The 51,965-nt window shown below is 55.0% G+C and carries 46 protein-coding genes; 13 read left to right on the plus strand and 33 right to left on the minus strand.

The genetic code is table 11. The features are described 5' to 3' along the window. The 16 genes from QEP11_RS07035 to QEP11_RS07110 all read right to left on the minus strand — a co-directional run. On the minus strand, nt 1-935 hold a 935-nt coding region (locus QEP11_RS07035; protein ID WP_284335941.1), incomplete at its 3' end, for a retention module-containing protein. Nucleotides 936-1,175: 240 nt separating this feature from the next. Then, nucleotides 1,176-1,811, minus strand: coding sequence for a response regulator transcription factor (locus tag QEP11_RS07040; RefSeq protein WP_284335942.1), 636 nt, complete (start codon nt 1,809-1,811; stop codon nt 1,176-1,178). A gap of 17 nt (nt 1,812-1,828) precedes the next feature. Next, nucleotides 1,829-3,217, minus strand: coding sequence for an HlyD family type I secretion periplasmic adaptor subunit (locus QEP11_RS07045; RefSeq protein ID WP_284335943.1), 1,389 nt, complete (start codon nt 3,215-3,217; stop codon nt 1,829-1,831). Continuing rightward, the gene (locus QEP11_RS07050; RefSeq protein WP_413788690.1) at nt 3,214-5,445 is read right to left on the minus strand and encodes a type I secretion system permease/ATPase; all 2,232 of its coding nucleotides are present in this window, start codon (nt 5,443-5,445) and stop codon (nt 3,214-3,216) included. Before QEP11_RS07050 ends, QEP11_RS07045 begins: the two co-directional genes overlap by 4 nt. Before the next feature lie 15 nt (nt 5,446-5,460). Next, complete coding sequence (locus QEP11_RS07055; RefSeq protein ID WP_284335944.1) at nt 5,461-5,697, minus strand: hypothetical protein; 237 nt, start codon at nt 5,695-5,697, stop codon at nt 5,461-5,463. A 44-nt stretch (nt 5,698-5,741) separates the two neighbouring features. After that, the gene (locus QEP11_RS07060; RefSeq protein ID WP_284335945.1) at nt 5,742-7,244 is read right to left on the minus strand and encodes a TolC family outer membrane protein; all 1,503 of its coding nucleotides are present in this window, start codon (nt 7,242-7,244) and stop codon (nt 5,742-5,744) included. Nucleotides 7,245-7,593: 349 nt separating this feature from the next. Further along, on the minus strand, nt 7,594-8,493 hold the full coding sequence (locus QEP11_RS07065) for a class I SAM-dependent methyltransferase (protein WP_284335946.1): 900 nt from the start codon (nt 8,491-8,493) through the stop codon (nt 7,594-7,596). Beyond that, nucleotides 8,493-9,107 (minus strand): DUF1415 domain-containing protein, encoded by a 615-nt coding sequence (locus QEP11_RS07070; protein ID WP_284335947.1) that lies wholly within the window; start codon nt 9,105-9,107, stop codon nt 8,493-8,495. Before QEP11_RS07070 ends, QEP11_RS07065 begins: the two co-directional genes overlap by 1 nt. 132 nt (nt 9,108-9,239) lie before the next feature. Continuing rightward, nucleotides 9,240-10,439, minus strand: coding sequence for a deoxyguanosinetriphosphate triphosphohydrolase (locus QEP11_RS07075; RefSeq protein ID WP_413788691.1), 1,200 nt, complete (start codon nt 10,437-10,439; stop codon nt 9,240-9,242). Nucleotides 10,440-10,480: 41 nt separating this feature from the next. Next, complete coding sequence (gene aroB / locus QEP11_RS07080) at nt 10,481-11,608, minus strand: 3-dehydroquinate synthase (RefSeq protein WP_284335949.1); 1,128 nt, start codon at nt 11,606-11,608, stop codon at nt 10,481-10,483. Between the two features lie 88 nt (nt 11,609-11,696). Further along, nucleotides 11,697-12,248 (minus strand): shikimate kinase, encoded by a 552-nt coding sequence (locus tag QEP11_RS07085; protein WP_284335950.1) that lies wholly within the window; start codon nt 12,246-12,248, stop codon nt 11,697-11,699. A 72-nt stretch (nt 12,249-12,320) separates the two neighbouring features. Then, complete coding sequence (gene pilQ, locus QEP11_RS07090; protein ID WP_284335951.1) at nt 12,321-14,387, minus strand: type IV pilus secretin PilQ; 2,067 nt, start codon at nt 14,385-14,387, stop codon at nt 12,321-12,323. Between the two features lie 3 nt (nt 14,388-14,390). Continuing rightward, complete coding sequence (locus tag QEP11_RS07095) at nt 14,391-14,933, minus strand: pilus assembly protein PilP (protein WP_349816759.1); 543 nt, start codon at nt 14,931-14,933, stop codon at nt 14,391-14,393. 15 nt (nt 14,934-14,948) lie between these two features. Beyond that, nucleotides 14,949-15,620 carry a type IV pilus inner membrane component PilO gene (locus QEP11_RS07100; RefSeq protein ID WP_284335952.1) on the minus strand — a complete coding sequence of 224 codons (672 nt, stop codon included), beginning with the start codon at nt 15,618-15,620 and terminating at the stop codon, nt 14,949-14,951. Continuing rightward, on the minus strand, nt 15,620-16,204 hold the full coding sequence (locus QEP11_RS07105) for a PilN domain-containing protein (RefSeq protein ID WP_284335953.1): 585 nt from the start codon (nt 16,202-16,204) through the stop codon (nt 15,620-15,622). The genes QEP11_RS07100 and QEP11_RS07105 overlap by 1 nt, the downstream gene beginning before the upstream one ends. Then, a complete protein-coding gene (locus QEP11_RS07110; RefSeq protein WP_284335984.1) occupies nt 16,201-17,280 on the minus strand; it encodes a pilus assembly protein PilM in 1,080 nt (359 codons plus the stop codon). The genes QEP11_RS07105 and QEP11_RS07110 overlap by 4 nt, the downstream gene beginning before the upstream one ends. 242 nt (nt 17,281-17,522) lie before the next feature. Between QEP11_RS07110 and QEP11_RS07115 the strand changes: the two genes are divergently transcribed. After that, entirely contained in the window at nt 17,523-19,913 is a 2,391-nt protein-coding gene (locus QEP11_RS07115) for a penicillin-binding protein 1A (RefSeq protein ID WP_284335954.1), read from the plus strand. A gap of 62 nt (nt 19,914-19,975) precedes the next feature. On the opposite strand, the gene cyaY is transcribed toward QEP11_RS07115, so the two are convergent. Continuing rightward, nucleotides 19,976-20,314: an iron donor protein CyaY gene (gene cyaY / locus QEP11_RS07120; protein WP_284335955.1), complete on the minus strand. Its 339-nt coding sequence runs from the start codon at nt 20,312-20,314 to the stop codon at nt 19,976-19,978. A gap of 12 nt (nt 20,315-20,326) precedes the next feature. Between cyaY and lptM the strand changes: the two genes are divergently transcribed. Continuing rightward, the gene (gene lptM, locus QEP11_RS07125; protein ID WP_284335956.1) at nt 20,327-20,515 is read left to right on the plus strand and encodes an LPS translocon maturation chaperone LptM; all 189 of its coding nucleotides are present in this window, start codon (nt 20,327-20,329) and stop codon (nt 20,513-20,515) included. A gap of 109 nt (nt 20,516-20,624) precedes the next feature. Further along, on the plus strand, nt 20,625-21,437 hold the full coding sequence (locus QEP11_RS07130) for an oxygen-binding di-iron domain-containing protein (protein WP_284335957.1): 813 nt from the start codon (nt 20,625-20,627) through the stop codon (nt 21,435-21,437). 134 nt (nt 21,438-21,571) lie between these two features. Here QEP11_RS07130 and QEP11_RS07135 read toward each other — a convergent pair whose 3' ends face one another. Together QEP11_RS07135 and msrP are read right to left on the minus strand one after the other, a co-directional pair. After that, on the minus strand, nt 21,572-22,198 hold the full coding sequence (locus tag QEP11_RS07135; protein WP_284335958.1) for a protein-methionine-sulfoxide reductase heme-binding subunit MsrQ: 627 nt from the start codon (nt 22,196-22,198) through the stop codon (nt 21,572-21,574). Continuing rightward, on the minus strand, nt 22,198-23,175 hold the full coding sequence (msrP, locus tag QEP11_RS07140; RefSeq protein WP_413788692.1) for a protein-methionine-sulfoxide reductase catalytic subunit MsrP: 978 nt from the start codon (nt 23,173-23,175) through the stop codon (nt 22,198-22,200). The genes QEP11_RS07135 and msrP overlap by 1 nt, the downstream gene beginning before the upstream one ends. 85 nt (nt 23,176-23,260) lie before the next feature. Here msrP and QEP11_RS07145 point away from each other — a divergent pair, with 85 nt between their 5' ends. Further along, a complete protein-coding gene (locus tag QEP11_RS07145) occupies nt 23,261-23,785 on the plus strand; it encodes an ImmA/IrrE family metallo-endopeptidase (protein WP_284335959.1) in 525 nt (174 codons plus the stop codon). 226 nt (nt 23,786-24,011) lie between these two features. Here QEP11_RS07145 and QEP11_RS07150 read toward each other — a convergent pair whose 3' ends face one another. From QEP11_RS07150 to QEP11_RS07190, 9 genes are read right to left on the minus strand one after another with little or no spacing between them, the layout of a single operon-like run. Then, nucleotides 24,012-25,142, minus strand: a complete 1,131-nt coding sequence (locus QEP11_RS07150; protein WP_284335960.1) for an acyl-CoA dehydrogenase family protein — start codon at nt 25,140-25,142, stop codon at nt 24,012-24,014. Between the two features lie 52 nt (nt 25,143-25,194). Continuing rightward, entirely contained in the window at nt 25,195-25,860 is a 666-nt protein-coding gene (locus QEP11_RS07155) for an SDR family oxidoreductase (RefSeq protein WP_284335961.1), read from the minus strand. Between the two features lie 59 nt (nt 25,861-25,919). Next, entirely contained in the window at nt 25,920-26,546 is a 627-nt protein-coding gene (locus tag QEP11_RS07160) for a pyridoxamine 5'-phosphate oxidase family protein (protein WP_284335962.1), read from the minus strand. A gap of 51 nt (nt 26,547-26,597) precedes the next feature. After that, nucleotides 26,598-27,788 carry an acetyl-CoA C-acyltransferase gene (locus QEP11_RS07165; protein WP_284335963.1) on the minus strand — a complete coding sequence of 397 codons (1,191 nt, stop codon included), beginning with the start codon at nt 27,786-27,788 and terminating at the stop codon, nt 26,598-26,600. Between the two features lie 42 nt (nt 27,789-27,830). Beyond that, nucleotides 27,831-29,630: a bifunctional isocitrate dehydrogenase kinase/phosphatase gene (gene aceK, locus QEP11_RS07170; protein ID WP_284335964.1), complete on the minus strand. Its 1,800-nt coding sequence runs from the start codon at nt 29,628-29,630 to the stop codon at nt 27,831-27,833. Between the two features lie 32 nt (nt 29,631-29,662). Continuing rightward, nucleotides 29,663-30,328, minus strand: coding sequence for a carbonate dehydratase (gene can, locus QEP11_RS07175; protein ID WP_284335965.1), 666 nt, complete (start codon nt 30,326-30,328; stop codon nt 29,663-29,665). A gap of 49 nt (nt 30,329-30,377) precedes the next feature. Beyond that, complete coding sequence (locus QEP11_RS07180) at nt 30,378-31,559, minus strand: isovaleryl-CoA dehydrogenase (RefSeq protein WP_284335966.1); 1,182 nt, start codon at nt 31,557-31,559, stop codon at nt 30,378-30,380. A 54-nt stretch (nt 31,560-31,613) separates the two neighbouring features. After that, nucleotides 31,614-32,057: a PaaI family thioesterase gene (locus tag QEP11_RS07185; protein ID WP_284335967.1), complete on the minus strand. Its 444-nt coding sequence runs from the start codon at nt 32,055-32,057 to the stop codon at nt 31,614-31,616. A 56-nt stretch (nt 32,058-32,113) separates the two neighbouring features. Beyond that, a complete protein-coding gene (locus tag QEP11_RS07190) occupies nt 32,114-32,533 on the minus strand; it encodes a MerR family transcriptional regulator (RefSeq protein WP_284335968.1) in 420 nt (139 codons plus the stop codon). A gap of 102 nt (nt 32,534-32,635) precedes the next feature. Here QEP11_RS07190 and QEP11_RS07195 point away from each other — a divergent pair, with 102 nt between their 5' ends. The 4 genes from QEP11_RS07195 to cyoE all read left to right on the plus strand — a co-directional run bounded on the left by QEP11_RS07195 (nt 32,636) and on the right by cyoE (nt 36,239). Continuing rightward, nucleotides 32,636-33,046: a YchJ family protein gene (locus QEP11_RS07195; protein WP_284335969.1), complete on the plus strand. Its 411-nt coding sequence runs from the start codon at nt 32,636-32,638 to the stop codon at nt 33,044-33,046. 47 nt (nt 33,047-33,093) lie between these two features. Next, complete coding sequence (locus tag QEP11_RS07200) at nt 33,094-33,774, plus strand: HAD family hydrolase (protein ID WP_284335970.1); 681 nt, start codon at nt 33,094-33,096, stop codon at nt 33,772-33,774. Between the two features lie 390 nt (nt 33,775-34,164). Continuing rightward, on the plus strand, nt 34,165-35,340 hold the full coding sequence (locus QEP11_RS07205; protein ID WP_284335971.1) for a COX15/CtaA family protein: 1,176 nt from the start codon (nt 34,165-34,167) through the stop codon (nt 35,338-35,340). Continuing rightward, nucleotides 35,337-36,239 (plus strand): heme o synthase, encoded by a 903-nt coding sequence (gene cyoE / locus QEP11_RS07210; RefSeq protein WP_284335972.1) that lies wholly within the window; start codon nt 35,337-35,339, stop codon nt 36,237-36,239. Before QEP11_RS07205 ends, cyoE begins: the two co-directional genes overlap by 4 nt. 121 nt (nt 36,240-36,360) lie before the next feature. Here cyoE and QEP11_RS07215 read toward each other — a convergent pair whose 3' ends face one another. From QEP11_RS07215 to cyoA, 5 genes are all read right to left on the minus strand, one after another. Next, nucleotides 36,361-37,140: an SURF1 family protein gene (locus tag QEP11_RS07215; protein WP_284335973.1), complete on the minus strand. Its 780-nt coding sequence runs from the start codon at nt 37,138-37,140 to the stop codon at nt 36,361-36,363. Then, nucleotides 37,140-37,604, minus strand: a complete 465-nt coding sequence (gene cyoD, locus QEP11_RS07220; RefSeq protein ID WP_284335974.1) for a cytochrome o ubiquinol oxidase subunit IV — start codon at nt 37,602-37,604, stop codon at nt 37,140-37,142. Before cyoD ends, QEP11_RS07215 begins: the two co-directional genes overlap by 1 nt. Beyond that, entirely contained in the window at nt 37,605-38,246 is a 642-nt protein-coding gene (gene cyoC, locus QEP11_RS07225) for a cytochrome o ubiquinol oxidase subunit III (protein ID WP_284335975.1), read from the minus strand. Next, nucleotides 38,230-40,236: a cytochrome o ubiquinol oxidase subunit I gene (gene cyoB, locus QEP11_RS07230; protein ID WP_284335976.1), complete on the minus strand. Its 2,007-nt coding sequence runs from the start codon at nt 40,234-40,236 to the stop codon at nt 38,230-38,232. The genes cyoC and cyoB overlap by 17 nt, the downstream gene beginning before the upstream one ends. Nucleotides 40,237-40,298: 62 nt before the next feature. Then, complete coding sequence (cyoA, locus tag QEP11_RS07235) at nt 40,299-41,333, minus strand: ubiquinol oxidase subunit II (RefSeq protein WP_284335977.1); 1,035 nt, start codon at nt 41,331-41,333, stop codon at nt 40,299-40,301. A 422-nt stretch (nt 41,334-41,755) separates the two neighbouring features. On the opposite strand from cyoA, the gene QEP11_RS07240 reads away from it, so the two are divergent. The 5 genes from QEP11_RS07240 to QEP11_RS07260 all read left to right on the plus strand — a co-directional run bounded on the left by QEP11_RS07240 (nt 41,756) and on the right by QEP11_RS07260 (nt 51,800). Next, complete coding sequence (locus QEP11_RS07240) at nt 41,756-43,096, plus strand: MFS transporter (RefSeq protein ID WP_413788693.1); 1,341 nt, start codon at nt 41,756-41,758, stop codon at nt 43,094-43,096. A 186-nt stretch (nt 43,097-43,282) separates the two neighbouring features. Then, nucleotides 43,283-49,192 (plus strand): excinuclease ABC subunit UvrA, encoded by a 5,910-nt coding sequence (gene uvrA / locus QEP11_RS07245; protein WP_284335978.1) that lies wholly within the window; start codon nt 43,283-43,285, stop codon nt 49,190-49,192. Nucleotides 49,193-49,493: 301 nt separating this feature from the next. Then, complete coding sequence (locus tag QEP11_RS07250) at nt 49,494-49,982, plus strand: hypothetical protein (protein WP_284335979.1); 489 nt, start codon at nt 49,494-49,496, stop codon at nt 49,980-49,982. A gap of 58 nt (nt 49,983-50,040) precedes the next feature. Then, on the plus strand, nt 50,041-50,667 hold the full coding sequence (locus tag QEP11_RS07255; RefSeq protein ID WP_284335980.1) for a superoxide dismutase: 627 nt from the start codon (nt 50,041-50,043) through the stop codon (nt 50,665-50,667). 152 nt (nt 50,668-50,819) lie between these two features. Then, entirely contained in the window at nt 50,820-51,800 is a 981-nt protein-coding gene (locus tag QEP11_RS07260; RefSeq protein WP_284335981.1) for a Bug family tripartite tricarboxylate transporter substrate binding protein, read from the plus strand. Nucleotides 51,801-51,965: the final 165 nt, after the last annotated feature.

Raw genomic sequence — 51,965 nt, forward strand, 5'->3', positions numbered from 1 at the left:
TCCACCACACCGGCATCGGCCACCGTCAGCACCGGCACGTCGGCGCCTGGGCCGGTTTGGTCGATGATGACACCTGTACCCGTATCTGTAATGCCAGAAGGCAAAGCTTCCCCAGTCAAGGTTGCCGTTAGAACAATGCTTTCTTCGCCCTCAAAAACATTGTCATCCGCAGTTACAACCCGCACTTCAATACCGCTGCTTATTCCTGGTGGCAATTGGAAGGAATAACTTCCATCAGGATTACGTACTACTGCAACAGTATTGCCCTGAACAAGGACAACGGGAATCCCTTGAAGATCATCGGCTTCAATATCGCCACCCAGCGTAAAAGTCACCGTGCTGGCAAAAGGAACAGGATTGGTGAGTTTGATCTCAAATACCGCACTTTGACCTTCTTCAATTCGTCCGGCATCGGAAACAGACAGGTTGGGTACCAGCAGCGATGGCTCTTCTTCTGTGACGATCGCCCCGCCCAAACGCGTATTGTCAGCCACCCCAGGCAAAGAGCGCGAATAGGCCATGCTCAGCGGTGAGGTCGTCTCGATCACATTGGCCAGACGCACATAGGTACTGCCAGCCCCCTCTCCACCAGAAAGAGTGGCCTCAGTAGGATCGAGCTCTTCCAATGGATCCTGACCTGCATTGAGTGCCGTGATCAAGGCATTGACATCTGCCACTGCAGGTTGGGCAATTGCAGCTTCACTGGGATCGGCTACTTGGAACAATTCTCCCGTGATGGTCGCATTCTGATTTTCAGCAACTTGCAACACACCTTCTTCATTCCCCTGCAGCGACAGCTTCGCACCAGCTGCAGTGACAATCTCCGCATCCAAAGGAACTCTCATCCCCACACGGAGCACTTGCAAATTCCCATCCTTGCCACGTATCCACGCCTGACCTTCCAACTGGGTCACGACTGCATAAGTATTTGCCATAGCGATCTCTCCGGTGAGCAATGGTTCGGCAATACGCCAACCTTGAAGAAGATATTAAAAAAATATCTCTTGTGTATCTATTGGCTACGCCGCCAATATGACTGAGGCTGATCACAGCCACCACCGCCAAGTCACGAATCAGCTACAACGAAAAGCAAACCTAAGAAAGCAAAGACGCCCCTTAAAAAGGGGCGTCTTCCTACATCAGCACATCAACCTCAGCGCAACTGAACCCTTCGCCTAAGCACCACGAATCCCATGCACTTTCAAAGCCAGCTGCAAACGGTCCTGCACCCCTAGTTTTTCGAATACTGCAGACAAATGCGCACGCACGGTGCGCTCAGTAATCGACAAAGCATCTGCAATATTCGGGTTGCTTTTTCCGATAGCCGCCAACTGGGCGACTTCAGCTTCTCTTGGCGAAAGCGTACGCCTCCACTCTTGAACAGATTCGGACACGGGCAACCGCTCATCAATGTCTTGCAAAAGTTTTTGCAGCAAACTGCGCCCCATCCAGATAGAGCCGTCTTGAATACTGCGAAGAATTCTGGACAACGCATCAACAGGCAAGTGCGTGTGCGCATAGCCACTCGCTCCTTGCGCCAAAACCTTCTGCCCCTCTGCATCGCTGGGATTGGCACTGAGCACCAGTACGCGCAAAGGGCCAAAATGGGAAGCCCAGTCGGCATCGCTCCACGATGAAGCGCTCTTCACGGCATTGTCGAGCACCACCAACTGACGATTCGAATAATGCCATTTTTTAATATCGTCGCCTCCCAACCCTCGCAATGGCATCCAGCCATCTTCCGAAAGCTTTTGCCAGGATTGCCATAGCACTGGGTCTTGCGTCACGATCAATACAGGGGTTCCTTGCATACGTGCCTCCCTAACTCCTAGCGCTCAGTGAAAGCATTCGATTTCGCTCGCAAAATCGGCTTCAACAAGTACTGCATTACCGTACGGCGCCCGGTCAAAATATGCACCTCTGCTTGCATACCTGGAATGATCGGACGTGAGTCATCTCCCACATGCACACGATCAGTACGCACTTTGACAACGTAAAAAGAATTCCCTCTCTCATCGGTGATCGTGTTTGCACCGATCTGCTCAACCTTGCCAGAGAGTCCGCCATAGATCGCGAAGTCGTACGCTGTGAACTTGACCTCAGCCTTCTGGTCAAAGTGCAAAAAACCAATGTCTTTGGGATTGATCTGCACTTCAAGCAACAAGGTATCGTCCATCGGAACAATGTCCAGAATGTCTTTGCCTGGTTGCACCACCCCACCTACCGTGTGTGCCATCAATGTGTTGACCGTGCCGCGCACGGGTGATCGCACTTCGGCCAGCTTGACGCGGTCTGCCAGCGCCAGCTGACTTTGCTCCAGCGTGGATAGTTTGGCCCTGACTTCTGAAAGCTCGACCCGCGCCAGATTGCGAGCATTCAATTCCGACTCCTGCACCTTGCGCTGTGCCTCTTGAATCGCAGCCTGGATACGACCAATTTGCGCCCCTGCAGCCTTGGCTTCGCCACAGAACCGGGCCACATCTCTTTGCAACCTCAAGAGATCCACTTCCGACACTGCTCCACTTTTGAGCAATGGTCGTGTAACCGACAGTTCCTCGGACGTCAGACTGCAACTGGATGCAGCCTGGTCGCGATTCGCAGTGGTCTCTCTTAACTCCTGCTGACGTTGGCTCAGTTGGTCTCTTGCAATGCTGAGGGTCGTGTTGAGTTCCTGCGTTTTGGTCTCCCAAAAGCGTCGCTCCATCTCCACGAGCTGAGGCGCATCTTTCGTCACGTCGGCAGGTGCATTGAACACATCACCCGTTGCCAGTGCTTCCAGACGTGCCGCTTTGGCTTTGAGCGCCAAAACCTCCGCTTTGCTCTCCCCCAAAGATGCCGTGAACCGGGTGGGATCAATGCGCAACAGCACTTGCCCCACCTCTACACGCTCACCAGGGCGCACCAATATTTCCTCGACGATGCCCCCATCAAGGCTCTGCACAACTTGCACTTGTCGAGAAGGAACCACCTTGCCCTGGCCTCGTACGACTTCGTCGATATGTCCCAGGCAAGCCCACACGAGCAGCACCAGCACCGTCGCCAGAGAAGCCCAGAGTAAAAGGCGCGATCCTTTAGCATCTTGCTGTCCGGCGGCCCATTGGGCATCTGCAATCAAGTCCTCATCGCGCACACCTGTGGACTCGCTGTGCCCTTGCAGCAACCAGTTTTTCCAGCGTTGGCTCAAAGTCTTTTTAGAAGCAGGGGAGATTGGCATCATGTTCGCCCTCCCGCACGCGCAATACGCCCCGTCTTCAGCGCCTCTATCACTTGCTCCTTGGCGCCATCAGCAACGATCTTGCCCGCATCAATCACAATCAAACGATCAACCAGTTCCAGCAAGGCTGTACGGTGGGTGACCAGCACCATCGTTTTGTCAGCCGTGCTCTCCTTGAGCCTCGACTTGAGCTGCGCTTCGCTTTGGTTGTCCAAATTGCTGCTAGGCTCATCCAGCAACAATATGGGAGGGTCCTGAATCAACGCACGTGCTACAGCAATGGATTGACGCTGTCCTCCAGACAAGGACTCACCACGCTCACCAATCGGCATCTCATAGCCTTTTGGGTGCAGGGCCGCGAATTCATCCACACCCGCCACACGTGCAACATGCAGCATGTCCGCCTCTGTGGCATAGGGCGCCCCGACCAGAAGGTTGTGCTTCAAGCTGCCGTAGAACAACATCGGGTCTTGCGGTACATGCCCAATAGAGCGTCGCAGATCTATCGGATCGATCTGCCGAGCATCCACACCATCAATCAAGATCGCACCCTGGGTTGGCTGATACAAACCGAGGATGAGCTTTTCAAGGGTCGTCTTTCCGGAGCCTATCCGCCCGATGATGCCGACTTTTTCTCCAGGCTTGATCACCAAACTGACGTCACTGAGCGAGAGCTGATCAGAGCCGGGGTAATGAAAACTGACATTGCGAAACTCGATGCCGCCTTGCACGATGGGTCGAGACACAAAGTCCCGGTCTGACGCATGCTCAACAGGCATCTTCATGTAGCTGTCTATGGATGCCAAAGACGTTTTTGCATTGTGATACTGCATCATGAGGCCGGCTACCTGCCCCAATGGGGCAATACAACGTCCCGCAATCATGGATGCGGCAATGATGCCCCCCATGGACAGCTCCGCTGCCTGCACCAAATACACACCAATAATGACCACGGCCACGGTCACCAATTGCTGCATGGTCTGCACAAAATTCACGCTGGCAGCAGAAATGAGTTTGATCTTTCCACCGACAAAGGCTATGTACTGATTAGCGCTTTCCCACAAGCGCTGCACACCGCCTTGGGCATTCAGGGTCTTGACGGCATCCAAATTGGTCAACGCTTCCACTAGCAAGGCATTGCGCTGCGAAGATGCTTGAAAGGTTTTGATCGTCAGGGTCTCCAGCCCGGCTTGTGCATAAAAGGAAACCAAGAGGACCAGCAAAATTGCGACAACAGGTGGAATCAGCATCCACGGCGAAATCCATGCCAACACCAGCAAAAACAGCAGTACAAAAGGCAAATCTACCAATGTCGTCAAACTGGCCGAGGCAATAAAGTCGCGCACCGACTCAAACGAACGCAAATTCGCAGAGAATGATCCCACCGATGCTGGCCTGCTCTCCATACGCAAATCCAGCACCTGCTGCAGAATGCGCGCGGACAGGCTCACATCAATGCGCTTGCTGGCGGTATCCACCACATAAGCACGCGCAGTGGTCAGCACAAAATTGAAGATCAGTATCAGACTCACCCCAATGGCAAGCACCCACAGTGTCTCAACGGCGTTGTTAGGCACCACTCTGTCGTAGACATTCATGCTGAACAGAGGTATGGCAAGCGCAAAGAGGTTGATCAGTACTGCTGCCAAAATGGCATCACGGTACAGCCGTTTGTTTCCTAATATCGCAGACCAAAACCAGTGCTCCGAACTGGTTTTAAGCCCCTGGTCGGCACGTGCCTCAAATCTGAATTGAGGACGCACAAAACACAGAAAGCCGGAGTACATATCCTGCAAATCTGTGGCGTCCAGCTCAATCGGGCTGGCCGACTCCGGAAATTGCAGTACAAAACGCTCTCCCTCCAACTGCTGCAACAGCAGAGCTGCACGCCCGTCGTTCAGCAAAACAATGGCTGGTAAAAGTCCTGGAGGGATACCATGCAATTCACGCCGGACAATGCGCGTCGTGAAATGCGCGCGCGCAGCAGCACGCTCGAGCAACGAAGGTGTAAGCCGGTTGTTGACCAGCGGTAAGCCGGTACTCAATGCCTGCGCACTGTAGGGCGTGCCATGGACACGGGAAATTTCCACCAAGCACATCAACAATGGGTCGTCGAGTGTGCTGTGTGAGGGAGAACGAAAGCCATGTTGCTGTGGTTCAGCTGACTGGCTTGCTTCATGCACTTTTTCCGCTGCAACCTTGCCGGGCAACGCATCTTTTGGACTTTCCATAGATACCTCTGCCCATCAAATCAAGGCATCGTCGTCAGCGATCAAGTCCAGCGAGTTACGCAGCCGATCACGCTCTCTCTTGCGCTGATTGAGCTTATCGATCGCATGCGGTGGCAAATCTGTCAGCCGCAAAGCACCGTTGCTCAATAGCGCATCGATCAAATCCTCCAGTACCCGGATGAAATCCTCATCGAGGGCCGAGAAGTCTTTGCTGTTAGCGTCATCATTGTTTTTTGTATCTTTTGTAACCATGCCATCTCCCCCCCCCAAGGAATAAGCGAGTCCCTTGTCAGAGGTTAATTATTTGAACGCTGCGGATGTAGCGTACTAGGTGTAGCTGATTGCTTCAGAGCTACTGGCATCAAGTTACTTGTGTCAGGGAGTGTATCCATGCAAGCACGCAGCGGCTCATCAGGTAAGACCAGAGCTTGGTTTTCATCAGGCTGCGCATCACTGTGCGGTTGCGCCAAGCCCAAGTTGGGCAACACCTTATCGGAAAGGGACAACCAGTAGTACTCGGCTTTCTTCAAGTCGTAGTCAGCATTGATCATGGCTCGGCGAGCATCGAACAATTCGTTTTCTGTATCCAGCAAATCCAACAAAGAGCGCTGACCAATACGGAACTGCTGCAGATACGCTACCCGCACCTTGGAAGTGGAAAGCTCATGCTCTCTCAAGAATGGCAGTTGCTGACGCAGGCGAACGATATTGTTCCAAGCTACAGAAAGCTCTTGCTGCACATTTCGGCAGGTGTAGTCACGCACATCCTGTGCAGCGTATCCCTGAGCCGCAGTTTGACGAATGCGTGCGGAATCTGCTCCACCACGATAAAGCGGATACGTCAGCATCAGCTGAATACGGGAGCTTTGCACGTCTCGGTAATTAGCCCCTGGCTGCTCTCTATCCCGTCCAGTGGATGCACGCAGATCCAAAGTGGGAGCATGTGCCGCCTGGGCAGCTTTTTCGCCCGCCTGCGCGGCCTGAACCAACGCCTGCTTGGAGAGGATTGTCGGATTCACGCGCAGTGCATCCTCGAAATTTTTCGTTTCACCTATGACAGGAAGCTCTCCAACAACCTCTGGCACAGGAGGCATTTGTGCTGGCGGATATTCACCAACCACACGGCGAAAACGTTGTGTTACATCGTTGAGATTGTTACTCTCTGTCATCAAATTGGTTTGCGCCAAAGACAGACGCCCGCTGGCTTGCTCCATGTCAACACCCCGGCCTACACCAGACTCTTGGCGCTCTCGCAACTGTGAGAGTGTTGTTTCATGCATGGAAAAGTTTTCCTGCGCGAGGCTCTGCATGGCGCGGTATCGCTGCACATCCAGGTAAGCCGCCACCGCTTCGTTGGCCAAGCTATTGGTGGTGGAATGCAAGTCGTAGTATTTGGCGAGCTTCTCGAAACCGAACTGGCGAATACGATTGGACGTTGCTCCCCCATCAAAAATGAGCTGGCGCAGCTCTAGACTCCAACCTGGCCGGCTCCAGTCATAAGAAGATTGACGCTCTGGCAAATTTCCTCGCCACTCTTTGCCAACCCACCCTTGCGCCGTAACCTGAGGACGCCAGCCCGCACGAGCAATGTTTTGATCTTCAAGCGAAGAGACAAAATCATGATAGCGAGCATTGATTTCTGGGTGGGAAGTAATGGCGCGCTCCACTACTTGATTGAGCACTGAAGGCACAAACGGCTGAGCAGGAGCAGAAGGCTGGGCAGTCTGGGCCAACGCACTGAATGCCAAGGAGGTAAGACCCCACGAAGCCAGCACTTTGGAGAGGTATCGCATTTTCATAGTGCACCTGCACGAGATTTGCGCCACATATCGATTAATAAAATTAATCAATATTCAGCAAGGATTGATAATTACATGTGCACAAATCTTATTACAAAATTGACAGCTCGACATAGTCATCCTGCCGGTCGCGGATGGCGATTTTTTTACCCATACTTGTAGGACAAACTCTCAACATCCAGTCTGCACAAGCAGATTCAGCAACTTTTGTTCAAGCAAAATTTCAGCAAAATATTTCTTGCCTTTGCATAAAGGTAATTTCAGACGCAAAAAATCCTGCCGAAGAACGCCTTGCACAATCTGTGCAAGAGCGGCTCTTGGGCAGGCACTTGAATTGGGGAGTGAATCTTTAAGAAGCAGCCGCTAACTTAAAGCGTTGCTCGGCCAATGCGTCCAAGCCGAACTCCGACAGCAGCTGCTGCAATCGTTCTGCTGCGCTGCGTTTCTTATGGCCTGTGTATCGAGCCACGATGAGCTCATTTTTCATGCTGTGTTCCCAACCGACCAACTCGGTCACCGTGACTTGATAGCCGCTGGCTTCAAGGTAGAGACAGCGCAGAACATTGGTAATCTGACTGCCCATCTCTCGCGTGTGAATGGGATGACGCCACAGTTCGGCCAAGGGCGTGCGGGACAGACTCGCGGCCTTGTTTTGACGCAGGCAGGCCGCAACTTCCGCTTGGCAGCAAGGAACCAGAACCATGGCTTGTGCTTTTTTTTCCAGCCCAAAGGCAATGGCATCATCAGTTGCTGTATCACAAGCATGCAGCGCAGTGACGACATCGAAGCACTCTGGCATGAAGTCTGCACGCGTGGACTCGGCTACAGACATATTCAAAAAGTGCATGCGCTCAAAGCCCAGTTCAGTTGCCAGCTTTTGAGAAGCTTCCACCAAGGGTGCACGCGTTTCAATACCGTAAATACGACCTTGCCCTTGTGCCTTGAAATACAGGTCGTAGAGGATAAAACCCAGGTAAGACTTGCCTGCCCCATGGTCCGCCAAGGTAACAGGCTTACCTCCCTCTCCCAGCTCTTTGAGAATAGGCTCAATGAATTGGTAGAGGTGATAGACCTGTTTGAGCTTGCGGCGAGAGTCTTGGTTCAGCTTGCCATCGCGCGTAAGGATGTGCAGAGCCTTGAGCAAGTCAATGCTTTGCCCTGGCTTAAGCTCCAACTGAGCGGCAATATCTTGTGCTACTGGTCTGTTGTTAGGCTGTTGGCTCTGCGTAGCCTTGATTTTCTTACTCATCACTTCTTTTTTTCGCTGACCATATCTCTATCTGTTACGGGACAACGTGCAGCCACATCCAGATCCAGCCAGCCTTCAATGCCCATCTCTTCCAGCACTTGCATATTGCGTTCGTAAATCGTTTCAGCTTCCGGAAATGCCTCAACTGCTTTGTCAATACTGTCTTCACGCAGCAAATGCAGGATGGGATATGGAGCCCTGTTAGTGCAGTTGGTGACATCGTCCACGTCCGTGCCTTCAAATTGGAACAGAGGGTGAAACGAAGCTACCTGCAAAATTCCACCTAGCTCCAACTCTTCCACCAAGTCATCGGCCAGTTCGGTGAAGTCATTGAAATCCAGAAAATCTTGCAATGCTTGCGGCAAGATAAGCAGCGTGGTGTCGCGCTTTTCGGGTGAACTCTCAGCCAATGCTTCAAGTTCCCGATGCAAATCCATGACAACCCCCTCAACGTCTGTCGCTTGGCTGACCACATAGTGAATCTGGCCTTTGACGTGCACGCTTTTGGCGAAAGGGCAGAGGTTGAGGCCGATCACGGCCTTTTCCAGCCAGCGCACCGTATCTGCAATCACTATGTCTTCAGGAAAGGAGTGTTCTGTTGTGGTGTCGGTCATGTGTAGGCCTCAAAAACAAATGGGGGCACCATGCCCCCTTGTGTTATGGCGCAAATTCTAGCCATGCACCAGCTTTGTTGCAGACCGCATGGCGATTAGCTGTTGCCCAAACGCAATTTTTTGTATCGAGGCCTACACCAGCAGCTGCTGACCAGTGAGTCGTTCATGCTCTTTGGCAGCATAACGATCTGTCATCCCCGCAACAAAGTCAGCCACTGTTCTTGCCAAATCGGCAGCATTTTCAGCGCGCTGCGCACGCCAGGCAAAACGCGGCTTCATCATGGATGGCTGAACCATATAAGCAGCAAATAAATCTCGCACCACTTGCCGCGCAGCATCCATGGTTTGCATGACTTTTCCATGACGGTAAAGCTGATGAAACAAAAAATGCTTGAGTGCCTGGGACTGCTCATGCATGTCGTCACTAAAGCTGACCAAGCGCTGCCCACAGGCTCGAACTTCGTCCACATGTTGCACGCCCACTTTTTCTATGCGCTGGCGCGTAGTGTGGATCACGTCGTAGACCTGCTCCGTCAACATGCGCCGTATGGTCTCGTACAACAAGCGCCGCTGGGATTCAGGCCGCGCCAATTGTGGAAACTCCGCAAGTGCCTGTGCATAAAACTGCGCAAACAACGGCACGGACTGCAGTTGCTCTACCGTGATCAGCCCCGAGCGAACACCATCGTCAACATCATGAGCGTTGTAGGCAATAGCATCCGCCAAGTTCGCAAGCTGCCCTTCTAAAGAAGTTTGTTGCCCAGTCAAAAATCTGGCAGCGACCCCTCCTGGTTCTTGCGCTTCAAGCTTGAGCGCATTACTGCGTGAGCAATGCTTCAAAATACCTTCGCGGGTTTCGAAGGTGAGATTGATTCCGTCGTAATGGGGATAGCGCTCTTCCAGATAATCCACCACACGCAGACTTTGTAAGTTGTGCTCGAATCCACCGAAGTTCTGCATGCAAGCATTCAGCTCATCTTGGCCTGCATGTCCAAATGGCGTGTGTCCCAGATCGTGCGCCAGACAAATGGCTTCAACCAGATCCTCATTCAGCCCCAGAGGACGCGCCACCGAGCGCCCCAACTGCGCCACCTCCAAAGAATGGGTTAAACGGGTGCGAAACAAATCTCCCTCATGGTTCAAGAAAACCTGGGTTTTGTAGACCAATCGACGAAAGGCACTGGAATGCACGATGCGGTCTCTGTCCCTCTGGTGCTCTGAACGCGTTGGTGCAGGCGTTTCAGGGTGCAGGCGGCCACGCGTTGTCTCTGGATGGCAGGCCCATGGGGATAAAAACGCTTGCACCGATGCTCTCTCCTTTTCGACATCCATCTTACAGCTCACGCTTGCACTACCAGCGTGAGCCGCACAGACTACTGGCCTTGTACCCCAGCCCCCTGAGCACAGCAGGTATCGATCACCTCCCGAACCAGATCATCAGGAGCGGAGCGCATGATGGCCCGACCTGGGCCATCAATCAGAACAAACCGAATTTCGCCGGCTTCCGCCTTTTTGTCCACACGCATGTGATTCAAATAAGCGCCCGCGTTATCTTTGGCATCCAGCACAGCTGCGCGCGTGGGCAACCCGGCACGTTCAATCAAGCTGGTCAGGCGCGCGACGAAGGCCGCATCAACCAAGCCCAGTTTCTGCGACAAATGTGCCGCCATCACCATGCCTGCACCGACGCCCTCACCATGCAACCAGTTTCCGTAACCCATTCCTGCTTCGATTGCATGTCCAAAGGTATGACCAAAATTCAAAATAGCGCGCAAGCCCGCTTCTTTTTCGTCTTGTCCCACCACCCAGGCCTTGACTTCAACGCTGCGCTTGACTGCATGCACCAATGCCTCACGGTCAAGCTGACGCAGTGCATCAATATGAGACTCCAGCCAGTCGAAAAATTCCATATCCGCAATCGGCCCGTACTTGATGATTTCCGCCAAACCAGCAGATACTTCGCGCGCGGGCAAGGTGTTTAGCGTAGCGAGATCACACACCACCAACTGTGGCTGGTAGAACGCACCAATCATATTCTTGCCAAGTGGATGATTGATGGCCGTCTTCCCCCCGACGCTGGAATCCACCTGCGACAACAAAGTGGTAGGGACTTGAATAAAGGGCACACCACGCATGTAACTAGCGGCAGCAAACCCCGTCATATCGCCGACGACGCCACCGCCCAGGGCAAACAGCACAGTTTTTCGATCACAACCGTTTGCAAGCAAACCATCAAAAATCAAGTTCAGCGTCTGCCAGTCCTTGTAGGCTTCCCCATCAGGCAGTACTACCGAATGAACTTTCCGATACTTGCCTTGCAAAGCCGCTTTGAGTCGTGCTTCATACAAAGGCTGTACCGTGCTATTGCTCACAATCACTGCCTGCGCAGCACTTGGGCAGCCTTCAAACGTGGATGCCTGTCCCAATAAGTCGGCGGCAATGACGATGGGGTAGGAACGATCCCCCAAATCAATATGAACGGTCTGGCTCTGAGATTTCACAACAAACTTCTAGAAAAACAAGCTAGCCCACAAGGGTCTAGGCAGTCAGGTGGGCGCCGTACTTGGCAAGCAACTTGGGCGTGTATTCTCAATCCTGCATCTCATCGCAGCAAGCAGAACCCGCTATCAAACCCGCAAGTTCTGCCTGCATGCAGATTTTTCGACTCACTTGTGCCGCGTTCTGACGTGCTGCATCAATCACATAGTGGGCCGTCTGCAAATACAGCGGCCCTCGTACTCGCAGCAAGTCTCGCAGTCGCTTGAGCGCATCTTCGCCTTGCATCAGCGGACGTGTAGTGTCGTTACGCAGACGACGCGCAATATCCTCTGGTAACGACTGCAGATAAAACACCGTACTTTGCGCTTTCAATACTGCTCTATTCTCTTCCCTCAAAATGGCGCCTCCTCCAGTGGAAAGGACGCAAGGGTCACTATCACTGAGCAATTCGGCAAGAACCTGTGACTCCACATCTCTGAATGCAGCCTCTCCATGCGCCTCAAAGAACACCTTGATGCTGCAACCGATGCGCTGCTCGATGACCGCATCCGAGTCCACAAAACGCAGTTTCCACATACGCGCCAAACTGCGTCCAATGGTGGATTTGCCCGAACCGGGCAGGCCAATGAGTGAAAAATGCACAACAATTTCCCTGTTTACAGATGCACAAAGACCGCCCGAAGGCGGCCCTTGATTGTCACCGACTTAGCCTCTCTAATTGCGTGCAATTGCGTCCGTCACCATACGAGGCGTAATAAATACCAGCATTTCACGTTTGGTTGATTCCCTTGTGCGGCTCTTGAACAAATTGCCCATCACAGGAATATCACCCAGCAATGGCACTTTGTTCACTTGGTTGATCTCTTCCATTTCAAAAATACCACCAATCACTACAGTACCGCCGTTTTCCACCAAAACCTGTGTCTTGATGTGCTTGGTATCGATCGCGACCCCCTGATCCGTAATCTCCCCTCGGGAGTCTTTGTTCACATCCAAGTCCAGAATAATATTGCCTTCAGGGGTAATTTGCGGTACGACTTCCAACTTCAATACTGCCTTCTTAAAGGAGATGGTCGTTGCCCCATTGGGCGCAGTTTCAGTATAGGGATACTCGGTACCTTGCTCAATCACCGCCTGCGTCTGATCTGCTGTCAGCAAACGCGGACTCGATATGACCTTACCCACTCCCTCAGCCTCCATGGCTGACAATTCAAGCGATAAAAAACGTGTCAACCCAGAATTGAAAATACTCAATGCTAATGAGCCGCCACCCCCACCAGTCGAAAGCCCTGCTGGTAAATTGACGAAAGGTGAGTCGCTTTTAGTGCCATAGCTGTCATAGCCACTGCCAATGCTCCCACGCTTATCGGTGAATCCTCCACCGAACTTCACCCCCAAGGAGCGGCCAAAAGTATCTCTAGCTTCAACAATCCGTGCCTCAATCAATACTTGTCGCACTGGAACATCTAGCGTCTTCAACAGATTGGCAACCTCTTCCAGCTTGCTGGAAGTATCTGTCACAAACAGCTGATTGGTGCGAGGCTCTGCGATGGCAGAACCTCTTGGGGATAGAAAACGCGTGGATGCTTCACCACCACTACTATTATCTGCAAGCTGTTTTTTCAAATCCTCGGCTTTGGCGTAGTTGATCTGAAATCCTTGTGTACGCAAAGGCTCGAGATTCTCGATCTTTCGCGCAGCTTCAAAATCACGTCGCGTCCGTTCGTCAATTTCATCTCTGGGCGCAATCCACAATACATTGCCGCTTTTCTTCATCCCAAGACCTTTAGCCTCCATGATGATATTCAGCGCTTGGTCCCAAGGTACATCTTTCAAACGCAATGTCAAAGAGCCGCCTACGGTATCTGATGTAACAATATTAAAGTTGGTGAAATCTGCAATCACTTGCAAAAGCGAACGCACTTCAATATTTTGGAAATTCAAGGACAAGCGTTCCCCTGTAAAGCCAGGGCCTTTGGTGAGCTTTGATGCATCCACCTTTTTCTGCCGCACTTCTAAAACGAACTGACTGTCACTTTGATAAGCAGAGTGCTCCCAATCACCAATAGCTTCAACACTTAAGCGCACACGATCACCCTGCTGGATTGCCGTGATGTTTTGCACCGGTGTCGCAAAATCCGTCACATCCAGGCGACGTTGCAGACCTTGAGGCAAACTGGCTTTGAGCAAGTCGACCGTCAACCCCTTTCCTTCCGGTCGCACATCGGCACTCACCATAGAAGAACCCAGGTCGACGATTAGCCGACCAGCCCCATCACTGCCGCGACGGAAATCAACATCCTTCAATGCCACGCTCCCCGTGGCTTGTACAGCAGTTGACAATGCTTTCCGAGTGGGAGAAGTCTGGGGCTGAATAGCAGCAGCGCCTTGCACGGGGTCTAAAAAAACCAACACGGTATTGCCTCTGACCTCGGTGCGATACGTTGTCGCAGCTTTCAGATTCAAGACCAAGCGCGTTCGACCAGCCCCCTCGACCACATTTGCCGTATTCAAATTGCCTTGCTGAATATTGACAAGAGATTGCTCCAGTGCATTGCTCGTGTCGGAGAAATCAAGGGCAATGCGGGCTGGAGACTGAATAGCAAACCCCGTAATAGGTGCCTTCAAAGGCTCTGAAAGCTCAACCCTGACAACTTCACCGCCACCTTGCAACGAGGCTGTGACAGATTGCACACTACCCGCCCACGCAAGAGAGGATGTCAGAGCAACCACAGCTATTGTGAACCAATGAACAGGCACGCAGCCTTTCTTATATCGCATTCTTTACTCCCCCTCTTGCAGATCCAGCGTAGTCACTCTTTCCACCCAATCTCCGGTTGGATCTTGAACAACTTCTCTTAGCTTGAGGCTGTGCTCACCGACTTCCAAAATACGGCCGTAGTTTTGACCCAGATAATTTCCAACTTGAACCTGATAAATTAGCTGATTGACGCGTAATAATGCCGTATTCCCCCCATCTTTTCGCATACTACCCACCATCTTCATATTATCCAGTGGATAGCTTTCCAACTCTTCTTTATGTCGATTCTGCTCTACTTTTAAGAGTTCCAGGTTAGATTTGCTCCCCTCCGATTCACGGTTTAAAACCTGCGTCAACTTCAGCATATTAAACGGATCCATGCCATTAGATGCTGAATATCCTTGTGGAGCAAAAACAGAAGGCTCTTTTAAAGGCCGAATCATCGGTTTGGTCACTGACTTCCGCTCAGCTATCCAGCTCCGCAAATCGTCATGCTCACCGCCCCAACAACCTGTTAATAAGGTTAATGCCATACTCATTAATAAGAGAATCTTTCTATGCATCATAGTTTCGCAGCTCCTCTACTTTTTCCGTTTAGAGGCATCACTCCTCTTTGCATTAACCTCTTCCGCATCCAAGTAACGATAGGTGTGAGCCGTTGCATCAAGCGTCAACGCTCCCCCTCCTTTAGGAGCAACTGATATATTATTAAGATTCACAATACGTGATAAATGAGCAATATCTGAGGCAAACATCCCCACATCATGAAAACCCCCAGATATCTTCACCGCAATAGGAAGCTCTGCATAATAATCCTTGACAGACTCATTACCAGGCTTGAAAAGCTCAAACTGTAAACTACGGCCTAATCCGGCCTGATTTATATCCGATAACAACGCTGCCATTTCTGACTTACTTGGCAACTGCTTCTCAAGCTGAATCACATATTGCTGGACCTGCTCTCTTTGCTTTTTCAGCCCTTCAATACTCACTGCTTTAACGAGTTTTTTCTCATAGTCGGATCGCAAACTAACTTCGGTAGCACGCTCACGTTCCAAATCTTCCTCAAAACTCTTCAAATAAAAATACCAAGCCACGCCAACAGTTAGCAGAGCTATACCACAGCATAGAAACAATCTTGGGAATGCAGGCCATAAAGATGGGTCTTTAGGATCCAAAGCATAAAACTGTGACTTTATCGCTTGAGCATGCGCTGAAAAATTGATCGACATGCTATTTTTTGTGCTTTTCATTATTTAGCTCCTTCGCTGCCTGCATCAGGTAGCACCAAAGAAAACGTCATAATAAAATTCACCACCTTGCGCTGATCCTTTGGCGATAAAGCCACGCTACCAGCCACAATCTCCTTGAGATTGGGCTTGGCAATCCATGGTGTTCCACTGGAGAAATTTCTCAAAACCTCCGACACTCGCTCGTTAGACTGCGCCACCCCTTTCACCTCAACCAGTAAACCTGTCTGCTTCATTGAAGTAAGGTATACACCTTCGGGCAACTGATTGACCAGTTCAATCAGTAAATGCACCGGTAAATTGCGATTGGCTTGCAGATCTTCCACAGCCTTTTGCCTCGCTCTCAGCGCATTAATCTCTCCTTCCAGCCCCTCTATTTCTTTAATCTGCTGGTTCAATAAAGAAATTTCAGACTGCAAATAAGCGTTTCGACCTTGCTGATTATCAATTCTAATTTGAATCCACGAATATATTAAAGCTCCAATCAATATCCCCAAAAGCACCGACATGAACATCTTTACTTGAAAAGCTTCTCGACGTTTTTTTCTGGATGCTTCTCGATGAGGCAGAAGGTTAATCAAGATCATGATAAGAACCTCCGCATCGCCAAGCCACATGCTGTGAGATACATCGGCGCATCATTTTTCAGCCTACTCTTATTCACAGATGGTGCGTACACCATATTCTCAAATGGATTGAGCAGATGAACAGGAACGTTGACTTGTTCTCGAACAGCCTGTGTCAAATTTTGAATACCAGCACTACCACCAAACATCGCCATATGGTGCACACTGTGATATCGTGTACTTGTGAAGAAAAACTGTAATGCGCGTGCAATATCTTTTGCCAGACTATCTACAAAAGGTTTAAGCACTGCTTCAAAATATTCTTCTGGTAAATCGCCTGTTCTTTTCTTTAGTTCGGCCTCCTCCGCACTAATACCATAATGGCGTGCGATCAATTGAGTAAGATGCCCCCCCCCAATTCCTTGCTCGCTGTCATGCAATACTTCGTCATTACACACAATCTGCAATCTAAAATTTCGTGCGCCGACTTTAACCAGCGCAATTAATTCATCTTCCCCAGCATTAGGCAGCTGTGCTATCCAGCGCCCTGCCGCCAATCGAGATGCGTAAGACTCGACATCCACTATTACCGGCTTCAGGCCCACCAACACTGCCAGATTATTGATCTCTTCAACTTTTTCCTTGCGCGTGGCGGCCAACAAAATATCAATATCTGATGAGTTTGTCGCATTAACCCCCATGGTGCAAAAATCCAAACTCACTTCATCCAAAGGGAATGGAATATATTGGCTCGCCTCTGACTCCACCTGCACTTCAAGCTCTTGTTCGCTCAAATTACCTGGCAGAATAATTTTCTTGGTAATTACAGAAGAATGGGGCAATGCCAGAGCCACATTCTTTGCGCGCGTTCCACTCTTTTTTAGTAGACGCCTCAGAGCATCACTGACTTCATCGAACTTTTCGATATTTCCGTCCACCACCCAATCTGCTTCCAAGGGCTCTGAAGCACATCGCTCCAAAATCCAAGCCCCCCGCGCATCTTGACTCAACTCAACCAACTTAATGGATGAGGAGCTGATATCCAAACCAATAAGCGGCGCAGGCTGTCGCTTAAAAAGGGAACTAATCGAGGCCACACCCCCCCCTCCCCGTTTCATTTTGATATAGAAAGTCACAATTCGAATGCATGCTAGCAGCAAGGGTATAACTCGACCAAGTGCCCTTCTACCTCTTCTCACGCATCATCAGCAGCAATTGCACCAGCTTTGATCCTGGTCATCCTCCATACTTGCGTGGTGGGTTTTGCACGACACACTTTTGCAAACATCTGCCCTCAAGCCGTTTCCTATAATGCCTTTCCTCATTTGTGTGGAGCGACATGCCTACCTCTCCCGAATCCAGCGAAAAGCCTTCCTCTAGACAGAAAAGCATCCCTCAACCTCGCAAGCATTGGTTTTTGCGCGCGTTTTTGTGGCTGATCGGCTTGGCTGTCGCAGGAACACTCGCAGTTGTACTGGTCGTTGCTGTGGCTCTGTCCATGGCCTACCCCAACTTGCCAGATGTATCCGAGCTGGCCGACTACCGACCCAAGCTCCCTTTGCGCGTTTATTCCTCAGAAGGCGCTTTGATTGGCGAGTTTGGGGAAGAACGACGCACGCTCACGCCCATTGAGGAAATTCCCAAAGTGATGGTTGATGCTGTGCTCGCGATTGAAGACACGCGCTTCTTCGAGCACGGAGGCGTCGACTACAAGGGTATGCTCCGTGCTGCCTTGGCCAATCTGGGCAAGGTGAAAAGCCAGGGTGCTTCGACCATCACCATGCAGGTCGCACGCAACGTTTATCTCTCTTCAGAGAAGACCTATACGCGCAAAATTTATGAAGTGCTGCTCACCTTCAAGTTAGAGCACCTTTTGAGCAAGGAGAAGATTCTGGAAATTTATATGAACCAGATCTTCTTGGGCCACCGTGCCTACGGTTTCGCCGCGGCTAGCGAGGTCTACTTTGGCAAGTCGCTCAAAGATGTCACTGTGGCTGAAGCAGCCATGTTGGCTGGGCTGCCCAAAGCACCTTCGGCCTACAACCCCATCAGCAACCCGAAGCGTGCACGAATCCGCCAGCTCTACATCATTGAGCGGATGGAGGAAAACGGGTTCATCACAGCCGAACAAGCACGCATGGCACGCGATGAACCATTGCAACTACGTAATGCCAGTCGCAACAGCACAAGCGTTAATGCGGACTATGTTGCCGAAATGGCTCGCCAACTGGTATACGCTCAATATGGTGATGAAGCGTATACACGTGGTTTAAACGTCTACACCACGCTGAATGCGGGCGAGCAAGAAGTTGCCTATTCAGCCTTGCGCAAGGGAATCATGGACTATGAACGCCGCCAGCGCTATCGTGGCCCTGAAAAGTTCATCGCACTCCCTAGCGACAAAGTGGCGCTTGAGGATGTAATCGATGACACTTTGGCCCAGCACCCTGACAATGGCGATGTGCTGGCGGCAGTGGTTCTAGAAGCCTCTAGAAAGTCTTTGACCGTACAACGCCCGGATGGCCAAACATTGATCATCACAGGAGATGGTCTCAAACCCGTGGAATCTGGTCTCAGCGATAAAGCTTCTCCCAATATCAAGATTCGCCCTGGCGCTGTGATTCGGGTGATTGAGACTTCGCAGGGCAAATGGTCTGCCACACAGTTGCCGGAAGTTGAAGGCGCCTTTGTTGCTGTTGATCCCCGTACAGGTGCAATCCGGGCCTTAGTAGGCGGCTTTGACTTCCAGAAGAACAAGTTCAACCACGTCACTCAAGCTTGGCGCCAACCTGGCTCTGCCTTCAAGCCATTTATCTTTTCCGCTGCTCTGGAGAAGGGGTTGAGTCCTGCCAGCATGATCAATGATGCGCCGTTGTTCTACGGTTCCAGTGTGACTGGTGGGCAACCCTGGGAGCCCAGAAACTACGACCATCGATTTGAAGGTCCAATGACTATGCGTACGGCATTGGCCAAATCCAGAAACATTCCTTCGATTCGCATACTCGACTTCACCACCCCGAAGTTCACACAGGAATGGATCACTCGCTTTGGATTTGAAGCCAACCGTCATCCTGCCTATCTCACCATGGCACTGGGTGCGGGCTCGGTGACACCCATGCAAATGGCCACGGCCTTCTCGGTATTTGCCAATGGCGGTTACCGTGTCAATCCCTGGCTGATCGCAAAGATCACAGACCATAAAGGTCGTGTTCTCTCCGAGTTCATTCCCAAGCCTCTGGAGCAGCAGCAGCGCGCTATCGATGCTCGCAATGCTTTTGTGATGAATTCCATGCTGCAAACCGTTGCCAAGTCTGGTACTGCTGCACGTGCGCAAGCCACGCTGAAGCGCCCTGACATCTATGGAAAAACGGGCACAACGAATGATGCGGTGGACGCTTGGTTTGCAGGCTTTCAGCCTACGCTGGCAGCTATTACCTGGATAGGCTACGACAACCCACGCAACCTGGGCTCACGAGAAACCGGTGGTGGCCTGAGCCTTCCGATCTGGATCAGCTTTATGCAACATGCACTCAAAGGGGTGCCCGTTGCCAGCTACCCCGTACCTGAAGGTGTCACCAATGCAGGAGGTGAATGGTATTTCGATGAGTTCACGGGCTCAGCCGGCGTGACAGGCCTGGGCATGAGCGCAGGCTATTTCAATTCCGACGAACCTACGGAAGCGCCTCCAGCCGAGGAGCGCAGCCGTATCCTTGATTTGTTCCGCAACTAAAGCGGTCACAAAAAAGCCCAGTATTGACACTGGGCTTTTTAATTTGAGAACGTCACGCTGGCTCAGGCCACATCGGAAGAGAACGTCAATGACAACCCTGATTGCTCACTGGCAAAGCGGCTTAAATTGGCAAAGAACTCTCCGCTGCCCTTGGTGTCTTTCCACTGTTGACCGTCAAATTTATAGTGGAATCCACCAGCCTTGGCCGCCAGCCAAATTTCATGCAGCGGCTTTTGCTGGTTGATCACAATCTGTGAACGGTTCGCAAACACCAAAGTCACCATGCCACCAACGCGTTGTGCATCGATATCAGCATCCACATCATCGTTGAGGCGGTCGCACGACTGCTCAACTGCCATCAGCAGTTGCTCTGCTTTATCCAAATATTCAAGGTCGGTCATTACAATCCACTCATGTTGAATGCAAACCAAATTCTAGTCCGGTGCATTGCCCTTGCCGTTTGTACGGTGGCCCTTGGTGCCTGCGGCCAACGTGGTGACCTCTATCTGCCCACCGGACCGCAGGCCCAAGACCGCGCGTCTTTGCCTGACACAGTACTTCCCATACGATCTGGCCCCGCACAGCCAGCCACCCAGCAATAAGAACATGCGCACCCTGACTGAGGGAGGGGACGTATTGCTTGTGCTGTATCAACTGCCATGGCGTCGAGCTCACCTACAGTGAGGATTTTCATCTACGACACCTGACTCCATGGCCATAGAACTCTATCGCGACAAAAATCATGCTTGCTTGATGTTCACGGACTTGATGGAGGAAGATGGCCAAGCCGTGCAATGCAACCAGTTCCTGATTGTCGACAGCGGCACCGGGGCCATCATCGACCCAGGCGGAAATCTGGCTTTCAACGAGCTGTTCATGGGAATGACGAGGCACTTTCCTCCCCAGAAGCTCTCCTATGTAATTGCCTCGCACGCTGACCCTGACATCATTGCCTCTCTGGATCGCTGGATGACCAGCACCAAGGCTTCGCTGGTGATTTCTCGAATATGGGAACGTTTTGCACCGCATTTCACCAAGGTCGGAAAAACCGAAAATCGGGTCATTGGTGTTCCAGATTCAGGGGCTCGACTGCCACTCGGATCCAGTGAGCTTGTCTTGCTGCCCGCGCACTTCATGCATTCCGAGGGCAACTTTCACTTCTATGACCCCATCAGCCGCATTCTGTTTACGGGAGACTTGGCCGTCTCCATGACCTCCGGTGCAGAAGCACGCAAACCTGTGGTGAATATTCAGGCACATATTCCCCGTATGGAAGCCTTTCACCGCAGATACATGGTCTCCAACAAGATTTTGCGATTGTGGACAAGCATGGCACGGCAACTCGATGTGCAAATGCTCGTACCCCAGCATGGTGCTCCAATCATGGGCAAACAGGCAGTGGAAGATTTTTACTGCTGGATAGAAAACTTGGAGTGCGGCATTGATGTCTTCCAGCAAAGCCATTACCAAGTCCCCACAGCGCTGATTGACCCAGCTACGCGCCAAATCCGCGCCACGACATGACCTGCCAGTGAACCGCTAGCATCACTATGCCAAACGAATGTTGGCGGCTGAGACAAGACATGAATTTGTCGAGGATACGAAGAAACGACACGGTGAAGCAACGGCGTTGTACCAGGGGTGTTGTGTCAGCGTGTCTAAACCATCTTGGTGTGGCGCAGCCAAAACCATATGCGCCATGCTTGCATTAGCAGCAGCACGGCTGCATAGATCCACACCTCTTGGACATCATTCTTTGCCACGCGCATCCAGTAGAAATGCAGCATTGCCAACCAAGCTGCCAGATGCAGAAGGTGGTGCAAGCGTTTCCAGCGCTGACGCCCAAGCATTTCAATGACTCGGCTGGATGAAGAGGCCGCCATCGCCAACAAAATGCCAAGCGCAGCAACGCCCACCGCTATGAACGGACGCTGTCCCATGTCGTGCACCACAGCAGACCAGCTCCACCCAATCTCCAGCCATGCATAAATCAGCGCATGCAGCATGGCGTAAAAGCAGGCAAACAGCCCCACAGTGCGGCGCATCGGTCCAAGGCAAATCCTCCCACTGATCTGCTGTAACGGTGCCATCGCCAACACCGCGAACACAGCTCTCAAAGCCCAGTCTCCTGTGCCGCGTAGCAGTGCCTCTCCAGGATTAACGCCCAGTCCGTGCGCGCCCAGTGGTATTGCCAACAATAGCAGCGGCGACAGGCAGAACGTGAGCACCAGCAGCTTGAACACCCTGTGCTGTGCCCCTTGTTTGCCTGCTGGTTGATACGCCATCAAAAATTACGTTGCAAGTCCATGCCTTGGTACAAGTGCGCAACCTGCTCTGCATAGCCATTGAACAAAACAGTTCGGCGTTTTGGCGCAAAGGCGCTGCTGCCATCCAAACGCCGCTCTGTTGCCTGGCTCCAGCGGCGGTGAGGCACATCTGGATTCACATTGGCATAAAAACCATATTCATGGGGAGCTGATTCCATCCAGGCGCTAATGGGCTGCTGCTCCACAAAGCGAAGCTTCACAATGCTTTTGGCACTCTTGAACCCGTACTTCCATGGCACAACCAAACGCAGTGGTGCCCCGCTTTGCTTGGGAAGCACTCGTCCATACATGCCAAAGCATAACAAGCACAATGGGTGCACAGCCTCATCCAAACGCAATCCTTCCCGGTAAGGCCACTGCAGCACACGCGACTTCAGTCCGCGCATATGCTGCGAATCCGCCAGTGTTTCAAATTCAACAAACTTGGCTGAACCCATAGGCTCCACACGGCGAATCAATTCAGACAGCGAGTAGCCAATCCACGGTATCACCATGCTCCAGCCCTCCACACAGCGCAATCTGTACACCCGCTCCTGCATGGGGCTGAGTTTGAGCAATTCCTCCAAATCCCAGCGTCCTGGCTTGTGTACCAAGCCTTCGACTTCCACCACCCAAGGATCAATCGGCATCTGCTGCGCATAGCGCTGAGGATCAGCTTTACCTACGCCGAACTCGTAGAAATTGTTATAGCCGCTGGCATGCTCAAATGGTGTTTGCTGCTCTTGTGTGTACGCGCCCGCCAGCCTGGATGCCACGGATGGTAGAGCTGCCAGCATGCTTGCTGAGGCAGTATCACTGCACCAAGCACTTCGCTGCGCCCAAGCAGCCAGCCCTACGCCAGCCACTCCGCTGGTCATCCATTTCAAAGCGCGTCGGCGTTGTTCATAGATTGTTTCAGGGGTGATTTCACTGCCGGGTATCTTCATCACGACCATTGCTCCATGAGTTTGTGCCATTGTCTAGCGAAGCAGTCAACGAGTTGCAGCTTCTTGAAACTGGCAACAAACGATAATGCCTCGCATGGCATTGTTGGCAGAAGGCATTCTCAAGCTGCACTGGGACCAGACCGTACCCGTCAATGTGGCACATATCGTCAAAGAAATGGGCGTGCACTTGCAATTGCAAACAGCCCTTTCTTGCAGCGCCAAACTTTCCATTACCGCCGACAATCAAGCCTGCATCACGCTCCAGCAACAGCTACCGTATGCGCATCAGCGCTATATCGTCGCACATGCCTTGGCACATGTGGCCCTGCACCATCTGCGCCCTGGCATGTCCAGGCAGCTGCATATAGGCGAAGATTTTCGACTTGACTTTAGCCAGCGTCACATGGTCGAGGCCAATGACTTCGCTTTACGCCTGCTCATCCCGGAAGCCGCTTTGCGCTACGCTGTGCAAACCATGCAAGCGCGTAGTTTGGATGAGCTGGCACATGTGTTTGCAGTGCCATCACTGTTTGTCAGGCAGCGCATGGCGGAACTGGGTTGCGTATTACCGAAAGCCGTGCCGCGCCATCTTCACGGCTTCACGATTGACCAGGGCTGATCAGCTACGACGCTCCATGCAGGAATGCTTGCATGGCCTGATTGAATGACCGTGAATGCACCAAATTCGCTGCATGACCTGTACCGTCAGCTTCCGCCCATTGCGACCAGGACAGATGAGGAGCGATAGCTTAGGCACACGCTGGTGTGCATTGACAATACCAATCCTTGGAAAAAGCACCACCACATGTCAGCAGGAAAAACCGTTGCCGCTGTCACATGGGAATCTACGCCAGGGCGCGCTGAATCAGAATTTTCTGCACGTCGCTGGTGCCTTCATAAATTTGGCACACGCGCACATCGCGGTAAATACGCTCAACAGGAAAGTCACTGACCACGCCGTAGCCACCCAGGGTCTGGATCGCCGCGCTGCATACACGCTCCGCCATTTCGCTGGCGAACAACTTGGCCATGGCTGCCTCTTTGAGGCAAGGCAGCCCCGCATCGCGCAGGCTTGCTGCATGCCAGACCAACTGCCGTGCAGCTTCTATTTGCGTCGCGCAATCTGCCAGCCTGAAACCTACGGCCTGATGATTGAAAATGGCCTGCCCAAAGCTCTCGCGTTCCTTGCTGTATTGCAGTGCGCACTCAAAAGCCGCACGCGCCATGCCAACGCTTTGCGCAGCAATGCCTATGCGCCCACCTTCCAGTGCACTCAAGGCAATTTTGTAACCCTCGCCTTCCGCACCAATCAGGTACGCAGCGGGAATTCGACAGTTGTCAAAATTGATCTGAGCGGTATCGCTGCTGTGCTGTCCCAATTTATCTTCCAGGCGCGCCACCACATAGCCAGCGTTGGAGGTGGGAACCAGAAAAGCACTCATGCCACGCTTGCCTGCCACTTTGTCCGTCACGGCAATCACAATCGCTACATCGGCATTTTTGCCGCTTGTGATGAACTGCTTGACGCCGTTGATGACATAGTCCTCACCGTCCTTGACTGCCGTGGTGCGCAGTGCCGATGCATCCGAGCCCACATGAGGCTCTGTCAGGCAAAAAGCGCCCAGCATCTCGCCCTTGGCCAAGGGCGTGAGCCACTGCTGCTTTTGCACCTCACTGCCATAGCGCATAAGGATGGCATTCACTGGGCAGTTGGTCACGCTGATGACCGTGCTGGTGCCGCCGTCTCCTGCTGCAATTTCCTCCAGCACCAGCGCCAGACTCACATAATCCATCCCCGCGCCGCCATAGGACTCGGGCACGCAAATGCCATAACAGCCCAGCGCTGCCAAGCCTTGGTGCACATCTTTGGGGAAGTGATGCTCTTTGTCCCAGCGTGCTGCGTGGGGAGTGATTTGCGTCTGCACAAAATCACGCAGTGCATCTCTAATCATGGTTTGCTCATCGTTTAGCAACATGTCTGTCTCCTACCTTTAGTGTTTTTCCCATATGCCTTGAGCACAGTATTCATTACCAGTTGCTCCAACGCTGCCCGTCATAGCGCAGCAAGCCACTGGTGTCGGCTTCACGGCATTGCGCCACAGCCTGCAACATACCCTGCACGCAGGTAGACACCGAAATCAAAGCGCCATCGCCCCCCATATCGGTTCGCACCCAACCGGGATCCATGGCAATTACCGGCACATTTGGCCATTCATCCTGCGCGCATGCCACCACCATATTCAACGCAGCCTTGCTCGTTCGATACAGCCATGCATTGCTTTGCGCCTGCGTCAGACGAGACATTTCGCTGCTGATGCAGACCATGGTGCCGCGTGCAGCTTGAACGGACGGCATGATTTGTGGCAGCACCTGCATCGCTCCCAGCACATTGGTGTGCATGACGCGATCAAAATCCTGCTGCGTCGGAGGTGTGTGAGCGCAGCCACCATCCCAGGCTCCTGCCACATACCAAGCCTGATCCAGCTCAACCCCATCCAGCTGCCACGCCAAGCCGCTAACGCTGGCAGGCTGCGCCACATCCACCACCAGAGCCTGCGCACCTTCGTCACGCAATGCCGCCACATCTTCGCGCTGGCGCACCGTAGCCATCACTTGATCGCCACGCGCCACACACGCTCGCACCAAACCACGACCAATTCCTCGCGAAGCCCCGATTACCAACACCACCGCCATGCTGTTCTCCTCGACTTCCTGATTCCGCCGCAGCAGGCGTGAAGCCTGCGCTTGCAGTACTAGGCTTTACCAACTTCCAGCGCAATCTGCTGCTGATAACGTTGTTCCATGGCGGACTGGGGCTCAGGCACTGCATCCAGCCCAAGCTGCGCATGAATCATCTGGTTCATGCTGGGCAACACCGAACGTTCACACTGCGCATCAGCCTGCCATAGCCGCGATCGCATCAATGCTTTGGCGCAGTGCAGATAAGCCTCTTGCACATGCACCTCAATCACCAGTTTGGGCACAAAATGGTCACTGGCAAATTTTTGCGTAAACGGCTGCTCATCACGCAGCTGCGCACGGCCATTGATACGCAAGGTTTCATTCACACCGGGGATCAGAAACAGCAGACCGATGCGAGGATCGCTCAACAGATTGCTCAGGCTGTCCAGACGATTGTTGCCACCCGCATCAGGAATCCACAGCGTATGGGCATCGTGAACATGCACAAAACCCGGCACACCGCCTCTGGGCGAGGCATCCATCAGGCAGTCCTCAGCGCCGCCTGTTGCGAGCACGCACAAGGGAGACAAGGCGATGAACTGCCGGCAATAACCATCCAGCGCAGATAGCTGCTTGCGCCGCGCGCGCTCCGCCGGTTCTGGATACAGCGTACGAAGCTGTGCTTGTGAAGTAATCATCGCCAACCTCCCTCCTGCTGCAAGCCTCTTGCTGAGGCACTGCAGGTTTGTTTACAACAACTCGATCGCCATGGCAGTGCCTTCACCACCACCAATGCATAGCGTTGCCATGCCCTTGGTTTTTCCACGAGCCTTCAAAGCGTGAATCAGCGTGACAATGATGCGTGCACCGCTGGCACCGATAGGGTGACCCAATGCACAGGCGCCACCATTCACATTGACCTTGTCGTGCGGCACTTTCAGTTCGGCCATCAGCGCCATGGGAACCACGGCAAAAGCCTCATTCACCTCCCACAGATCCACGTCTTCCACGCTCCAGCCCGCTTTTTTCAAGGCTTTTTCTGTGGCGCCCACAGGAGCGGTGGTAAACCACTCGGGGGCTTGCGCATGCGTGCCATGCGCAACAATCTTGGCCAGAGGCTTGCAACCCAGCGCCTGTGCTGTCGAAGCACGCATCAGCACCATGGCTGCGGCACCGTCGTTGATGCTGGAGCTGGATGCGGCGGTGATGGTCCCGTCTTTCTTGAACGCTGGCTTGAGGCTGCTGATCTTGTCCAGCTTGGCCTTGGCCGGCCCCTCATCCACGCTGACCGTCACTTCCCCCTTGCGGGTCTTGACAGTCACAGGCGTGATTTCTGCATCAAACGCCCCACTTTGTGCGGCTGCTTGGGCACGCTGCACGCTGGCAATGGCAAAAGCATCCTGCTGCTCCCGCGTGAAGCTGTATTTGGCTGCGCAGTCTTCGCCAAACGTACCCATGGAACGGCCTGCTTCATAGGCATCCTCCAGGCCGTCAAGCATCATGTGGTCATACACCTTGTCGTGGCCCATGCGATAGCCGGCACGGCCCTTCTTGAGCAGGTAAGGCGCATTGGTCATGCTCTCCATGCCGCCAGCAATCATCACTTCGCGGCTGCCTGCAATCAGCTGATCATGAGCCAGGATGGTGGCCTCCATGCCTGCACCGCACATCTTGGACAGTGTGACAGCCCCTGTGCTTTGCGGGAGCCCGCCTTTGAAGCCAGCCTGCCGTGCCGGTGCCTGACCTTGGCCCGCCATCAGGCAATTGCCAAACAGCACTTCTTCAACTTTCTCCGGCGCAATGCCTGCGCGCTCCACAGCGGCCTTGATGGCGGCACCACCCAGATCATGTGCGGCAAGTTCAGCAAAGTCACCTTGAAATGCCCCCATGGGTGTGCGCACTGCGCTGACGATGACGACGGGGTCCTGGTGTTGTGGCATGAAAGTCTCCTTATAAATGTGGTGTGCCAATTCAAGAAAAAACTAATGCACCACATCCGGCAGCAAGCGCCGGCTGCGGTCATAGGGAAATACATCGTGCACGTGGCCTTGCGCAATGCGCGCCTGGTGTGCCTTCCAAAAATCAGGGTTGAGCAAATCAGCGTGGTAGCGCATGAACACTTCACGTACCGCCGGATGCGCCAGCAAAAAGGGCTCCAGCGTTTCGGGAAAGACATCCTTGGGGCCCACGCGCCACCAGACCTCACCACTCATTTCCTCTTCGGCATTGCGCGGCGCAGGCACTGCGCGGAAATTGCAATCGCTCAGATACTCAATTTCGTCGTAGTCGTAGAACACCACTTTGCCGCCTCTTGTAACACCAAAGTTTTTCCATAACATGTCACCCGGAAAGATATTGGCTGCCACCAAGTCCTTGATGGCGTTGCCATACTCAAGCACCGCTCGCTCCAGAGCTGCACGGGGCTTGGGCTGATCCAGTCCCGCATCCATGCATTCCTTCAAAAACATATTCAACGGCAACAAACGGCGCTCGATATACAGGTGGTCAATGATGACCTCCATATGTCCATCGCCATCGCGGTCACTGATCTCCACATGCTCTGCCGCATCCGTCTGCAGCGCTTGCAGCAATTCAGGGCTGAACCGCTCCAAAGGCAGCGCCACCAAGCTGTACTCCATGGTGTCAGCCATGCGCCCCACGCGGTCGTGTTCCTTGACCAAACGGTATTTGGCCTGCACCTCCTGCCGTGAAGTCTCCTTGGGTGCGGGGAACTTGTCCCTGATGAGCTTGAACACATAGGGGAAGCTGGGCAAATCAAACACCAGCATGACCAGCCCCTGAATGCCCGGGGCAATGCGGAACTGATCGCTGCTGTGTTTCAGGTGGTGCAGCAAATCCCGGTAAAACAGCGTCTTGCCCTGCTTGGCCAAACCCAGAGCTGTGTAGATTTCCCCGCGTGGTTTCCGTGGCATCAAGCTGTGCAAGAACTCCACGTAGGCACTGGGAACGGCCATATCCACCATGAAATACGCACGTGCAAAGCTGAACAGCCCATGCAGGTCTTCCTCATCAAACAGCACTGCATGCAACACCAGGCCACGGCCCTGGCTGGTGTGCAAGATGGGAATGGCCAGCGGAATTTCGGTATACCCGGTGATGATCTTGCCCACCACATAGGCACCTTTGTTGCGAAAGAACAAGCTGCTGAGCACCTGAATTTGCAAATTGGCCCGCAAGGTCAGCCCTTGCAAGCGCTGGCGTATGCGTGTCGCCAGCAAGGCCACATCACGCCCCAAATTCTCAAAACCGGCTTGTAGCTGAAAGTGGCTGATCACGCCATACAAAGTTGGAACCAACGCGTCCATGCTGGATGGGTAAAACGCCCGAAAAGCCGGAGCACCAGGTGCCTCCAGGTACTCGGTACTGACCACCGGCCTCACAAAAATGAAGTCGTTGTGAAAGTGTGTGCGGTGCAGGATTTTGGTGGTAACAGAATTGAAGAACGTTTCCGCCAGTTCTGGCTGCAAATGCCCAACCATCAGAACTATGTAGTGCAGTTTGACCTGTTGCCACACGCTCATGGGCAGACTGCCTGCTGCATACGTCAGGGTGAGATGCTGCACGCACTCTTGTACCCGCTGGTCATAGAAAGCAATACGCTCGCGCTGCCCACTTTGCTGGGCGGCCCAATCGGCCTGCTCGAAATGCTGCTTGGCCGCTTGAGTAGCCGCTCGAAACAGTTGATAGTGGCGATTCACGCCATCCATCATGGCCTGGGCAATGTCATACGCTTGAGGAGCATCGAGTTTCTGCGGGAACATGGCGAAAATTCTCGCTCCTCAAGAAGGGTCTGTCAGTCGCGCTGACGCTCAGCCACCAGTTGCACTGCACGCTGATGGATTTCATGCAGACCACCGATACCTGGCACGGTCATTTCCAGGTTGGTGATATGCCCGTTTTGCAAGCTGTAGCACCAGCCGTGCAATGACACTTGCTGACCGCGCGCCCATGCATCCTGCATGACCGTGCTTTGTGCCACATTCCTCACCTGTTCGATAGCGTTCAGCTCACACAGCACATCATGGCGGTGCTGCACAGGCGTGGACTTGAGCAGCTCATAGTGTTTGTCACGAACATCACGCACATGACGTGTCCAGTTGTCAGCCAAGCCCAGGCGCATGCCTTCCAGTGCCGCCAGCACACCACCGCAGCCGTAGTGCCCCACCACCATCAGATGTTCGACCTTCAGGTGATCCACCGCGTACTGAATGGTGCTGAGCGCATTCAAGTCACTGGGCACCACGACATTGGCCACATTGCGGTGCACAAACACTTCACCAGGCTCCAGACCTGTAATCTGGTTGGCTGGTACACGGCTGTCCGAGCAGCCAATCCACATGTATCTCGGTTTTTGCTGCGCCATCAACCCTGTGAAGAATCCAGGGCGATCTCGCTCCATCTGTGCCGCCCATTCTTTGTTATGGACAAACAGGTCTTCGATGGATGTACTAGTGGTCATGTGGCCTTCCTTTCTCGTTCATGAAACGGCGCCAGACAGCGATCCTGCCTCAGCAGGTTTCCGCGAATAATTCGCGGCCAATGAGCATACGGCGAATCTCGCTGGTGCCCGCGCCAATTTCGTAGAGTTTCGCATCTCGCCACAAACGACCCAATGGATATTCGTTGATATACCCATTGCCACCATAGATTTGCACGCCTTCGCCTGCCATCCACGTGGCCTTCTCAGCGCACCACAGGATCACGCTGGCGCAGTCTTTGCGCACCTGACGCACATGCTCCGTGCCCAGCATGTCCAGATTCTTGGCCACGGTATAGGCAAACGAACGACCTGCCTGCAGCACGGTGTACATATCAGCCACCTTGCCTTGAATGAGCTGAAACTCGCCAATGCTTTGACCAAATTGCTTGCGGTCATGGATGTATGGCACCACGTTGTCCATGACGGACTGCATGATGCCCAGTGGCCCTCCTGTCAGTACGGCACGTTCATAGTCCAGACCACTCATCAACACCTTGGCACCATTGTTCAGGCCCCCCAGAATGTTTTCGGCAGGCACTTCCACGTTGTGGAAGACCAGCTCGCCCGTGTGACTTCCACGCATGCCCAGCTTGTCGAGCTTTTGCGCAATGCTGAAGCCAGGCATGCCTTTTTCAATCAGGAATGCCGTGACACCGCGCGCGCCCATCTCCGGCTCACTTTTGGCGTACACCACCAAGGTATCGGCGTCGGGGCCGTTCGTAATCCACATCTTGCTGCCATTGAGCAGGTAGTAGCCGCCCTTGTCTTCGGCCTTGAGTTTCATGCTGATCACGTCCGAGCCTGCACCGGGCTCACTCATGGCCAGCGCCCCCACATGTTCGCCGCTGATCAGCTTGGGCAGGTATTTTTGCTTTTGTGCTTCGCTGCCATTGCGGTTGATCTGGTTCACGCACAGATTCGAATGCGCGCCATAACTCAGGCCCACCGAAGCACTGGCGCGCGAGATTTCCTCCATGGCAACCATATGCGCCAGATAGCCCATGTTGGCACCGCCATACTGCTCAGGCACAGTGATGCCCAGTACCCCCAGCTCTCCAAACTTTTGCCATACATCCATGGGGAACTGGTCAGTGCGATCAATTTCTGCAGCGCGTGGCGCGATTTCGGATTGCGCAAATTCACGCACCGCATCGCGCAATGCATCAATGTCTTCCCCGAGTTGGAAGTTCAGGCCGGGCAGATTGCTCATGGTGTTGTCTCCTAAGATGAATGGTGGTGGGGTCGACCGTCTGATTGCGGCTTCTTATTTCTCTTTGAGGCCTTCGCGCCCCTGCAACGCCATCAACGTGCATTGCATGGTTGCACAGAGTTTTTCTTTTCCGTTGTCGATGGCATAAGCGCGACCTTCTGTCACCACAATGGTGCGACCGGGTTTGAGCACTCGGCCTTCGCAACGAAAGTGCTGGCCCTTGGCGGGCGCCAGCAAGTTGGACTTGAATTCAATGGTCAGCACCTCCGCATCGGCGGGCATCAGGCTGAATCCGGCATAGCCACACGCTGAATCCAGCGCCGCAGACAACATGCCTGCATGGATAAAGCCATGCTGCTGGGTCAACCCCGGAGCCCAGTCAAAGCTGATGTCCACTTCACCCGCAGCCAGATGCGTGATCGCAGCGCCCAGCGTGTTCATGGCACCTTGCAGCAAAAAATTCTCTCTCACTCGCTGCAGTGCATCGTGATCGACCATGTTGTCTCCATGATTGGCTGGAATTTTCTTTGAAATTCCTTTTACGTTAACGTCAATTATGCAGCTTTTGCTTTTCCAATTTTGCGTAGCAGGGTGCGTGCTTCCTTCTCCTGCGCCCTGACCTCTTCCAGGGTCGCCTGCAAGTCTTCCATGCGCTCTTCCATTTGCTGGCGGTGCTTGCCAAGCACTTCCAGAAATCGGGTCAGTTGCACATGCGTGTCACGTGGACTGTCGTAGAGATCGATCACCTCCTTGGCCTCCACCAGTGACAACCCCAGCCGTTTGCCACGCAAAATCAAACGCAGTCTCGTACGGTCACGCGCACTGTAGACACGCGTGCGACCTCCCGTCCCTTTTCTGGTGGGTTGCAGCAGCCCCATGTCTTCATAAAAGCGGATGGCGCGCGTGGTGAGGTCAAATTCCCGAGCCAAATCACTAATGGAATAGCTCACAGGGGCCGATGTAGTTTTACTCATGCCCTGCATTATTGACGTTAACGTCAACGAAGCACATCCCCCGCCTGACACATCTTCTTCATTTGACTGAGAATCAAGGCTCTGTGCTTACCCGATCACCCCATGAACTTGCCTCCCAGTGCCGCCTGCCCTTGCGGGCGCACCAACACCAAGGGCAAAGCTTTGGCTTATGCCGACTGTTGTGCCCGTTTTGTCGAACACTACGAGACTGTGCCCGCCCCGGATGCTGAACATCTGATGCGCTCGCGCTACAGCGCGTTTGTGGTTGAAAATGCTGCCTACTTGCTGGCAACATGGCACAGCAGCCAACGACCAGCCTCATTGGACTTTGAAGCTGGCGCAAAATGGCTAGGTCTTCAAGTCAAGGATTTCCAACCCACGGACAGCGACAAGGCCGAAGTTGAGTTTGTTGCGCGCTTTCGCGTCGCTGGACGAGCCATACGTCTGCATGAGCGCAGCCGCTTTTTGCGCGAAGAGGGGCGCTGGTATTACGTGGACGGCAAACAGTTTTAGGAACCTATCGACATTTGGCGCAGCGCGAGTCTGCGCCACTCCTAGCTATGCAATTTGATGCCATTTTGTTCGACTGTGACGGCGTCCTGGTCGACAGCGAACTCATCACCAACCGCGTGCTGCACACCATGCTCAATGAAACGGGCTGGGTACTGTCAAAAGCAGAGTGCATGCGCATCTTCATCGGCAAAACCGTGCGCAGCGAAACCGCACGCATTGAAGCCGAAACCCGCCGCCCATTGACCGATGCATGGATGGCGGAGTTTTACGAGCGTCGCAATGCACGGCTTCGTGCAGAACTGGTGGCAATCGATGGTGCCTTGCCCGCGGTGCAGGCAGTCCATCAGCAACTGCAAGGAAAAATTGCTGTGGCTTCCGGAGCCGACAAGCCCAAGGTACTCATGCAATTGGAGAAAGTCGGCATGCTCCCGTTTTTCGGCGAGCATGTATTCAGCGGGCACGACCTGCCCCGCACCAAACCCTGGCCCGATGTATATCTGGCAGCCGCGGCGGCGGTGGCGACCCCGACACAGCGCTGCCTGGTGATTGAAGACTCCGTGCCCGGTTTGACTGCGGGTGTGCGTGCCAATGCCACCGTATGGGGCTACTGCCCCAAGGTAAATGCTCACTCCACTCCGGAGCAGCTCTTGCAAGCTGGCGCATCCTTCGTTTTTGACGACATGGCCGACCTGCCACGTTTGCTCGCACAGGCAAATGCAGGGCAATAGCCTTGATTGAGACATAGGCTCCTTGAGCGCAATTCTTTCAGGCATTTCTGACACTTCTGACATCTAAGTGCTTGTTTCACCAAGCCGCCAGCTCATTTTTCGGGGCAAGCCCATATAGAGCAATGCCAGCTTTCGCACGCTCGCCTGCAAAGCACAGTCACGAAATATAAAATCTGCGCCAGATCAAGGTTTTGCCCAATAGGCACTCCACAAGTGCCGTGCAAATCTGTAGCCCGTACCGGCTGAATGATCGCCCCGGACATCTGTAACAGACATGGGGCTTTTGCCCGCATTCGGGCCATTTGGATATCCCTCTCTGACAGGCCTGTGTGCATGGGCCTGTCAGATCTGTGTCGGACACATGTTTCAGCCATTGTTTGAGGAGTGCTGATGGGCGAACAGCCTCTTTACGATTTAGCGCCACTGCTAGAACTGATGGCCCTGGGCGCGGTGATTGCCCTTGCCCCATTGCTGTGGGTGTGGCACCGCAACCGCGGCGCTGGCTCTGCGCGCCGCTTGCAGGCACTGGGCCTGCTGACCCTGTTTCTGACCTTTGATCTGGTCATGTTTGGCGCCTTCACGCGCCTGACGGACTCTGGATTGGGTTGTCCAGATTGGCCCGGGTGCTACGGCAATGCCAGTCCACTCGGCGCAACGCATGAAATCGCCATGGCCGAAGCTGCCATGCCCACGGGCCCCGTGACCCAGAGCAAGGCATGGGTGGAAATGATTCACCGCTACCTTGCCACCATGGTGGGCGTGCTCATCATTGCCTTGATGGTGCTGGCCTGGCGTGAACACCGAAAAACTCCTCTGCATGGTGCACGCCACCCGGCCTGGGCCACATTCACCTTGGTATGGGTATTGATTCAGGGAGCTTTTGGTGCACTGACAGTGACCATGAAGCTCTTCCCTGCCATCGTTACCCTGCACCTGCTGGGTGGCTTGTTCTTGCTGGTGCTGTTGTGCATTCAGGCCGTAGGCCACCAGCAAGCCGTGTTGCACAAGTCACCTACCGCTATTTCAGCAAGACTGCGTGCAGCACTGTGGGGCGTGTTCGCATTACTTTTCGCGCAGGTAGCGCTTGGCGGATGGGTGAGCACCAACTACGCAGTACTGGCTTGCTCCAGTTTCCCAAGCTGTCAGGGCAGCTACTGGCCCGAGATGAACTTTACTCAGGGCTTTGAGATCTGGCGTCCGCTGGGTCTGCTGTCCGATGGCAGCCACATCAGTTTTGCTGCATTGACGGCCATTCACTACGTCCACCGGCTGGCCGCGTACGCAGTGATTGCCGCCGTGCTCATGCTGGTTTGGGCTTTGCGCAAGCAGCCCGCCTTGGCAAGCCAGCGCAAATGGCTGCTCGCCCTGATTGCCCTGCAATTTGTCACCGGCTTGTCCAACGTGGTGCTGGATTGGCCCATGGTCGCCGCCGTACTGCATACCGCTGGCGCTGCCGCCTTGGTCACCGTGATGACCTGGGCGCTGGCCGCCACCCGCACCGACAGCGCTTTGGCGCTGCACAAAGATACACAAGCGCCCCACGGCGCACGGAGCGTTGCTGCATGAATGCACAAACCTTGAGTGATACCCAAGGCTCTCGCTGGAGCCAGTTCTACGCCCTGACCAAGCCACGCGTAGTTCAATTGATTGTTTTCTGCGCCCTTATTGGCATGGTGCTGGCCATTCCTGGCGTGCCAACGCTGGCGCAGCTTGGCGATATGGCCATTGCCTGCGTGGGCATCTGGTTCGTATCAGCCGCTGCAGCGGCATTCAACTGCCTGGTCGAACGCCACATTGACGCGCGCATGAAGCGCACCAGCTGGCGCCCCACCGCCAAGGGTGAGCTGTCGCCGCAGCAGGCCCTGGCCTTCTCGGCCATTCTGTGCCTGACAGGTGCGGCCATCCTGCTGGCCTTCACCAACCCACTGACCATGTGGCTGACGCTGGCCACCTTCATTGGCTACGCTGTCATCTACACCGTGGTGCTCAAGCCAGCCACGCCACAAAACATCGTGATTGGCGGCGCTTCCGGCGCCATGCCTCCCGTATTGGGCTGGGCTGCCATGACCGGCAATGTCGGCCCCGAGGCACTGATCCTGTTCCTGATCATCTTTCTGTGGACTCCACCCCACTTCTGGGCGCTGGCGCTGTACCGCGTGGAAGACTACAAAAAGTCTGGCTTGCCCATGCTGCCCGTCACCCACGGCCCCAAATACACCCAGCTGCAAATCCTGCTCTACACCCTGGTGCTGTTTGCAGGCTGCCTGCTGCCCGTCATTTTCGGCATGAGTGGCTGGTTCTATCTGATTGTGTCCTCGGTGCTTTGCCTGGGCTTTAGCTGGTATGCACTGCGCTTGTGGCTGAATTATTCAGACGCTTTGGCGCGCAAGACATTCCGCTTCTCGCTGATCCACCTCAGTGGCGTCTTCGCTGCGCTGCTGATCGACCACTACATTGCCTTCTGAAACCATCTGTGACTGACTAGCCCCCACCTGTTTACCCTGCTAGACACGCATGAAAAAGGCCGCATTTGCGGCCTTTTTCCATTGCGCTGTAATCTCCCCTTGGCATGCGCCTGAAAACCTCTCACAGGCTCTGCTTGCGCCTCTCATAGCGCACCACCAGCCAGGCAGCGCCCACAACCATCAGCGCCAGGCCATACCAGGTCAGCGCATAGACAGCATGTGTATTGGTGAACTGGATCACCGTCAGCCCTGGACGTGGCCATGTCTGAACCACTGCCGACTGTCCAGGCAGTCCTTGGTCCACAAAGAAGGGGGCCACTGGTTGCAAGGATTTGGCTTGGGCAATCGCCTGCACATCACGCGAATGCCAGCGATCTTCCTCGGGCGCGTTGTCACGCATGAAGCCACCTTTAGGCTCCGTAAAACGCAGCAAACCCACGACAGAGACTTCCTCGCCCGCGGGCTCCTGGGGTGCTGCCGCAATTCGCTCCACAAAGGCCTTGCGTTGCTCGGTCGGCACAAAGCCCCGATTGACCAGCAACTGCGAGCCATCGGCTTGTTGCAGCGGTGTCAGCAACCAGAAACCGGCACCAAGCTCAGTAACCGCCTGTGTGAGCACGCTACGCCCCTCTATCCACTGGCCTTGTGCCTTTACGGCCAGATATTCATGGGTGGAAGGCTGCACCTGAGGCCATTGCGCTTGCGTGGGTACGGCCACAGGCTGGCTGTGCACGCGCTCGTTCACACGCTCAATCAGGTCCAGTTTCCAGGCACGACGCTGCACCTGCCATGTCCCCAGGCTGATGAACGCAAAAAAAAGGGCGATGCCCGCTACTGCGAGCACCGCCTTCGTGAAGGTGATGCGGGAAGGCTTGCGCCCTCCCGAAGTGGACGCCGTCATCAGTTGCTGCTGTGGCCGGCTGTGTGACCGGCTTCAGCGGCAGGAGACACCACTGGCGCTGCAGGTGCAGTTTCAGCAGCTTGGGTCAAGGCTGGAATCGCCTTGTGCTCGGGCATCATGTTGGTGTTCATGTGGAACATGACCCAAAGCGTACCCGCCAAAGTAATGATCACAAAGACCACAGCGAAGATGGTGGACATCATGGTCCAGCCGCCTTGCATCTTGCCGTTCATGTGCAGGAAGTACACCATGTGCACCACCACTTGAACTGCAGCGAAAAGGCCCAGAACCATCACTGCGGTGGAACGGTCTTGAATCACATCGCCCATCACCAGCCAGAAGGGGATGACGGTCAGAATGACGGCCAGGATAAAGCCTTTGATGTACTCACCGGAAGTGACGTGCAAGTCGTCATGTTCTTCGTGGTGGTCACCGTGGGCAACGTGGATATCGTGTGCGCTCATTTACAGCACCCCCATCAGATACACAAAGGTGAACACGCCGATCCAAACCACGTCCAAGAAGTGCCAGAACATCGACAGGCAGTTGATGCGGCGCACGTTGGCATGAATCAGGCCCTTTTTCTTGATCTGCACCATCAGCACCACCAGCCAGATCAGACCAAAGGACACGTGCAGGCCGTGAGTCCCCACCAAGGTGAAGAACGACGACAGGAACGCGCTGGTCTGGATGGTGGCACCTGTGTGGTAAATGTGAGCGAACTCATACAGTTCCACTGCCACGAAGGCCACGCCCAGCAAGCCTGTGACAGCCAGCCAGGTCAAAGTACCGTTCACATTCTTCTTTTGCTTGTTGAGCATCGCAAAACCGAAGGTCAGCGAAGACAGCAGCAAGAAAGCAGTATTGATCGCCACCAGCGGCAAGCTGAACAGCTCGGCACCAGTGGGTCCACCCGCATAGCTGCGGCCCAGCACACCCCAGGTTGCAAACAGCGCCGCAAAGATGAGGCAGTCGCTCATCAGATACAGCCAGAAGCCCAGCGAGGTGCCGTTTTCTGGGTGGGGTTCGTGCGCGGGATGGTACTCGCGCTGGCCCACCGCGCCGGCGGCGCCGGCGGAGATAGTGTGATTAGACATGGCGTGCAAGCTGTTGTGTACGAGCGTCTTCCGTCGCCTGCACTTCAGATGCAGGGATGTAGTAGTCGCGGTTGTAGTTGAACGTATGAACGATCGAGGCAATGATCACACCAGCGAAAGAAACAATCGCCAGCCACCAGATGTGCCAGATCAGCGCAAATCCCAGCACCATGGCAATCATCGAGATCACAAAGCCTGCGCCTGTGTTCTTGGGCATGTGCAGATCCTCAAAGCCGGACAGCGGACGCTGATAGCCGTGCTTCTTCATATCCCACCATGCGTCCACGTCGTACACCACGGGAGTCTTGGCAAAGTTGTACTGAGGAGGTGGCGAGGAAGTTGCCCATTCCAGAGTACGGCCCGAGCCCCAGGTATCGCCGTTGTTGTCGCGCAGCTTGTCGCGCTGGAAGTAAGACACCACCAGTTGCAACACGAAGGCACCAATACCGGCAGCAATGATGGCCACACCCACGGCAGCAATCACAAACCAGATTTGCAGCGAGTGGTCATCGAAGTGGTTGGCACGACGTGTAACGCCCATCAGACCCAGGATGTACAAGGGAGTGAACGCAACCCAGAAACCCACCAGCCAGCACCAGAAGGACACCTTGCCCCAGAACTCGTTGAGCTTGTAGCCAAATGCCTTGGGGAACCAGAAGTTGATACCCGCCAGCAGGCCGAACACCACACCACCAATGATCACATTGTGGAAGTGCGCAATCAGGAACAGCGAGTTGTGCAGCACGAAGTCGGCAGGAGGAACGGCCAGCAACACACCAGTCATACCGCCGATGGCGAAGGTGCACATAAAGCCCACCGTCCACATCATGGGAGGCTTGAACTCGATGCGGCCCTTGTACATGGTGAACAGCCAGTTGAAGATCTTCGCGCCCGTAGGAATCGAGATGATCATCGTGGTGATACCGAAGAAGGTATTGACTGCTGCGCCCGATCCCATGGTGAAGAAGTGGTGCAACCACACCAGCCAGGACAGCACAGTGATACACACGGTCGCATACACCATGGAGGTGTAACCGAACAGACGCTTCTTGGAGAAGGTCGCAACGATTTCCGAGAAGATGCCGAACACAGGCAGGATCAGGATGTAGACCTCAGGGTGGCCCCAGATCCAGATCAGATTCACGTACAGCATGGGGTTGCCGCCCAGCTCGTTCGTGAAGAACTGTGTACCGAAGTAACGGTCCATGGTCATCAGAGCCAGTGCAGCTGTCAGGATCGGGAACGAAGCCACGATCAGGGCGTTGGTACACAGCGATGTCCACACGAACACAGGCATCTTCATCAGGTTCATGCCGGGAGCGCGCATCTTGATGATGGTCACGATCAGGTTGATACCCGACAGCGTCGTACCCACCCCTGATAACTGCAGCGCCCAGATGTAGTAATCCAGACCCACGCCTGGATTCTGGTTGCCCAAGTTGGACAGCGCCAGCCAGCCGGAAGTCGAGAACTCACCCAGGAACAGGGACACCATCACCAGGATCGCACCAGTGGCAGTCATCCAGAACGAGAAGTTGTTCAGGAAGGGAAAGGAAACGTCACGGGCACCGATCTGCAGCGGGATCAGGTAGTTCATGAAACCTGTGACCAAAGGCATGGCCACAAAGAAAATCATGATCACACCGTGCGCAGTGAAGATCTGGTCGTAGTGGTGGGGAGGCAGATAACCGAGGTTGTCGCCAAACGCCATGGCCTGCTGGATACGCATCATCACCGCGTCAGCAAAGCCACGCAGCAGCATGACAATACCGAGGATGATGTACATGATGCCGATCTTCTTGTGGTCGATCGAGCAGATCCAGTCACGCCACAAAGGGCCCCAAAGCTTGAATTTGGTCAGTGCAGCGAACACCACCAGACCGCCAAGCAGCACGGCAATAAAGGTCCACAACACGATGGGCTCATGCGCCATCGGTATGGAGTCCCAAGAAATCCGCCCAATGAGCGGATCGTGGGGCAACGTTGTTGGTTCAGACATATTGAGTCTCTTGCTAAATGGCCGGAAAGCTAGCAGCAGCCGACTTTCCGCCCGTCAACTGCTTATTGCTGTACCGAAGTGCGTTGGTCCAGCAGGGCCACGATTCGGTCAGCGTTTTCGACAGAACACACATCGTCGGGCAGGTTCAAACCAGCCGCCTTCATGTAGGCCGCGCCGCCAGCAGCGTCGATAGCCATCATGTGGTGCATGCACATCTTTCCTTCTTCCACGCACATGTTCAGCACGCGGTCGTACAAGCCTTCTTGTACCGAGGAGAAACGGGTCACGGGGTGACGTTCGCTAGGCTTGACCAGGTTCAGGTAGCTTTCACGATCCAGCACACTGCCTTCACTCTTGGCCTTTTGTACCCAAGCGTCAAAACCTTCGTTGCTCAGTCCATGGAACTTGAAAGTCATGCCCGAGAAACCAGCGCCGCTGTAGTGCGAGTTCAAGCCCTTGAAAACGCCTTCCTTGTTGATCACGGCGTTCAGCTGCGTTTCCATGCCAGGCATGGCATAGATCATGCCGGCCAGATCAGGCACGTAAAACGCGCTCATGGTGTGGCTGGCAGTCAGCTTGAAGCGGATGGGGCGGTCCACGGGCGCTGCCAGTTCATTGACTGTGGCAATCCCTTGCTCGGGATAGATGAACATCCACTTCCAGTCCAGCGATACCACCTGCACTTCCAGCGGCTTGACGTTGGGATCCAACGGCTTGGTCTCTGAAATGCGGTCCAGCGGACGATAGGGATCCAGCTTGTGGGTGCTGATCCATGTCAATGCGCCCAGCGCAATGATGATGATCAGAGGCACGCTCCAGATGACCAGCTCAAGAGCGGTCGAGTGGTGCCACTCAGGGTCATACTCGGCTTCGGTATTCGACTGGCGATACTTCCAGGCGAACAACAGAGTCAGCAGAATCACGGGAACAATGATGACCAGCATCAACAAGGTGGCTGTAACCACCAGGTCGCCTTGCTGAGCAGCAATGTCCCCTGCGGGATTGAGTACGACTGCATTGCTGCAACCCGTAAGGGTTGCAAGCAAGGCAGCCGCAGCGAGCCAGGATGGCCCGCGGGTTTCCGTGGATGTAGGCATGCTGTAAACGCGAAAAAACGCGCGTTGTTAGGTGTAAACGCGGATTACTAGAGGCGCCGAATTTACTCTTCTCCCCTATCTTTTTCTTGTCTCACACAGGGCAACGCAGTGGCGTGTGCTGTCTTTATGTAGGAAAGATAGGGGGCAACCTGTCAATAGATCTCTGTCAAAGAATGGCTAAATCCTTGATTTTTCAGGACATACTGAAATAAGAGAAACCTCTTGATAAATGTCAAGAGCACCCCCATATTGGCGCGATAGTGCCACAGTCGAACACCCCGCTTCACCAGGGGTCTTTGCGCCTTTTATGTAGCTTCGCCATCCCAACAAACCCTTTTCCTACATCGTGGGCGGCGAAATCTCGCTTGTTGACTTCCATCAAGCCGCGTACAAGAGGTGCATTGTTATCGAGGAGCTGCACTATGACCGGTTTTGCACACATCACTCCCTCAATGGGCAAAGGCTCGATGGACCAGCACCTCGCTGAAGCCAATCACAGCGATGACATCACCCCTGGAGAAATTGCGGCCGGTGTCATCATCGGCAGAGCCTCCGAGTACTTTGACTTCTTCGTTTTCGGAATCGCCTGCGTACTCGTCTTTCCGTACGTGTATTTTCCCTTCCTTTCCCCCCTGGAAGGCATGCTTGCGGCTTTCGGTGTCTTTGCGCTGGCGTTCATTGCACGCCCCATTGGCACCTTCATCGGCATGGAGGTACAGCGCCGCTGGAGCATCAGTGCCAAGCTAACCATCGCATTGTTCATGCTGGGCAGCGCCACCGTAGGCATCGCGCTGCTTCCGGGTTACGGCAGCATCGGCGTGTCTGCCATCTGGTGGTTGATCGCCTTGCGCATCGCCCAGGGATTGGCGGTGGGCGGATCGTGGGAAGGGTTGCCATCCTTGCTGGCCATGCACGCCCCTCAGGAAAAGCGCGGCTGGTTCGCCATGATCGGCCAGCTTGGAGCCCCCATCGGTTTCGTGGTGGCAGCCAGTGTCTTTGCCTACATCTACCAGGCTTTGCCGCACGAGGAGTTTCTCGCCTGGGGTTGGCGCTATCCTTTCTGCGTGGCCTTTGCCATCAACGTCGTGGCCTTGTTTGCGCGCCTGCGCTTGGTGGCTGATGAGTCTTATACCAACCGTTTTCAGCGCATGGAACTGGCACCCTCTGCACCATTTGAGATGACACGCAGTGGCGAAGGCCGCAATGTCTTCCTGGGTGCGCTGGCCGCGCTGGCCAGCTTTGCACTGTTCCACCTGGTGACTGTCTTTCCGCTGTCCTGGATGACGCTGTATGGCGAAGCCTCCGTGCCGCAGATTCTGTGGATGCAGGTGCTCGGCGCACTGCTTGCCTGTGCTGCGATTGTGCTTTCAGGCTGGATGGCCGATAGATTTGGCCGTCGCAATACGCTGGGATCCATGGCGGTACTCATCGGGCTGTTCAGTTTCGCCACCCCCATGCTGCTGAATGGTGGCACTGCCGGGCAGAACGTCTTCATTTTGGTGGGCTTTGTTTTGCTGGGGCTGTCTTATGGTCAGGCATCAGGCACGGTCACGGCCAACTTCTCGCGCAAATTCCGGTTTGTAGGCGCAGCCTATTCCACCGACGTTGCCTGGCTGCTGGGCGCAGCATTTGCTCCGCTGGTTGCCCTGTACCTCTCCTCCCAATTCGGTCCTGTGGCGGTGAGTGCCTATTTGCTCTCCGGCGTTATCTGTACCCTGGTAGCCCTGGGGTTGAATCGCGCACTGGAATCCAAGCGCAAATAAGTAAGCACGAAATAAGCACACTCCCTCCTCTCAAAGGCTTGTTCTTCGGAGCAAGCCTTTTTTGTTTTTTTGCGCTTACCAGCAGAAACTACATGCGCTTTCATCCATCGCTCCGACAAACGCAGTGCCACTGCCTAGAATGATTGGTCGCTTTGTTTTTCAAGCTTCTTCTACGCGCAGCACACCATGACCCAAGGCCAGATTCGCATCCGTGGCGCCCGCCAGCACAACCTGCAAAACGTGGACCTCGACATTCGCACGGGCGAATTGACTGTTGTGACCGGCCCCAGCGGCTCGGGAAAATCCAGCCTGGTGTTTGACACCTTGTTTGCTGAAGGTCAACGTCGCTACGTGGAAACCTTCAGCGCCTATGCGCGCCAGTTTCTTGACCGCATGGATAAGCCTGCCGTCGATCGCGTGGAAGGTGTACCTCCCGCGATTGCCATTGACCAGACCAACCCCGTGCGCAACTCCCGCTCCACCGTGGGCACGATGACGGAGCTCAACGACCACCTCAAACTGCTGTTTGCACGTGCAGCCCATTTGTTCGACAGCCAGACTGCCTTACCGGTGCAGCACGACACCAATGAAACCATTCTTGCCGCCTTGCAGCAGCGCTGCGAAGCGGCCGGTGACCCGCGCATTGCCCTGACTTTCCCGGTCGAACTGCCCGCCAACACCACTCAGGAAGAGGTGGAGCAATGGCTCTCCGCCAGTGGCTTTACCAAAGTGCAGGCTGAGCGCGAAATAGAACGCATCGCGCCTGCTGAAGTGGCAGACAAGGGCAAAAAGACCAAAGCCGCACCGCCCGAAAAAGTCAAAGTCCTGGATGTCGTCGCCGACCGTTTCCGCTTCAGCCGCGTGGAGCGCAGCCGTGCCATGGAGGCCATCGACGTTGCGCTCAAACGTGGTAACGGACACGTGACGGTGTATGTCATGCCTGACGAAGGGGAAACACTCACCTGGAAGTTCTCGCAAGGCCTGCATTGCCCCGAAAGCAATCTGAGCTACACAGCGCCCATGCCCTCGCTGTTCTCGTTCAATTCCGCCGTTGGCGCCTGCGAAGCCTGCCGGGGTTTTGGCCGCGTGATTGGTGTGGACTGGGGGCTGGTCATTCCCAATGAAAAACTCACACTGCGCACCGGCGCGATCAAGCCCATCCAGACACCGGGCTGGAAAGAAATTCAAGATGATTTGCTGCGCCACGCAGAAGCCGAAGCCATTCCGCGCGACATCGCGTGGAACAAGCTGACCGCCGAGCAAAAGCACTGGGTCATTGAAGGCTCGCCGCTGTGGAAAGGCCAGTGGAACAAACAGTGGTACGGCATCCGCCGCTTTTTCGAGTACCTGGAAACCAAGACCTACAAGATGCACATCCGTGTGCTGCTGTCCAAGTACCGCAGCTACACGGAATGCCCCACCTGCGCCGGTGCGCGCCTGAAGACCGAAAGTCTGCTATGGCGCATTGGCAGCAAGGCACAGGCCGATGCCGTGCTGCCGCCCGAACAGCGCTTCATGCCCAATGGCGTAGCGTGGAGCCGTGCCCAGCTTGAAGCCATGCCCGGCCTGTGCCTGCATGACTTGATGCGCCTGCCCATCACGCGATTGCGCAGCTTTTTTGACAGCCTGAACCTGGGCAATGCCACAGGCTTGGCCGAGGGCGAATACCAAGCGCTCAAATTGCTGAACGAAGAGATTGGCAACCGCTTGAAGTATCTGGTGGACGTGGGCATTGGCTACCTCACGCTGGACCGGCAAAGCCGCACGCTCAGCGGCGGTGAGGTCCAGCGCATCAACCTGACCACAGCCCTGGGCACCTCGCTGGTCAATACCTTGTTTGTGCTGGACGAACCCAGCATCGGCCTGCACCCGCGCGATATGGAGCGCATCACCCAGGCCATGCACCGTCTGCGCGATGCAGGCAACACGCTGGTAGTGGTGGAGCACGACCCCGCCGTGATGTTTGCCGCCGACCGCATGATCGACATGGGGCCCGGCCCCGGCGCACGCGGCGGCCAGATTGTGTTTGACGGCACGCCCGAAGAACTCAAGCAGGCTGACACCTTGACCGGCGCCTATCTGGGTGGCCGCAAACAGGTGGGCTTCGGCATCAAGCGCATGGTGACCGAGTCCACTCCGCGCCTGATTCTGGAAGGCGCACGCCAGCACAATCTGCAGAACCTGAATGTGGACTTTCCACTCCAACGTCTGGTCACCATCACTGGCGTTTCGGGTTCGGGCAAGTCCTCGCTCGTTCAAGACATTCTGGCTCCTGCACTGCTGCGACATTTTGGCAAGCCCACCGACAGCCCCGGCCTGCATGACCGTCTGCTGGGTGCCGACCACCTGGCCGATGTGGTGTTTGTCGATCAATCGCCCATTGGCAAGACGGCGCGTTCCAACCCGGTGAGCTATGTGGGTGCCTGGGACAGTATCCGCGAGCTGTTTGCGCTGGCGCCCCTGTCCGCGCAGCGTGGCTATTCCGCCAGCAAGTTCAGTTTCAACAGCGGTGATGGCCGCTGCCCTACTTGCGGCGGCTCAGGCTTTGAGCATGTGGAAATGCAGTTCCTCTCGGATGTGTACCTGCGTTGCCCAGATTGCAACGGCAGCCGCTACCGCGACGAAATTCTGGAAGTCACTATCGAGCGCAAGGGCCGCAATCTCAGCGTGGCCGATGTACTGGAGCTGACGGTGGCCGAAGCCGCGCTGCTGTTTGCGCAAGATGCCGACGTGATCCGCGCGCTGCAGCCCATCGTGGATGTGGGGCTGGAGTACGTCAAGCTGGGCCAACCGGTCCCGACGCTGTCCGGTGGCGAAGCCCAGCGTTTGAAGCTGGCGGGCTTCCTGGCCGAGGCGGCCAAGACTGCTTCCAAGTCCAGGCAAAAGATTGCACGCAAGGGCACACTGTTTCTGTTTGATGAGCCCACCACCGGCCTGCACTTTGAAGACATCGCCAAGCTGATGCGTGCGCTACGCAAGCTGCTGGAGGCAGGGCACAGCCTGATCGTGATCGAGCACAATCTGGACGTGATTCGCGCCAGCGACTGGTTGATTGATCTGGGTCCAGAGGGGGGTGACGGCGGCGGTCAGATCGTGGCCCAGGGCACCCCGGAAGAAGTGCGCCAAGTCAAAGGCTCACACACCGCACAAGCCTTGCGCGAATACGACCTGGCCATGGGTGTGGGCGGGCAGCTGGTTGAAGAAGTGGCGCCCATGCTCTACAAGAAAGAGCTTTCCGCACCAGCCCGCAAAACGCCAGATGCAAAGAACTCCATTGAAATCGTCAACGCTCGCGAGCACAATCTCAAGGGCTTGAGCGTGGACATTCCTCGCGGCAAGTTCAATGTGGTGACCGGTGTATCCGGCTCCGGCAAATCCACGCTGGCCTTCGACATTCTCTTCAACGAAGGCCAGCGCCGTTACCTCGAATCACTGAACGCCTATGCGCGCTCCATCGTGCAGCCAGCCGGCCGCCCGGAAGTGGATGCAGTCTGGGGCATTCCGCCCACGGTAGCCATCGAACAACGCCTGTCGCGTGGCGGGCGCAAATCCACCGTAGGTACAACCACCGAAGTCTGGCACTTCCTGCGCCTGCTGTACGTCAAGCTGGGTACCCAGCACTGCGTGCACGACGGTGCTGCCGTCGAACCCCAGACCCCTGAGCGCATTGCGGCGCAATTGCTCAGTCAGTTCAAAGGCCAGCACATTGGCCTGTTGGCTCCGCTGGTCGTACACCGCAAAGGCGTTTACACCGAGCTGGCTGACTGGGCACGCCCCAAGGGCTATACACATTTGCGCGTGGATGGAGCTTTTTTGCCCACCACAGGCTTCCCGCGCCTGGATCGTTTCAAGGAGCACACCATCGAACTTCCGGTGGCCAGTGTCAAAGTCACCGCCGCCAACGAGTCAGAGCTACGCGCCCAGCTCGCCAAAACGCTGGAAATTGGCAAGGGTGTGGTGCATGTGCTGTCAGGCATCGAGAATCTTGAAGCCGCCATTGCCGCACCTGACCAGGGCGCCAGCGTGGGCATGCTGCAGGTGTTCTCTACCCAGCGCGCCTGCCCCGTCTGCGCCACCAGTTACAGCGAACTGGAACCCAGTCTGTTCAGCTACAACAGCAAACACGGCTGGTGCCCCGACTGTGTGGGCACGGGCGTGAAACTGAACAAGGACCAACGCAAGGTCTACGACGACAGCACGCTGGCCGAGGACAACCGTGGCCGCGAACTGACGCTGACCGCCAACGAAGTGGAAGACCTTGAAGAGTGCATCTGCCCCAGCTGCCAGGGCACGCGCCTGAACGCCCGCGCCCGGGCTGTGCGTTTCCACGGCAAGGGCATCACCGAGCTGGCGCAAATGTCGGTCACGGCACTGCGTGAATGGTTTCAGCAGCTGCAAACCACAGGCCGCGAAACCGATATCGCGCGCGACCTGATTCCCGAAATTCTGGGCCGCCTGGAGTTCCTGGAAGAAGTCGGCCTGAACTACCTGACGCTGGATCGCGGAGCCCCCACACTATCCGGAGGCGAAGCCCAGCGCATTCGCCTGGCCGCGCAACTGGGCAGCAATCTGCAAGGCGTGTGCTACGTGCTGGACGAGCCCACCATCGGACTGCACGCACGCGACAACCACATCCTGCTCAACGCGCTGCACAAGCTGGGCGACAAAGGCAACACACTGGTGGTGGTGGAGCACGACGAAGACACCATCCGACGCGCCGATCACGTGATCGACATCGGCCCCAGCGCTGGCAAGCGCGGTGGCATGCTGGTGGCTCAAGGCAAGCCTGAGGACATCATGGCTGCCGAAGACTCGCAAACTGGCCGCTACCTGCTGCACGCCATGCGCCACCCCTACCAGGCGCGTCGCCCCGTCCACGGCGTGGCCGATGCGGCCGATGTGCCCACTGAAGCTGCGCCCCAACCCAAAAAGCGCACCAAAAAGCAAATGGCTGCCGATGCCGCCGCCGCTTTGGCCGCTGACAGCGCACAGGCCAATGCCGAGCTGCAAAATCGCGGCAAAACCAGCGGCCCGCTGCACTGGCTGGTGGTCAATGGTGCCAACTTGCACAATCTGCAGGACATTGAAGCCAGCGTGCCACTCAAACGTCTGGTCGCCATCACCGGTGTGTCCGGCTCCGGCAAATCCACACTGGCGCGTGATGTGCTACTGAGCAATGTGGCCGCCCTCGTCGGCCAGCGCAGCACGAAGGCGGGGCGCGAAGCCATGGAAGCAGGCAACACACCAGCACTGCTCGGTTGTGAGGCTGTCTGGGGCACAGAAGTGATTGACCGTGTACTGGAAGTGGACCAGACACCCATCGGCAAAACACCTCGCAGCTGTCCTGCCACCTATATCGGCTTTTGGGACACCATCCGCAAGCTGTTTGCCGATACGCTGGAAGCCAAGGCCCGTGGCTATGGCGCAGGGCGCTTTAGCTTCAACACCGGTGAAGGACGTTGCCCCGCCTGCGAAGGCCAAGGCATGCGCACCATCGAAATGAGCTTTCTGCCCGATGTGAAAGTGCCCTGCGAAACCTGCCATGGCGCACGCTTCAACCCCGAAACCCTTGCCGTGACCTGGCGTGGCAAGAGCATTGGTGATGTGCTGCAAATGGAAGTGGATGAAGCCGCTGAGTTCTTCGCCTCCATGCCTTCCATTGCGCACCCGCTGCAGCTTCTGAAAGACGTGGGGCTGGGCTATCTGACCTTGGGTCAGCCCTCTCCCACCTTGTCTGGCGGTGAAGCCCAGCGCATCAAGCTGGTGACGGAGCTGACCAAGGTGCGCGACGATGTCACCAAACGCGGCAACAAGACACCACACACCCTGTACGTGCTGGATGAACCCACGGTGGGCCTGCACATGGCCGACGTGGACAAGCTCATCCGCGTGCTGCATCGCCTGGTCGATGCAGGGCACAGCGTGATCGTGATCGAGCACGACCTGGATGTGATTGCCGAAGCCGACTGGATCATCGACCTTGGCCCAGAAGGCGGTACCGGCGGTGGCCGCATTGTGGCCGCTGGCACACCCGAAGAAGTCGTTGCACTGTCCACTCACACCGGTCAGGCCATCGCGCCAGTACTCAACCGCTAGACCCAAGCCTCGATTCTGAAAGCCTGCTGCAACAAAGCCGAGCCTCACAAGGCTCGGCTTTTTCTTTTCCTCTGCACCGCCTTTTCCTTCGCACGCAAGGTGAACTCGCGTCTTGCATGCCTCAGTCGCCACGCCATGCGGTGCGACTAAACCCTGCGCAGATTACGATAATATTTTAATTATTGAATAAAAACTATTCTCATTTAATATTTCAACTATTTCCACACCCATTCGCTACAGCCATGGCATCACCTGCGCGCTATGACTCCGCGAAAAGCCCAACACTGGAGGTTCACCTACCGTGTTACAGACTTCAGAGATCACCAACCTCGCAGTGCATGAGCACTGTGCGCTGATTAGCCTTTATGCGGAAACGCAAACACGTTGCAGTGCGCACATCAGTGAGCAGCACCGGCACATCCAGCAATTGCAGGCAACGATTTTTAGACTGCGTGCGCAAGCAATCATCCGCGAAACTGCCTTGAGCTGGGAGCGCGAAACACGGCTCGCGCTGCAAGCACAACTGGCTACCTGGTACGCAGCACAGGCAACGCACCTGCTTGCCAACACTCCCGACGAGCATGCCCTTGCCACAGATGCCTTTAGCCAGCGCGCTGCCGATCTGGTGATTTGCCAGACAGGTTGCGTGTCGGATAGTGACCATTGGCGCGACAACGACCAATGCAAGCGCACCGGCAAACCCTGCGTTCTAGCGTCACAGCCCCAGGCCCTGGACTTGTTGCAAGCACCTCGCAGCCTGAGCAAAACAGCCGTTTCCAACCACGAATAACCAGTGGCCCGAGCATCCGCTCATCCACCACATCCTTGACCGCAACAGGAGTTCATCCATGGCTTATTCCCTGCCTGCCTTGCCTTATGCCTATACCGCGCTGGAACCCCATATCGATGCCCAGACCATGGAGATTCACCATGCCAAACACCACCAAACCTACGTCAACAATTTGAATGCTGCGCTGGAAGGCACGCAATGGATGGACATGCCTTTGCAAGCCTTGCTGGGTCATCTGGAGTCACTGCCCGAAAAAATCCGCACCGCCGTGCGCAACAACGGTGGTGGTCATGCCAACCACAGCCTGTTCTGGAGCGTGATGTCGCCAACCGGGGGCGGCTTGCCAACAGGCGATCTGGCCACTGCCATAGACAACGATCTGGGTGGCTTTGAGGCCTTCAAAGCTGCGTTCACACAAGCTGCTGTCAGTCGCTTTGGCAGCGGCTGGGCCTGGCTCACCGTAGATGCCCAAGGCAAGCTGCATGTGGAAAGCAGCGCCAACCAGGACAACCCATGGATGTCAGGCATTGCATCGGGCAACACCGCCATCCTGGGTCTGGATGTCTGGGAGCACGCTTACTACCTGAAGTACCAGAATCGACGCCCCGAATACATCAACGCGTTCTACAACGTCATCGACTGGACCGAAGTTGCCCGCCGCTTTGGCGCAGCCCAAAGCCGCTGACGCAAAGGTGACATACGTCAAGGGATTGCCCCAGTGGTATTCCCTGTCTTCGTTTCTACATTCCAAATGTCGCCCATAACACTTTGTGAGCGACATTTAGGGAGCGGCAGCACAACTGCCAGCACAACAAAGAAACTGGAGACATACGCCCCATGGCAAAGTTCATTCCCTCAAGCCTGACCACCATTTTGGCGGTATCCACCTTGTTCGCAGCAAGCCATACCTTGGCCCAGGAGAGCACGGCCAACTGGCCCACCAAAGCCATCAAAGTGACGGTTCCTTACACCCCGGGTGGCTCCACAGACATCGTGAGCCGCACCGTGTTTGATGCCGTCAGCAAGCGCCTGGGCCAGCCCGTCATCATCGAGAACAAACCCGGAGCCAACAGCACCATTGGTGTGACACAAACCTCGCGTGCGCCAGCCGATGGCTATAACTTTGTCAGCGTATTGGCGGCCTACACGGTCAATATGTCGCTGTACAAAAAGCTGCCTTACAAGCCCAGTGACTTTGTCGCTGTGAGCCATGTGGCCGACCTGCCCATGTTCCTGTTTGTTGCTAACAAGCTGCCGGTCAAAAACGCCAAGGAACTGGCTGAATATGGCAAGAAAAAGCCTCTGAACTATGCTTCCAGCGGCACCGGTGCCAGCGCCCACATGATTGGGGCGCGCTTCGCTCAGGAGAACAGCCTGAATGCGCAACACGTGCCCTATAACGGCAGTGCTCCCATCCTGGCAGATTTGATGAACGGGCAGGTCGATATGCTGTTTGACCCTGCCCTGGTACCCATGCCACACGCCAAGAGCGGCAAGATCAAGGTGCTGGCCGTCGCCTCCAGGCAGCGCTGGCCTGGCGAGCCCGATGTACCCACCATGGAAGAAGCAGGCTTTCCCGGCTTCATCATGAACTCCTGGGTGGGCGTTCTGGCCCCCAAAGGCACTCCCCAGCCCATCGTCGACAAACTCTCCAAAACCATTGCCGAGGCTGTGCAATCTCCCGAAGTCAAGGACAAGCTCACCCAGCTGGGTTTTGGCGCGATAGGCAGCACACCTGCCGAGTTCCAGAAGCTGATTGATCAGGACTCTGCCATGTACAAAGGCGTGATCGAAAAAGCCAACGTCAGCATCGACTGAGCCAGTCTGCTCACGCCAAAGCCCAAGGCCCGCGCCTTGGGCTTTTTTATGAGATCTTCATGCTCAGTTCCATGCTTGGCTGTTCATGACCTGAAATGCAGGATTGGCGCGTTCGAAGCAACTCAAGTACTCAGTTCAACTGAAATGCGCAACAAATGACAGCAT

The sequence above is a fragment of the Comamonas halotolerans genome (assembly GCF_030162935.1).
In the GTDB taxonomy this organism is placed as follows: Bacteria; Pseudomonadota; Gammaproteobacteria; order Burkholderiales; family Burkholderiaceae_C; genus Comamonas; species Comamonas halotolerans.

Excerpts from the sequence above, each read along its gene's own strand:
- QEP11_RS07180 (WP_284335966.1), bottom strand. The coding sequence starts at position 31,559 with ATGAGCAATCTGCCCGGCCTGAACTTCCAACTCGGGGAAGACATTGAT.
- QEP11_RS07060 (WP_284335945.1), bottom strand. The coding sequence starts at position 7,244 with ATGAAAATGCGATACCTCTCCAAAGTGCTGGCTTCGTGGGGTCTTACC.
- cyoD (WP_284335974.1), bottom strand. The coding sequence starts at position 37,604 with ATGAGCGCACACGATATCCACGTTGCCCACGGTGACCACCACGAAGAA.
- QEP11_RS07075 (WP_413788691.1), bottom strand. The coding sequence starts at position 10,439 with ATGGATGTCGAAAAGGAGAGAGCATCGGTGCAAGCGTTTTTATCCCCA.
- QEP11_RS07215 (WP_284335973.1), bottom strand. The coding sequence starts at position 37,140 with ATGACGGCGTCCACTTCGGGAGGGCGCAAGCCTTCCCGCATCACCTTC.
- can (WP_284335965.1), bottom strand. The coding sequence starts at position 30,328 with ATGACCACTAGTACATCCATCGAAGACCTGTTTGTCCATAACAAAGAA.
- QEP11_RS07095 (WP_349816759.1), bottom strand. The coding sequence starts at position 14,933 with ATGATGCATAGAAAGATTCTCTTATTAATGAGTATGGCATTAACCTTA.
- QEP11_RS07165 (WP_284335963.1), bottom strand. The coding sequence starts at position 27,788 with ATGCCACAACACCAGGACCCCGTCGTCATCGTCAGCGCAGTGCGCACA.
- pilQ (WP_284335951.1), bottom strand. The coding sequence starts at position 14,387 with ATGCGATATAAGAAAGGCTGCGTGCCTGTTCATTGGTTCACAATAGCT.
- cyoB (WP_284335976.1), bottom strand. The coding sequence starts at position 40,236 with ATGTCTGAACCAACAACGTTGCCCCACGATCCGCTCATTGGGCGGATT.
- aceK (WP_284335964.1), bottom strand. The coding sequence starts at position 29,630 with ATGTTCCCGCAGAAACTCGATGCTCCTCAAGCGTATGACATTGCCCAG.
- QEP11_RS07050 (WP_413788690.1), bottom strand. The coding sequence starts at position 5,445 with ATGGAAAGTCCAAAAGATGCGTTGCCCGGCAAGGTTGCAGCGGAAAAA.
- uvrA (WP_284335978.1), top strand. The coding sequence starts at position 43,283 with ATGACCCAAGGCCAGATTCGCATCCGTGGCGCCCGCCAGCACAACCTG.
- QEP11_RS07185 (WP_284335967.1), bottom strand. The coding sequence starts at position 32,057 with ATGGTCGATCACGATGCACTGCAGCGAGTGAGAGAGAATTTTTTGCTG.
- QEP11_RS07195 (WP_284335969.1), top strand. The coding sequence starts at position 32,636 with ATGAACTTGCCTCCCAGTGCCGCCTGCCCTTGCGGGCGCACCAACACC.
- msrP (WP_413788692.1), bottom strand. The coding sequence starts at position 23,175 with ATGGTCGTGATGAAGATACCCGGCAGTGAAATCACCCCTGAAACAATC.
- QEP11_RS07240 (WP_413788693.1), top strand. The coding sequence starts at position 41,756 with ATGACCGGTTTTGCACACATCACTCCCTCAATGGGCAAAGGCTCGATG.
- QEP11_RS07200 (WP_284335970.1), top strand. The coding sequence starts at position 33,094 with ATGCAATTTGATGCCATTTTGTTCGACTGTGACGGCGTCCTGGTCGAC.
- QEP11_RS07070 (WP_284335947.1), bottom strand. The coding sequence starts at position 9,107 with ATGACCGACACCACAACAGAACACTCCTTTCCTGAAGACATAGTGATT.
- QEP11_RS07190 (WP_284335968.1), bottom strand. The coding sequence starts at position 32,533 with ATGAGTAAAACTACATCGGCCCCTGTGAGCTATTCCATTAGTGATTTG.
- lptM (WP_284335956.1), top strand. The coding sequence starts at position 20,327 with ATGTTGAATGCAAACCAAATTCTAGTCCGGTGCATTGCCCTTGCCGTT.
- QEP11_RS07115 (WP_284335954.1), top strand. The coding sequence starts at position 17,523 with ATGCCTACCTCTCCCGAATCCAGCGAAAAGCCTTCCTCTAGACAGAAA.
- QEP11_RS07255 (WP_284335980.1), top strand. The coding sequence starts at position 50,041 with ATGGCTTATTCCCTGCCTGCCTTGCCTTATGCCTATACCGCGCTGGAA.
- QEP11_RS07205 (WP_284335971.1), top strand. The coding sequence starts at position 34,165 with ATGGGCGAACAGCCTCTTTACGATTTAGCGCCACTGCTAGAACTGATG.
- QEP11_RS07055 (WP_284335944.1), bottom strand. The coding sequence starts at position 5,697 with ATGGTTACAAAAGATACAAAAAACAATGATGACGCTAACAGCAAAGAC.
- QEP11_RS07155 (WP_284335961.1), bottom strand. The coding sequence starts at position 25,860 with ATGGCGGTGGTGTTGGTAATCGGGGCTTCGCGAGGAATTGGTCGTGGT.
- QEP11_RS07065 (WP_284335946.1), bottom strand. The coding sequence starts at position 8,493 with ATGAGTAAGAAAATCAAGGCTACGCAGAGCCAACAGCCTAACAACAGA.
- QEP11_RS07150 (WP_284335960.1), bottom strand. The coding sequence starts at position 25,142 with ATGTTGCTAAACGATGAGCAAACCATGATTAGAGATGCACTGCGTGAT.
- QEP11_RS07160 (WP_284335962.1), bottom strand. The coding sequence starts at position 26,546 with ATGATTACTTCACAAGCACAGCTTCGTACGCTGTATCCAGAACCGGCG.
- QEP11_RS07130 (WP_284335957.1), top strand. The coding sequence starts at position 20,625 with ATGGCCATAGAACTCTATCGCGACAAAAATCATGCTTGCTTGATGTTC.
- QEP11_RS07100 (WP_284335952.1), bottom strand. The coding sequence starts at position 15,620 with ATGAAAAGCACAAAAAATAGCATGTCGATCAATTTTTCAGCGCATGCT.
- QEP11_RS07135 (WP_284335958.1), bottom strand. The coding sequence starts at position 22,198 with ATGGCGTATCAACCAGCAGGCAAACAAGGGGCACAGCACAGGGTGTTC.
- QEP11_RS07260 (WP_284335981.1), top strand. The coding sequence starts at position 50,820 with ATGGCAAAGTTCATTCCCTCAAGCCTGACCACCATTTTGGCGGTATCC.
- QEP11_RS07045 (WP_284335943.1), bottom strand. The coding sequence starts at position 3,217 with ATGATGCCAATCTCCCCTGCTTCTAAAAAGACTTTGAGCCAACGCTGG.
- QEP11_RS07040 (WP_284335942.1), bottom strand. The coding sequence starts at position 1,811 with ATGCAAGGAACCCCTGTATTGATCGTGACGCAAGACCCAGTGCTATGG.
- QEP11_RS07145 (WP_284335959.1), top strand. The coding sequence starts at position 23,261 with ATGGCATTGTTGGCAGAAGGCATTCTCAAGCTGCACTGGGACCAGACC.
- cyaY (WP_284335955.1), bottom strand. The coding sequence starts at position 20,314 with ATGACCGACCTTGAATATTTGGATAAAGCAGAGCAACTGCTGATGGCA.
- cyoA (WP_284335977.1), bottom strand. The coding sequence starts at position 41,333 with ATGCCTACATCCACGGAAACCCGCGGGCCATCCTGGCTCGCTGCGGCT.
- QEP11_RS07105 (WP_284335953.1), bottom strand. The coding sequence starts at position 16,204 with ATGATCTTGATTAACCTTCTGCCTCATCGAGAAGCATCCAGAAAAAAA.
- cyoE (WP_284335972.1), top strand. The coding sequence starts at position 35,337 with ATGAATGCACAAACCTTGAGTGATACCCAAGGCTCTCGCTGGAGCCAG.